This is a genomic window from Candidatus Binatia bacterium (assembly GCA_029248525.1).
In the GTDB taxonomy this organism is placed as follows: Bacteria; Desulfobacterota; Binatia; order UBA12015; family UBA12015; genus UBA12015.
Genome location: JAQWJE010000035.1, coordinates 115,343 through 160,977, shown reverse-complemented (window position 1 = coordinate 160,977; position 45,635 = coordinate 115,343). Strand labels below are relative to the sequence as shown.

Here is a 45,635-nt window from a genome sequence, read left to right as displayed (position 1 = left end):
TGTCGGTGTCGGTGTCGGTGTCGGTGTCGGTGTCGGTGTCGGTGTCGGTGTCGGTGTCGGTGTCGGTGTCGGTGTCGGTGTCGGTGTCGGTGTCGGTGTCGGTGTCGGCGTCGGCGTCGGTGTCGGCGTCGGTGTCGGTGTCGGCGTCGGTGTGGGTGTCGGTGTGGGTGTCGGTGTGGGTGTCGGTGTCGGTGTCGGTGTCGGTGTCGGTGTCGGTGTCGGTGTCGGCGTCGGCGTCGGCGTCGGCGTGAGAGACGGGACAGCGCCGGCTGCCACCAGGAACTCCTGCGTCGAACAATCTACATCCGACCAGACGGTCAACCGAACCGGGTACCACCCGGCCGCAGCATACTTGTACTGAAAACTTTGACCGAACGATCGCGTGCCATCGCCTAGTTCCCAATGCCAACCAACGGCGTCCGTGGAAAAGTCGCTAAAGCTCATGGTCAGCGATCCTGCGGGGAGTGGTGCCACCGAACTCTCCACCACAAGCCCGCCTGACGAATCGCAAATCATTTCTTCGAAAGGCAAAGCACTCAGTCCGGCATCACTGAACAAATTTGCCCAGAGAGACACCGAACTCATCCCGTGACTGACACCAACGGGTTGCTCAATCGCTGGATGCCAAATCTCAAGGCTGTCGTTTTCGCCGGAGGGGCCGGGAATGATTTCGGCAGTAGCCCATTTCCACTCGAAGCCATCCGAGATCTGGAGGCCCTGAAGAGGGAGTGCCCCGACGGTATCGACTCGGCCGGTAGCCGAGGAGTTGCCGGAACCGTCGCCGCTCGGCTGCAAAAGCTTTGCGGTGCCAGGCAGGAATTCGATGCGCAAGCGGTCGGGGCCATCCGGTATTTCGATGCGTTGCAGCGACGCGAAGGTGGGAGCAAGTCCGACAGCCTCGGTCTCTCCGGCCAAATGCAACATCGCGGCCACAAGAACCGGGGGATACTCCGAAACGCGATTGGGCGGATGGACCGCATCCCGCAAGCTCATATCCTTGGTATTCACCACCGCAAACTCCGGCAGTGTTGTCGCAGCGTTCTGGAAAGCCTTGTACATCAGGTGATCATCTCTACCTCCCGTAAGCGGCCGCGTCTCGATGATATGCGGCAAGAAATGAACCTGAATATCGTCATCCCAGTCCCACGGCGTTACCGCCGGGCCCGGGCGGCCACCTTTCGGAATCAGCACCGCCACAAAAGGAAGCGTAACCGGGAGATCGTTCTCAACATTCTCCCAGGAAGGATACATCGTCGATCCGGTCTCGTTCCATTGCTTGCGCCACTCCCGCACGAAGCCGATCAGCGACGCCTCGAAGGCCGGCGTATATCGAGAACCATGATCGGACTCGCCTTGCCACCAGAGGACACCTCGCGCCGGGAACGGGCGAACTTTTTGATGCAATTTGCGCCAGAACCGACCGATGGCACCCGCCGGCGCGCCGCTCTTCCGGGAATATCTTTCTCGGATATTGAGGGGGAAGTCCTCGTACAAAACCTCTGGCGGCATCCAATGGCGGATGTTGGTCCCGGGCACAGCGAGATTGACGATCCCGATGGTGACAAGCTCATCGTAGTGAGCAAAAAGTTCCTCACCGACGGCGAACGCAACCTCACCGACGTAGCGGCGAAAGCGGTTTCGACGATTCCAATCCCCGCGCTTGTAAGTCCGAATATCAGCTTGGGACACTCGCTGGGCTCCCTTGCTGCTCGGACTCCATTTCGCGACGTTGGACTGACCCGCGACAAACCAGACTTCTCCGACAGCGACCTCTTTGATTTCGATCTCGGAAGCACCCGAGATTCGGAGGATGTAGTCCTCATCCGGATCCGTCGCGTCCTCCACGGCCGGCAGTGCCGCTCGCCAATCACCATAGGCGTCGGCAACGACCGTTTCCGGACCGCGCAAGATGGTTCCATCGGCATTCTCGAGTGTGATGGTGACGGTCCCGCGACCATGTGGGCGAGCATAGCCCCATACGCGGATCGGCATTCCACGCTGGAGGACCATGCCGTCGGCGAAGATTTCCGAACCAATTCTGAGGCGCTCGGCAGGCACTTGGTTCGACTGCGCCTGAACCTGATCGGGATTGGCGCACGCAAATGCCACCGCAAAAGCGCATCCCAGGGACAGAGTTCGGAAAAGTCTTTTTAGATTTTTTTTCAATGGAGATTTAACCGTGGTGCGTCGGATGGAACAAGACAGCTCAGGCCGACACGACAGCTTTGGAGTCTAGCCTACGCGTCGATCAGCGGTAAGACCCTTTCTTAAGAGAAATTCGACGGTTTTCTCACCAGAGCAGGTCGATTCGACCTGTCGCCTTGCTGGGGGTAAACTCAAGCTGTGGCCACCACGATCAGCCCAAAAATTCCCCGAATTCAGGAGAAAAAACCCTCCTGGCTGAAGGTGCCGCTCCCTGGCGGAGAGGGCTATAAACGCCTTCAGAGCCTGACCAGAAAGCTCAAACTACACACCGTTTGCGCCGAGGCTCGCTGCCCCAACGTCGGTGAATGCTGGTCGGGCCCGCAAGCCACCATGACGATCATGGTCCTCGGCGACGAATGCACCCGTCGCTGCCGCTTCTGCGCGGTACGGACCGTGGATCGAGCCGCACCGCCGGACCCGACCGAACCAGACCACGTCGCCGAGGCTATCTCTCAATTGAAACTAGGCTACGTGGTCATCACCAGTGTCGACCGGGACGACCTTCCGGATGGCGGCGCCAGCCACTACGCGGCCTGCATTTCCGCAATTCACAAAAGCGACCCCGAGGTGATCGTCGAAACACTGATTCCTGATTATACCGACGACAGCCTCGCCACCTTGATGGCGGCGCAACCGGATGTTCTCGCCCACAACGTGGAAGTCGTCCACCGCCTGCAGCGCAAGATTCGCGATCCACGCTGCAGCTTCGAGCGGTCCTTGCGAACACTCGCCGGCGCTCGCGCCGCGATGCCCGGTGTCATCACCAAATCATCTCTGATGCTCGGCCTCGGCGAGACGCATGCCGAGATCCTCGAGGCGATGGAACAGCTTCGACAGGCCGATGTCGAGATTCTGACCCTGGGACAATACCTGCGCCCTTCGCCCAACCACGCTCCGGTTCGAGACTTCATCGAGCCACAGGCTTTTGATGAATTGGCCGAAATCGGCAAATCCATGGGATTTCTGGATGTGGCAGCAGGACCGCTGATCCGCTCCAGCTACAAGGCGGGCGAACTAGTCGCGGGCGAACTTGCCCGCCAACGACGGGTCGAACGAGGCATCTGAAGAAGGCTTCGCATTCGGCAGTTAACAACGGTCCCGCCGTGAATCACCAAATCATGCATTGCCCGCGATCGTCGCGCGTCACTCGCGGGGGAAAGGGATCTTCGCGGGCACGCCACCAGCCCCGAAGAACCCGAGATCCGAGAGCAGCGCTTCAACCCAGCTTGGAAGAAATGACTCCCTGTTCTTCGAGAGAATCCAGCTCGTCCGGCGACAGGCCCAAAGAGGCGCTCAAAACCTCCCGGTTGTGCTGTCCGAGCGTTGGCGGGGGTGACTCGTACCAGCCATCCGCGGCAAACTTCGGCCGCCAAGGCAGCGTCGGGTAATGCATCCGCCCGGTGAATATGTGCTCGAAGTCCTCGAGAAAACCTCTCGCCTCCAGCTGCGGATGCGGCAGAACCCGGTGCGCATTCACAGCAATACTCGCCGGAACGCCCGCATCGATGAGAATCTGCTCTGCTTCCGGCCCGGCATGAGCACTCGCCCATGAGGCCAGTTCCGTCTCGATCAAGGCCTGATCCTTCCGACGGCCAGCAGACGTCTGCCATTCTCTCCGCGACGCCCAATCAGGTTTGTCAGCGGCTTGCGCGAACGCCTTCCATTGCACGTCTGTTTCAACAGATAGAGCGACCCACTCGCCGTCACTGGTCTGAAAACAACCCTGAGGCGTGCCGAGAGGTCCTCGGTTCGCCTCGCGCGGGATCTCGTTTCCACGAGAGGCTTCGATGATCAGATCGGCGCCGATCGTCAGGCCGGGCTCGACGAGGGGCACTTCCAGGAGTCGCCCGCGGCCGGTCCGCCGGGTATCCTCCAGCGCCATGAGGATACCGCAGGTGGTGTGCAGGGCTCCGACGCTATCGCAAACATTGACGGTCAGAGGTCGATCCTCGTAACCCGAAATCCACGCCAGTCCGCAGCTCTGTTCGATCGTCATCGCGAAACCGACACGATCCCGCCAGGGACCATCCAATCCCCAACTCGGCATTCGGACCAAGGTCAAACGTGGGTTGATCGACTGAAGCCGCTCGAGCGTAAAGCCGAACTGTTCCATGACTCGGACTGAATAGTTCTCGACGACGATATCTGCGTCTGCCACGAGCCGGAGAAACAAGTCCGCGCCTTCTTCGGAATCGAGAGCGATCGTAATTCCTCGCTTGCCCAGATTCGCGCCGTGAAAAATCGAACCGGCTTCCCAGAAATTCTCAAGCGGCATGGTGTTGACGAAACGCATGCCATCAGGGCGCTTACCGGCCTCGACCTTGATCACATCCGCCCCGAGCGCCGCCAGAGTGGATGTGCACATCGGTCCCGCCCAAAACGCGGATAGATCCAGAATCCGAATGCCCGACAAGGGTTTGGCACCGGTCGAAATCGCGGTCTCGGCCACCTTCCTCGGCGAGGAAAATCCCGCGCCCGGCTTGGGATGCCGCGCAGGGGCCGCCTCGAGCGGCATTCTCTCTATTCCATGAAGACGGATCGGCGGTCGCGGCTGCAGGAACCCCCCCGGTGCGTCTTCGAGAAGTCCACGCGCGACCATTTGCTCCATCTCCGAGAAATTTGTCCCGTCGCCGACAGGAGCTACCGGAATCCGGCGCAACGCCGCAGCTTCAATCACTTCCTCGGTTGTGCGGGCCGCCATCCATTCGATGATGTCGCGATGCAGCGTATCGCGAATCTTCATGCGTTCATCTGCCGAGACCAGTTTGGGGTTCTCGGCCCAATCCGGTCGACCCATCATTTCGCAGAACGCTTCCCACTGCGGCGGAGTCACGCAAGCCAGCCCCACCCATCCATCGCTGGTCCGTTCAATCGATGGGCATTCCACATAGGCTGGCAACAACTCTGGCCGGAACTGTCCGTCGAGCGTGTGATATTGCGTCATGCAGAGCAGCATGGATTCAAAGACCGAGAGGTCCACATGATCCCCACGCCCCGTCTGGCGCGCGCTCTGAACAGCAGCCAGAGCCGCGACAGCTGCGCAACTCCCGGCCGACCATTCACCAAACCGCCCACCGCAGGCCACCGGTCCACGTTCGGGATAGCCGCGCCGCGCTGTCATGCCGATCGCCGCCTGCAGAGTCCATTCGTTGGCCGGTCGCGTGGCCCAGGGACCTTCATGCCCCCACCAGCTGATCGAAACGATCGACAAATGCGGATGGTCGTCCTGAAGCGATCCCAGCTTCCGTTCGGCAAAACCCAGTGGCCCGAAATTTTCGATCAGGATATCGGCCTCGGCTGCTAATTTCCCGAGAATCTCCAGGCCATCGGCCGTCGTCAAATCGCAGGGAACGCCTTGCTTGCCGGCATTGAGAAATTGAAAAAGGCCTGCGTCTTCACCCGGGGGGAGTGCCTTGTAGGAGGCACTCCAGTCGCGCATCGGATCGCCAAGCGGCTCCTCCAACTTGAGGACCTCGGCACCAGCCTCGCGCAAGACTCTGGCCGCATAGGGCCCAGCGACCCCCGTCGACAAATCCAATACACGCAAAGCACGAAGAGGGGCTGGATCCAGGGCCATCGACTGCAACCGACCTCAGGCCCAGAACTCGTCGACCAGATATTGGTCGTTCGGCATCGACCAAACCTCGGCGATCTTGCGCTCCTCCATCCGCAGCAAGACGACGAATTGCGTATCGAGTTCCTTCCCGTGCCGAGCGCCCGTCAAGCGAACGAGAAGGGCGGTGCGCAAATCTCCGGTCAGAACATCCACCAGATCCAGACTCAAGGAGTCTACATCATCGCCAAGGCTGGCGAGATAGTCCATGACCGCCCGCCGACCGCGGTGCGTGCCGGCGCGGATTCCCCGGCCAGAGGCGTGCCAAACGACAGCCGCTGTCGAAACGCGCGCAAGACTTTCCACATCAGCCGTCGAAACCGCTTCCCAAGCCTGTCTCGCGATCTCGATCCTCTCTTCAGGTAGCGTGCTCGTCATCCTGCATTCCGTGTTAGGCCCGATAGCCTAAAATGGCAAATGCTCAGGCGTCGGGGAGCCCCAGACCCCTGGCGATCAACACCTTCATGATCTCGTTGGTCCCCGCGTAGATCGACTGAACGGCGGCATCTGCGTAGTCCTGCGAGATCGGATATTCTGCCATGAATCCGTACCCTCCATGCAGCTGGAGGCACTCGGAAGTCAGTTTTTTCTGGAGATCGGTGGTCCACCACTTCGCCATGCTGACCTCATTGACGATCTCTTCCCCCGCAATATGTGCCCCAAGGCAGCGATCGACAAAGGCCTGTCCAACTTCCACCTGCGTCGCGAGTTCCGCGAGAGTAAATTGGTTGGCCTGAAATGAAGCGATCGATCGACCAAACGCAGACCGTTCACGACAATAATCCAGCGTGTCTTCCAGCGAGCGCCGGGATGAAGCGATCGAGCCAATCGCGATCGTGAGGCGCTCCTGCTGTAGTTGCTGCATCAGATGGTAGAAACCGCGCCCCTCCTGCCCGAGAAGATTCGTGGCCGGCACCCGACAATCCTCGAAATGCAGTTCGCTGGTGTCCTGCCCCTTCAGACCGAGCTTGTCGAGATTGCGGCCTCGTGAGAACCCGGCGGTGCCGGCCTCGACAACAATCAGGCTGATGCCCTTGTGGCGCGGCTCGATCTCGGGATCCGTCTTGCAGACCACGACAACCAAATCGGCCAGCTGTCCGTTTGAAATGAACGTCTTGGCACCGTTGAGAATATAGCTGTCCCCATCCCGACGCGCGGTCGTCCGGATATTCGCCAAATCGGAACCCGTCCCAGGCTCGGTCATGCCGATAGCGAGGATGGTTTCACCGCGAACGCACCCGGGAACCCAGCGGGTCTTTTGTTCTTCGGTCCCGAAGTCGAGAAAATAAGGCAGCACGATGTCCGAGTGCAGCGAGAGCATCAGAGGGTGCGCACGAATCCGGCCGGCCTCTTCGATCAAAATTGCATCGAAAAGAAAATCCCCGCCTGCGCCCCCGTAGGCTTCCGGCACGGCCGCCCCCAGATACCCGGCTTCGCCCACCTTCTGCCAAGTCTCCCGATCCGTAATCCCGGCCGCATTCCACCCGTCGATGCGCGGGACAATTTCCTTTTCAGCAAAGCGCCTGAAGCCCGCGCGAAAAATCTCATGTTCCTCGGAGTAAATTGTACGTTTCATGATCAGCCAACCTGTAGCGTGTTCGAGCTGCTGGCGCTCACCCCCGCCACGCGATAGCAAGCAAGCGAGATGGCCTCCGGAATGGAAACTTTCATCGAGAACACGTTTGCCCCATTTGCCGACAAGCTCAACTCCATTATTTTTTTCGGGATCGACGTGGGCGGTCGCGAATTCCCGCTGATCGTGGCCTGGCTGATGGCCGGAGCCCTTTTCTTCACTTTCTACCTCGGTTTCATCAGTATTCGAGGCTTTCCTCATGCCCTGCGTCTGGTTCGTGGCGACTACACAGACCCGGCGGCCCCCGGCGAGGTGACGCCATTTCAGGCACTCTCGACAGCCGTCTCCGGCACCGTCGGTGTCGGCAATATTGCACATGTCGCCATCTGCATTTCGGTCGGTGGGCCCGGTGCGGCGTTCTGGCTGCTGATCGCCGGCTTTCTCGGCATGTCCTCAAAGTTTGCCGAATGCACTCTCGGCGTGAAGTACAGGAAAGAAAACCCCGATGGCTCCATCAGCGGTGGCCCAATGTTCTATCTCGATCGCGGCCTGAGCGCGCGTGGGCTGCCCCGTCTGGGAAAAACGATGGCCTGGTATTATGCCGTCTGCATCATCATTGGTTCGCTCGGAGTCGGATGCATGTTCCAGTCCAATCAGGCCTACGTCCAACTGGCGAACGTCACGGGAGGGGCGGACGGCTTTCTCGGCGACAAGGGGTGGCTCGTCGGTTTGGGGCTCGCCAGTATTGTCTTTTCCGTGATCGTCGGCGGAATTCGCAGTATCGCGCGGGTCGCGCAAGCGATTGTCCCATTTATGGCTTTGACTTATATCGCGACCGGCCTTTTCGTCATCATTGCCAATATCGATCGAATCCCCACCGCCCTGCAACAGATCGTCACCGGAGCCTTTTCTCCCGAGGGCGTTTCCGGTGGCATGCTGGGTGTGATGGCCCTTGGCTTCAAACGAGCCGCTTTTTCCAACGAAGCCGGAATTGGATCTGCGGCCGTCGCCCACGCAGCGGTGCGCACGCGGCACCCTGTGACCGAGGGATTCGTCGCTCTGCTCGAGCCCTTTATCGATACCATCGTCGTCTGCTCGATCACCGCTCTGGTCATCACCTGCACCGTATATGATCCGGCGAACCCCGTCGGAACGGCAAGCGGTGTCGAATTAACCTCGTCGGCCTTTGCCAGCGTCATTCCCTGGTTTCCCTACGTTTTGGCGCTGGTCGTTTTTCTCTTTGCTTTCTCGACCATGGTGGCCTGGTCGTACTACGGACTTGAGGGGTGGATCTATATCTTTGGTCCCGGCAAAGTCTCGCGGCATAGCTTCAATACAATTTTCTGCGTCTTTGTAGCCATGGGTTGTGTGGCCCAACTTGAGGCGATTCTGGACTTTTCAGATGGCATGATCTTCGCGATGGCTCTGGCAAATATTTTGGGGCTCTACCTGCTCGCACCCATCGTCAAAGGTGAGATGAAAGATTATCTGAAGAAGCTCCGCGCGGGTGAGATCGTCCCCTATCGCTAGGCGAACCGCTGGCACCCAAGCGAGTCAGACTTTAAGAGAAGACTATGGAAATCGGTTTTTATCTTCGCAATATGGGCCCCGCCTCGAGCCGGGAACTGCTTACAAGCGCGGCACAAAAAGCCGAAGCTGCGCTCCTCGACGCGGTATGGGTCGCCGACCATATCGCGATCCCCCCTGACGATGCCGTCGGGTCCGAAGGAAGGTACCTGGACCCGCTCGCGACTCTCGCCTTTCTGGCCGGCAGCACCAAAAAGATCGGCCTCGGCACGAGCGTTCTGGTGCTCCCCTACCGCCCGGCACTTGCGACGGCAAAATGGGTCGCCACGATTCAGGAACTCTCCGCGGGCAGACTCCTTCTCGGCGTCGGCTCGGGATGGATGGAATCGGAATTCCGCGCTGTCGGCGTAGAGCCGAGCGAGCGAGGCCGTATCACCGATGCCACGCTGAAGTTCCTGCATGAATGTTTCGCCCAGGATATTGTCGAGTCGAATCGGCAACCCTTTCTTTTCCGACCAAGACCCGCACGCCCCAAAATCTACGTCGGCGGTTCCGGCCCCCGAGCTTTTCGTCGCACGGTCGAATTTGCTGACGGATGGATGCCCATCGGCAGCGACCCGAAAAAACTCGCTCTGAAAAGCTCAGGCCTCCGGCAAATCGCCCGTGAGGCGGGCAAACCCGACCCCGAGGTCCAATTGGTGACCACACTCCCCTTGCACGATCTTGATCGTGCCGAAGCGACTCTGCGAACGCTGGCCGAAGGAGGCGCGACCGGTGTCATCCACTCGCAGAAATACCTCGAAGAGCCGGAGCTTCAGGAAAGCATCGAAGCTCTCGGGCGGCTGCGAGAAAAGATGGTTTCGACCGGGGCCTGAAACCTAGGGCGCTCTCGGAGCTTCCGCTGCTGGAATCGTCGCGGTCACCTTCATTGGAATCTCTTCGTCAATCGAAAGCGGGTTGATCATCGAGTAGGGAGTTCCGATCTCGAAGTCCATGCGATTGATCATGAAGGCTGCAGAAATTCGTCTCTCTGCACGATTCTCAATGCGGAAAGGAACGGTAAAGGTTTTCTTCTTTCCATGGAGATCCAGCATCACATCGGCATCAAACGTATCTCCCCCCTCGTACCGAACGTTATCGATCACCACCGAAGCGGTCGGATATTTCTCCACTTCGAAATAGTCCGGGTTGCGCAGATGATCATCTCGTTTGGTATTTCCGGTATCGATACTGCTCAGGTCGATCTCCAGCTCAATTCGACTGGCCGCCGGATTTTTCTCGTCGATCTTTGCCTCGACAATCTTCCACTCGCGGAAGACTCCGTTGGCGGTTGCCACCTTGTTCTCGGCGACAAAAGTAATGGAACCCGGAGGGCTCACGGTATCTTTCGCAGCAATCGGCGAAATCGACAGAAGCAGTAACGCGAACGTAAAGGGCAGGACTCTGATCATGGCTCTCTTTCTTTCTCAGTAAGCGGGAGAGCATCGAACCAGTAGCTGATCCTGGTCTCGTCGACCATCCGTGGCAAATGCCTGGATCTTCAATCTCGTGCTGCTTTTGCGATAAGCGCCTGACGGTCTCTCGCGCAGGGGGACCGTCAATCTCTCGCTCGCGGTGCAAAGCCCCGGTTGCAGCGGAACAAAGGGCGATCCATCGACAATTTCCAGCGCCGCTCCACCCTCGCCAATCAGGCTGAGACCGAATGCGCGCGTGGTTTGATCCATCGGTCGCTGGCTACCTGCGCCCGGAGTTCGCACGCGAAGCCTGTTGATCGTGGCCGGTCCACAGATCGAATTTCGTGGATCATTCGCGCTGAGGCAGATTGCCACGTCAAGACTACAGGAGCTTTGATCCTCTGGATTTGCATCGCAGGCGGGATCTCCTGCCTGACAATCGATCCGATAACCGGGGCCACCGCGCCTGCCCACCGGCGGCGTCGGGCTCACCCGCATCTCCATCAGACATTCCATAGGCGAGCGAACCTTGCCACCCAAGGTACACTCATTGCTGTCCCCTGACGCGCTGCATGTCTGGAGAGAGGGTCCCGGATGTCGCAGGGCGAGGTGGCGGTCCGGCAGAATATCGGTGAAGGACGACTCGGTGCGATCAGGCCAGATCACGCGAAGTTCCTCGACGACCGTGGCCTGACCCAATCCGAAGTGCGCTTCGGCAAACTGCCCGCTCCCGATACTGGATCCACTCTGCAAATAGCGAACCTGGGTGACGCCAGCGGCGGTCACTTCCACTCGGGCACCGATTGCCCCTCGGTTCCCGGTGCGTCCAATCAATTTAAGGACCAGAAAGTGCGCGCCTGCTTCGGTGTTATTCTGGTAGACCTTCGTCGCCTGCAAACTGTTTTGGTTCACGATGTCGTGATCGCCATCACGATCCAGATCGACAAACGAAGTTCCTCGGCCGATACCCGTATCAGCGAGACCCAGTTCCGCGGCCTGCTCCACAAAACTGCCATTGCCATTGCCAACAAAGAGGCGAGCGGGATCGTCAGCGAAATGGTCCCATATGGAAGTCCCTGCCGGACTGCGCATGCCGTTGACCATATAAAGATCCAGATGGCCGTCCAGATTCAAATCGGCAAAGGCCGACGACCAACCCCAGCCACCGTCGCGCACGCCTGCCGCTGTCGTCACATCCGCAAAGGTTCCATCTGCCTGATTGCGATAGAGACGATTGCCGCTACTACCGGATGGTGCCCCGCCGGGGATATCGGGCGGACTGGCCACTCCCGAGACGAAGACATCCATGTCGCCGTCATTGTCATAGTCTCCGATCGCGGAACCGATTCCGCTCGTAGGACCCGGTAAATTTATTTCTTGGAGCAGGAAGGTTCCGTTGCCATCATTAATGAAAATCTGTGATTTCCCCAACTCGCCCGTCAGGATCAGGTCCGGGTCTCCATCCAAATCGATATCTGCGAATGCGGGCGACAGTGTCCTGTCCATCCCGAGCACTTCGGGATTATCCCGATAGTCAAAACCCGCAGCGCGCGTAATATCCGTGAATTGAAAGTCCCCATCGTTGCGCCACAGCATGCGCCCGGGTTCGCCTGATCCAAAAGAGCCGAAGTGGCTGACAAATACGTCCAGATCACCGTCACCCTCAATATCGGCAAAAGTCGCGGCGTGGAGAGTTTCGGAGTCCAGTGAAATCCCGGTGCGAGAAGCCACATTGGCGAAGCGTCCATTCCCCAGATTCTCATAGAGGGCAAATGCGTTCTCAGCTCCCTCGTCGACAACCAGGAGAACGAAGAGGTCCAACCAACCATCCCCATTCAAATCAACAAACACCGGGCCAGTCGCGTGCACCCCGGGCAGATCCACCCGCGCCGGAACAGTGACCTCTTCAAAAGTACCATCCCCGAGATTCCGGAAGAGATCGTTTCCACCGGCGTCGCCGCCGACAACGAAAATATCCGGCCAACCGTCAGCATTGTAGTCACCCACCGCGATGCCACCTGCGAGCGAGCGCGGATCGTCGTGATCGAGAGACCCCACGACAGCATGCACGGAATCGATTCCCGAGCCGGTCGTCTGGTCGGTGAAATCCCAGGTGGCCTCGACCAGTTGCGGGCTGAGGATCAGGGCTGCCGCAAGTCCCGCGCGACGCAGAAATCGGAAAAAGGTCGCCTGTAGGTCCAAATGGCAAGCATCGATTCGGGCAGTGTTCATCAACCCCCTGATTTCAGCACAGGAGCGAAGATCCGAGCAAGGTTTTTTTTGCAAACAGCAGCCTGGATCGAAGATCATTCCTGCGGGAGCCGGCAGCGGCCCCGCAGAATGATTTTCAACAGACTAGCCGGAGAGTCCAGCGAGTCAGACTCGGAAGATTCTGGCGATCGACTCGGCGCAATTATCCGGATCCAACACCGTCAACACCGGAGTTTTACTGGGCATTTGCAGAGTCGAGTGGATATTCACCATCATGTCGACCTTATCCTTGAAAGGAGGGCAGGCGATCGTCGGGTGCGTCGAATTGGCTCCTACGAATCCGGAAAGCGCGTTGGAGCGACCCGCGATCGTGACATAAACTATGCCCTGCGCGTCAGCATTCGCCTCCAGAATAGCGAGGACTTTCTTCGGCTCCTTATGAGCCGATGCCGCATGCTGCTCCCAGGCGACACCGCGCGCATCAAGACCTTTGGTGATCTGAAGAGCCCACGGCTCATCAGCGGTTGAACCCATGATCAATACGGCTTTCATGATTTTCTCTCGAGGTTAGCCCGCAGCCGTTCCGCTATCGGGGTATCAACGTCGGGGAAGGAAAATTCCTGCCCGGTGATTTTTTCATAAAGATAAATATAGCGCCGCGAAAGCTCGACCACGAGGTCTTCGGGAGCCTCGGGAAGCTCGGCGTCTCCGTAGGGATCGCAATTATCCTTGAACCAGAGGCGCAGGAATTCCTTGTCGATATTCTCCGGCTCTTCGCCCGCGGCCATGCGCTTCTCGTAGCTGTCGGCAACCCAGTAGCGGCTAGAATCCGGCGTATGGATCTCGTCGATCAACAGGATCGTGCCATCCGCAGCTCGTCCCATCTCATATTTCGTGTCCACCAGAATCAGGCCATGTTCTGCCGCTCGGGCCTGGCCGAATGCGAACAATTCAAAAGCTATGTCCCGACAACGGTCCCAATCTTCCTGACTCATCCAACCTTCGGAGACGATCTCCGGTGGAGCGATGGGACGGTCATGGTCCTCTTCCTTGGTGGTCGGCGTGATCAGGTTCTGCTCGAGCTTCTGATTCTTGAGCAAGCCTTCCGGCAGATCATTTCCGCAATAAGACCGGCTGCCATCCCGATAGACGGTCCAGAGCGACGTGCTGGTGGAGCCCGTGATATAGCCCCGCATCACGAATTCGATGGGGAACACCTCACATTTGCGAGCAAGGGTCACATTCGGGTCGGGAATCGAAAGCACCTGGTTGGCGACGATATGTTTCGTCTGCTCGAACCACCAGGCACTCGTCTGATTCAGGACCTGCCCCTTGAAGGGGATCGCTGCCAGCACCCGGTCAAATGCGCTTTGGCGGTCGGTCGTGACCAGCGCGATCTCGTTACCCAGATCGTATTGATCTCGGACTTTCCCCTGCTTGCGCACACCGTCGGGCAAGGAGGTCTCGGTCAGGCAATTCCCCAATTCCTGGCGAATGCGTTCGGTATAAGCGGAAGGTGTCTCGATAGTTTGGCTCGGCATAATTGATCCTCAGCAAAAAATTTTTTACCATGCAGTCCCGCCGCATCAACTCAGCACCTCCCCATCGAGGACTGACGCCCAAAAAAACTTCTCTTTCCGGGAGAAATACCGCCCAAAACCGGATCAGCTGCCTTCCAGAATCTCCCGGAGCAACGGATCCCGTAATTTTGCGACGCGGAGTTCCTCGATCCCTTCGCGGATATGGTCGGAGCGCATCTCGGTCACAGCGCTCCGGTAGCTCGGACGAGACTGCAGACGGTTCCAATACGCAGCGACCCCCGGGCGAAGCTCCTCGGACCAGAAAACTCGCTCCCAATCAGCTTCGACGAGCCGGTCGAGAAGCACCACCCAACTCACGTCAGCGAGCGTAAATTCGTCGCCAACAATCCATGGGCCCTCATGACTCTGCAATTGTGCTTCCAGACCATCGAGATGCACATGCATCGCTTCCCGACTCTGGGCGACAGCCGCTCGAAAAAGCGGCACCCGCCAGAACTTCTCGACGCCCAGTAACCGAAGTAGAAGAAAGGCGATCGGGCGCTCCTTGTTTGGGTGACGAAGCAGCCCCTTGAGAATTTCCGCGACCGGAATCCGGGAAACGGTCGTCGCAAAGAGCGGAAAGGTCAGCCCGGGGACACAATGCCCCGCTCGAAGCGCGCGGCCATGCATCGGGTCGCCGACAAGAGAAGCCTTGTCGACCCAATCCTCCACCAAAGCCATGGCGGCCTCTTCCCGTGGCAACAAACATTCGCCGGCAGCGCCTGCATACCGTGCGGCGTAGACGATCTGGTCATGGCTCTCATAGATCGGATGCCCTTCGTGAACCAGAACCGGGACGGTTCCAGCCGGATTGATCGCCAAAAATTCGCGGCCCACGTTCTGGTAGCTACCGGTTTCGATCAAATCGATCGGATGATCTCGGTAGGGCAGTCCCAATTCGGAGAGACAGACGCGCAACTTCTTTGAGCAAAGCGAAAAGCTGTTGTGGTACAGCTCCCAGGATTCCTCAAACGGGAGATTGATTTCGGGATGATGCCCCCCCGTCACCGAGGAGGGACTCATGATCCGAAATCGCCCGCGTGGGCGACTACCGCCGTCAAAGTTCCAACCTTCACATGCTCTATTCCATCGCTCATGACAAAAAAGTAGCCTCGCCTCCCGCAAAAGCAATCCGCTGGACCGACGCGAGCGGCGCTCGGAGATCAAGGCAGAGGTGGCTGCATCGCTCCCGCGAGGTCCACCGGTTCAACCGCCTGCCGCCCCGGCGGTAAAAAGAAAGCTGCCGCAAAGCCCAGCAAATTGATCAAGCCGGCGAGCGCAAACGCCCACCGAAAAGCATGCGTCTGCATTTCCGGATGGCCCGAAGCTCCCGGGGTAGCCGAGACCACCAAAGCCACGACCGCCGTCATCGCCGCAATGCCGAGCGCGCCGCCCGCCTGCCGCATTGTTTGCAGAATCCCCGACGCCTGACCGCGGAAGGAGGCCGGGATGCGACTCAGAGCATCGGCATTCACCGGGGTCAAAGTCATCCCGAAACCGGCACCGATCAAGGCCAGCCCGAAAGCATACGCCGGGAATGACTCCAGTGTGATCACACCCGCGACAACAAAACATCCCGTGGTTGCGAGTCCCATCCCCGAGAGGACCAGCCGCCTTGCGCCCATCCGATCGAAAATCCGTCCCGCCACTTGGGTCACCAGGAGAAGGGGAATTGCCATTGCCAGTTGGGCGGCCCCGGAACCCAAAGGCGAAAATTTCAGAACCCGCTGGACATAGAGAACCCCGTATACTGCCATCGCGGCAATCGAGAATTGCACGCAGAACAAAATGACCGCATCCACACGGAAGGCGCTGATCCGCAGCAGCAGAAAATTAATCAATGGCTGTTCGCGACGACGCTCGAGAAAATAGAAGACGATAAAAAGGGTGAGGCCGCCAACCAAAAACGTCCAGACGCGCACGGAGGTCCATCCCCACGAACTTCCTTCCTGAATCGCCAAGACGAAGGCGAAAAGTGAAGGGGGCAGGATCAATGCGCCAGCGAGATCCAACTGACCACCCGGAGTCGCCCGATTGGGAACACGGCCCAGCAGCATCGCCACGAAACAAGCGATGACGATGGGAAGGTTCATGAAAAAAATGGACCCCCAACCAAAATTCTCGGTCAGAACTCCGCCGATCACCGGAGCAAAGGAAAGAAAAACCTGCGCGATACCCGCATAGATCGCCATCACACGCCCACGCTCTTCGAGCGAAAAATTATTGACCACAATCGCCGCCGAGGCCGGCACCATCAGCGCGGCCCCGATCCCCTGAATAAATCGGGCGCCAAGCAGGACTTCCCGCGATCGGGCGAAGCCACATGCCAGTGCCGCCAGAAAAAAAACAAGAATTCCGATAATCAGGAAGTTCCGCCGGCCGAAAAGATCGCCGAGGCGCCCGCCGAAGGCGACAAATGATGCAAAGCTGAGGATATAGACGCTGATCACGGCACTGGACCGGTGCACCGACATGCCGAGGTCGCGGGCGATCGAGGGCAAGGCTACAGCGACGGTCGTTTCGTTCATCATCACCATCGAAAGAACCGCCGTCATCGACATCAAAATCCAACGTCGTTGCGCCGATGTATGCTGAATCGTTTCTTGCGACATGAGGTCCGCCCGGAATCTAACTTACATCGAATCAGGTCACAGACCCCTGAAATCGGCAAGACTCCATTTGCCTTTAGGCCCCCATCAGCCGAACATATGCAGATTCAGGGAGCTCCTTTTTTATGCGATGGGTAAAACGAATAGCCGTGACCTTGATCGGCCTGATCTTTCTGGCTGTCTTTGTGCCCTGGATCGGCTTTCAGGTCTGGCTCGCGGACCAACCCCCCCGCACGCAGGCAACCCTGAAGGCAAGCCTTGGATCCTTCACCGCAGAACAACAATTCGTCCTCATTCAAGAGTTTTTCTTCCCCACGGAGTTGGTCGACCATGGGGACTTTGGCCGGAAGGAAGCCGTCGGACGAGGACACGCCCCCTGGGCGTTCCGCACCAGTCTCGATGGACGGCCCCGGATTCTCAACCTGGCTCTGGCTCCGGAAATTTGGCTGTCCTACTCAACCGAGAGCGCGACCATTCATCAGTTCTGGCAAGGCGGCATCCATCTGGAAGGTGCCGTATACGATGCACAACACGGACGAGAACCCCGAAGCTTCGGAGATCGTTGGATCGCACCTTCGGCGCTTGGATGGGAATTGCGGACCGATCAGGGCTGGCTGCCCGCGCGGGTGCATTGGCTGGGTTGGGGTACAGACCCCAGAACAGGGCGCGCCTGGCTCAGCTTCCAACTCGCAGGCCCCGATGGCCAGGCGCTGCACCTCCGAGAATCACCAGAAATAAGCCGCGAAGACGATGGCTCCATCGCGCTCGAACGGGTCTTCGAGCGAACTTCCGCTCCGGGACCAGACGTTCGGCTCGCGCTCCCCGCGGGAGCCCTCAGGACATCGATTGATGGACAAGGCTCTGTGAATGACTCCTTCTTGCTGCTCCGCGGAGACGGTCCCGCTATTGGTAAAACTGTCCGACAGGTCTTCGATGCCCCCCGGCAGCCAATCGAAACGAGTGCGCAGGAAACCTCCTTGCCGCCATCCCCATTCGTGCGCCATGGTTGCCAATCCTGCCATCACGAGAAGGAGCAAATTGTAGGCCCCTCGTGGCGAGCCGTTTCAGACCGCTACCGTGAAGACCCCCGCGACCGGGTCGCCCTTCTCGATGATCTCTCCCGACGCGTCATCGAAGGCGGCGTCGGAAGGTGGGGGCAGGTGCCCATGCAACCCCATCCGCAACTCTCGTCGACCGAAGCCAAAGCATTGGTGAACGAAATTCTGTCATACGCAGCTGCGGAAGAGTCTCTCGAGGACGGAGCCGAATGGACAATCGGTTTTCCCACCGAGCCAAGACCTCAGGAACTTCATCCCGCGCTTGCACGAACCCAAATTCGGCCGGAAAGCTTCACCCCGCAAACCGGCGGCCTGGCGCTTCTCCCTGACGGGACTCTCATTCTGACCACCTGGGATCGCGACGGTGCGGTCTACGCAATCCAGGGGTGGCAGAAACAATCTTCCGACGTCCGGGTGCGCCGGATTGCCGAGGGATTGCACGAGCCACTCGGTGTGGCCACCATCGAAGACCGTATCTTCGTCATGCAGAAACAGGAACTGACGGAACTCGTCGACCGCGACGGCGACGGCTGGATGGAGGAGCATCGAAACCTGAGCGCCGATTGGGGTGCCTCTTCCAATTTTCACGAATTTGGTTTCGGCCTCGCGGTGATCGACGGAGAACTCTACGCCGGTCTCGGTACCTGCGTTCTCGCCGGCGGTGACGCCTGCCCGGACCAACATCCAGACCGGGGAAAGATTGTCCGAATCTCGCCGGATACCGGCAACCGCGAATTCTTCGCGCGCGGTTTCCGAACCCCGAACGGAATCGCCACAAGCCCCACAGGGCAACTTCTGGTGACCGACAACCAAGGCTCCTGGCTGCCTGCCAGCAAGCTGATGGAGGTCGGGCGGGGAGACGATTTTGGATGGCGCGCGCCAGCCGACGCCAGCCCCGATCGACCCGTCCACCCCCCGGCGCTCTGGCTGCCCCAAAATGAGATCGGCAATTCGCCAACGCAACCACTCGTCCTGACGCAGGGCCCATACGAAGGTCATATTTTATTTGGGGATATCTTCAATGGAGGCATCAAGCGCGGATTTCTGGAAACTGTGGCCGGGCAGAGGCAAGGCGCTGCCTTCCATTTCTCGGGCGGTCTGGCCGCGCCGGTCAATCGAATGATCGAGGCCCCGGACGGCACCATTCTCGTCGGCGAGATCGGCAGTCGCGGCAACTGGGGGTTGGCCGACAAGCCCTTTTTCGGTCTGGAAGCCCTCCGGTTTGACCAAGGCACCGCTTTCGAACCTCTCGAAATTCGCGCCACCCCCGAAGGCTACCGGATCGTTTTCAGCGAACCCGTCGACGGCAACCCCACACCGGAGATGTTTCGCCTGCACCAGTGGTCCTACCGGCCGGACCAGTTCTACGGCGGTCCCAAATTCGGCAAGATCGCCCTGCCCGTTACCGAGGCGGTCCTCTCGCCGGATCGCAGGACTGTCGCGCTCACGGTGGAAGGACGCTTGCCCGGAACTGTTGTCTACATCCACATCGATCGTGCGCTGGAGTCCACCTCCGGCCTTCCCCTCTGGATCAATGAGGCCTGGTACACACAAAACGCCTTGCCGCCGAGCGATGATCCCCAGCCGAATCAACTGAGTCCGGAAGAAATGCGCGAGGGGTGGCGTCTCCTTTTCAACGGCAAGACTTTTGATGGCTGGAAAATCTATGGTGCCGAGGACGACCAGATCGAGGGTTGGGCCATCGAGAACGGAACTCTGGCCTTCACACGAACCGTATCGACAGCCGGCATGATCTGGAACCATATCAACCCCTTCACTCGAGGCGCTCTGGATCTCATGACGAAGGAGAAGTTCTCCAACTTCGAACTCGTTATCGACTGGAAAATTGAACCGGGCGGCAATAGCGGCGTATTTTTCGCAATTCCCGACGAGTCGGGCTATCTGGCCTGGACTTATGGACTCGAGATGCAACTTCTCGATGATGACGGGCACGCCGACGGGCAAATCGAAAAGCACCGCGCCGGCGACCTCTACGACCTGCAGGCGAGTCCTGTCCGGGCGGCGGGTCCTCCGGGCACCTGGAATCAGAGCCGCATCCGGGTAGCTGGAGACCGCATCCAACAGTGGCTCAACGGCAAGGAAACCGTGGATATCATCCGGGGTAGTCCAATTTGGGATCAGGCCGTCGCCGACAGCAAATTCGCCGATACCGAGGGTTTCGGACGAGCCCAAAGCGGACATATCGCGCTTCAGGACCACGGCGATCGCGTGCTCTTCCGGAACATCAAGATTCGCGAATTGCCGTGAATCGCCTCCCGGGCGGCTCGATCCGGGGCCCCGGATGTTTTGAATCAGGCGAAATCAGCTGACATAAATTCTTTTAATTTCAGTAGGTTGAGGAATCCGGCCCAAGCATTTTCTTGACTTCAGAAAGTGTGGATGTTCCTCTTACCGGCGCACGTTTTGTCTTCATAGTCTTGGTCAGGGTCGAGACGAAGTTTCTCCTCGGGACTCAGTTTTCAGGCCCATCTGTCGATGGGATCAGGGATCATTAGCATGGCGTATAACTTCGAAAGATTATCGGCTCAGGACCACTCGTTTCTCGTCTTCGAGAAGGGCGGCGTGCATATGCACATCTCCGCCACCCAGATTTTCGAAGCCGGCCCCATGCGCACCGCCGAGGGCGGGATCGATGTGGAAGCTTTCCGCCGTGCCACGGCAGCGGTCCTGCATCAAATTCCTCGTTACCGGCAGAAACTGAAATGGATTCCGATCGAAGGACGTCCGGTGTGGATCGACGACCATACCTTCAATCTCGATTACCACATTCGCCATACCTCGCTGCCGCGCCCTGGTGGGATGGAGCAACTCAAACACCTGTCCGCTCGGATCATGTCGCAACCGCTGGATCGCTCTCGTCCCCTCTGGGAAAGTTGGCTGGTCGAGGGACTCGAAGGCGGCGATAAATTCGCCATCATCACCAAGATTCATCATTGCATGGTGGACGGAACCTCCGGGGTCGATCTGACCCATATCCTACTGTCGACCGGCCCCGATCAGGTACCGGGAGAGCCGCGCCCCTACGTGCCGCGCCCCGAGCCGAGTTCCATGGATCTACTCCGGGAATCCATGATTCGAAATGTCACCCTGCCCTTGAAAGCAGCGCAGGGACTCCGCACTCTGGCTCGCGAGACCAAAGACCTTGGCCAGGAGGTCGGCCTGCGAATTCAGGCGGTCTCCGACCTGATCGGGCTCGCCGTTCGTGGGGCAGACGATACCCCCATCAATGGCAAGCTGGGGCCGCATCGTCGCTTCGACTGGCTTTCCATGCCTCTCGACGACGTCAAACGCGTCAGCAAGAAAATTGGTTGTACAGTGAACGACGTGGTTCTGGCCACGGTCAGCGGGGCGATTCGCGATTTCCTCGTCTACCGACGCGTGGAACCAGCCGGATTGGAATTTCGTGTTTCGGCCCCGGTGAGTATGCGGCGCGGCGAAGACAAGGGGAAATTGGGAAACTCCGTATCCTCGTGGATCATTCCCCTCCCGATCGAGCGCGCGGATCCGCTGGAGCGGGTTCAGGCGATCAATGAAATCACCAAAGAACTTAAAAGCTCGAAACAAGCGCTTGGCGTTGAAATGATGATGGCCATGGCTGAGTTGAGTCCCTCGATGCTGCTTTCGTTGGGCGCTCGTGCTGCTTCGGGGCCGATCAATATGATCGTGACCAACGTGCCCGGGCCGCAGATCCCGCTCTATTTACTGGGCGCGAAACTGGTCGAAATGTATCCGCTGGTGCCGCTGATGGAAAATACAGGGATCGGTGTCGCCCTTTTCAGCTACGATGGAAAGCTCTGCTGGGGATTCAATGCGGAGTATCAAATGGTCGCCGATCTGCGCGTATTCGTTAAATTGGTGGACTCGTCATTCCGGGAACTCGCTGCCGCCGCCGGCGTCGAGACATCCACCCCTCCCGAGGCAGCATTATCGTCTGTGGCGACCGCCGGGGGGGCCAGCGAGAACCCTCGCTAGCGACCACACAACCTCCGTTCGCTGCTCTACTTGTCCGTCTGCGGCGACGTTTTTGCACTCCGAGGCTCGGTTGCCAGAAGCAGGGTCGCAACCCCGTGGGTACCGCTGCGAACGGTGCAGACCCTCGTCCCGGGCTTCCGCCCCGAACGAACCCCCGAGACGTCCCAGCCGGATTGCGTCAGCCGGGCGTGTGCCTGATCAATCGCGAGCGTTCGCCAACAAATGCCCCAGAACTCGTCCGGCTTTGCAGGGTCCGGTTCCTTCTTGAGGGAAGCGCCGACTTCCAACACGACACCGTCTACCTTGAAGAAGAGTTGGCGGGCACCCCAATCGGGAAACTCCCGGTCCAGAGCCAGCCGAAGTCCGAAAATATCCCGATAAAGGTCTCGGGTGCGATCGGCATCCGCGGAGAGAATCACCACATGATCGATACCGGCCACGGAGCCTTCGTGGCAGACGCGCGACTCGGGCAGGAGATCGTTCGGGGTCAGATGCTCGATCACAAAAACATTCACGCCGAGAGTCTCGTCGCGAGGCAGAAAAATATTCTTCCACCGCCGCTCTCTTCCGTCTGCAGTCGCACCTGCCCCTTCCATGGGGTCCGAAGGTGACAACCCGCGGCTACGCAGCACCTCCACACACGAAGCCGCATCGGCCGTGCGCAAAGCAACCGCAAAAACACCCTCGCCCTGACTGGCCAGATGCTCTCTGACGCTGTCCGCCACCGGGCCTTCGCCGACCGCAGCGAGAAGTTCCACATAAATTTTCTCGAAGCGGAACAGAATATTGGCGGTGCCATATCCTGGGTGCTCGCCCTTCCAGGACGGCTCGCGCCCGAGCAACCCCTGAAGATCGGTTGCGGCGGCCGCCAAATCCTCGACAGCAAATATGATATGGTCAATCGACTCAATCATGACATTCTGCAAACACCGCGTACGGAGCTTTCAATAAAATCCAATAGTTCCAGAACCTCTGGCCCAAGCCCGCCTCGGGCGACCAACTCCTCCCGAGCGAGGGTCAAGTTGCGTCGCTGTTGAAAAAGATCACGAAACGCACCCCGCAGACCTTTGACGGCATCGCGGGGGATTCCGGCTCGGCGCACGCCGACGCTGTTCATGCCCCGCAAGCGGTTACGATCCGAGACCAGCGCAAACGGGGGTACATCCACAGTAAATGAACCCACGCCGCTCAACATCGATAACCGACCGACACGGACGTTCTGGTGGACCGCCACATTTCCGGAGACAAAAGCTCGTTCACCCACCGTAGAATGGCCGCCCAACATTGCCCCATTGGCGAGAATCACATGGTCCTGAACGATGCAATTATGAGCCGCGTGGCTGTTGGCCATGAAAAAGCAGTCGTTACCGATAACCGTTTCACTGCCTGCGGCCGTCCCGCGATGAATCGTCACACCTTCCGCGAAAATATTTCGATCGCCGATCCGGGACATCGTCACCGCGCCTTTGTAGCCCAGGTCCTGTGGATCCCCACCGAGGACAGCATGGTCGCGGACGAGGTTTCCGCAGCCCAGCGTTGTGTGCGCGCGAATATGAGCCCCCGCGAGAATTCGGGTTCCTGCGCCAATCACCACATCGCGTTCAATGACCGCAAAGGGCCCGACTTCGACATCGGGGGCAAGCTCGGCGTGCGAATCGATTTCAGCTCGCGGGTGAATTCGAGGAATGCCCATTCAGGTGCCATCCTCGTCAGCAACTTCCGGAACTTCTGCGTTGTCGCCGGCGATTGCGTAGTCCCCTTCAAGCCAGGATCCCAGATCGGCCAATCGACAACGGTCGGAGCAAAAAGGACCGCGTGGAGAAACTTCCCACCCGGAGGATCCACCGCATGAGGGACATTTGACGGATCTCATACATGGATCTAACCCCGGAATTGGTACTATTGCCAGTCCCGTCCACTAGCATTGGGCCTGTCCACTGACGTAGGCTGTGTCTCATGGAGAGCGGAGCTACGACGGACACGCTCGCGGGCTGCCGGATCCTGACCTTCGAAAGCCGCCGTCGCGAGGAATTCCGGAGCCTGCTGGAGCATCACGGCGCCGCCGTGGTCTCGGCACCGGCACTGCGCGAGATCCCCCTGACCGATCAGGGCGCGCCCCGCGAATTTCTGGAGAGACTCCGTAAACAGGAAATCGATGCCCTGATCTGCCTGACGGGCGTCGGCACCACGGCCCTCATTGACTCCTTCGCCGACAGCGAACGCACCGAAGTCCTGGGCCACCTGCGCGAGATCCCCCTGATCGCCCGCGGTCCGAAACCGGTCGCCGCACTGCGCAAACTCGGACTCGAAGCGAAAATCCGGGCTCCGGAACCGAATACCTGGAAAGAGCTGCTGAGCACTCTGGATCAACAATGGCCGGTCCAAAACAAGCGTCTCGCCATCCAGGAATACGGACGACCCAGCCGCGAGCTCAACGAGGGCCTGCAAGCACGCGGGGCCAGCGTCCTGCCCGTTCCCGTCTACCGGTGGGCCTTGCCCGAAGATACCGCACCACTGGCGGCCGGCCTGGGTGCCCTGCTCGCCGGGGAAATCGATATCGCAGTGTTCACCACCGCGGTTCAGCTCGACCATCTGCTTGCGTTTGCCGGCGAAAGGCGCGCCGAGCTGCTCGCGATCCTGCGTCGGAGCGTGGATATTGCCAGCATCGGGCCGACCGCGAGTGCAGCGCTTGCCGAATTGAAGATCCCCGTAGGTATCGTGCCGATCCATCCAAAACTCGGCTACCTGACCCGCGCGATCGTCGACCACGTTGCCCGGCGCCGCCCGTAGTTGCCTATTGACACTCCTCATGACAAAACCGGGGTTCAGCCCAAAGGAAAATCTATGAACAACGCACCGTCACAAAAGACTCTGACTTTCATGGGAGCCCCCGGGTCCCCCTATACGCGCAAGATGAGAGCCGTTTTGCGCTACCGGCACATCCCCTCCCGCATGATTCAGCAGATGAGCGCCGAACATAAATCACGTCCGCAGCCTCGCATCCCGCTGCTGCCCACCTTCTACCTTCCCGATGCCGAGGGAAATGAGGTCGCCGTCACGGATTCCACACCTCTGATCCGCCGGTTCGAGCAGGAGTATGCGGGCCGCAGCATCGTCCCGGACAATCCTGTTCTCGCCATGCTCAACGATATGCTCGAGGATTTCGGCGACGAATGGCTGACCAAAGCGATGTTTCATTACCGCTGGGCGTTTCAGGCCGACGTGGACAAGGCCGCATCCATCCTGCCCCGGTGGATCAAGACCAACGCCAGCGACGAGGAAGTCGCGCCACTTTCCAAATTTATCGCCGACCGGCAAATCGAGCGGCTGAGCTACGTTGGCTCCAACCCGATCACAGCCCCGGTCATCGAAGAGGGCTACCGTCGTTTTCTGAAACTCTTCTCCGCTCATCTGGCGGGCACCCCATTCCTGTTCGGCGACCGGCCCGCTTCCGCTGACTTTGCCCTCTATGGCCAACTGACCTGCCTGGTGCTCTTTGATCCGACTCCCATGGCGATCTGTGTGAAAGAAGAACCGCGGGTATATGCATGGGTCGAGCATATGGAGGACCTCAGCGGCGTCGAACCCGCCTCCGGCGATTGGGTGCAACCCGAAGCGCTCGGGCCGACTTTCCATGCCTTGCTCTGCGAGTTCGGCCGCGTCTATGCGCCGTATCTGCTGGCCAATGCCGAGGCCGTCGCCTCTGGCGCCGAGAAGGTCGAGACCACCATCGACGGCGCGGCATGGGAGCAAAACCCGTTTCCCTATCAAAAAAAATGTCTGCAGGTGCTGCGCGACAGCCGGAAATCCATGACACCGAAGGACCGCGAAGCTCTGGATCAAATCCTCTCGGGTACCGGAGCCGAGGTGATTTTCGCCGAGTAGGCCAGACCGATTTCGGGGGCGTTCCCGCGACTTGCCGGGCCTCGTCACGTGCGGCTCCGCAGGCCCGGATGCGCCCCTTTGGGACTCGGCGCAGTTTTCCTTAGTATAAGTGGCGTGAGTCACGTTGAACTTCCTTTTATTGCCGCATGTCGCCGCGAGGCAGTCCCCCATACCCCCGTCTGGCTGATGCGTCAGGCAGGCCGATACCTCCCGGAATACAGGGCGATTCGGGAAAAAATGGGCTTTCTGGACCTGTGTAAAACGCCGGAAATTGCGACCGAAGTCACCGTCCAGCCCATCGAGCGCTTCGGCATGGATGCCGCGATCCTTTTCGCCGACATTCTGCTCCCTCTCGAACCTCTGGGGCTGGGCCTCTCCTTCGAAAAGGGCGACGGACCGGCCCTCGCGCGGCCCATCCGCGATGTGGCCCATGTGCACCAGCTGCCCGAGGTCGACGTGGAGGACTCGCTTTCCTTTGTTTTCGACACCGTTCGCGGCGTGCGCGAGCGCCTCGGGGGAAAGACGGCCTTGATCGGGTTTGCCGGGGCACCCTTCACGCTCGCCTCCTATGCCATCGAAGGCGGCGGATCTCGCAACTATCTCGAAACCAAGCGCTTCATGTATTCCGAACCGGAAGCTTGGGAAGAATTGATGCGAAAATTGGTGAAAGTGACCGTCGACTACCTCAATGGTCAGGTGGCCGCCGGAGCGCAGGCCATCCAGGTATTCGACAGCTGGGTCGGACACCTGGCTCCCGAAGACTATGAGAAGGCCATCCTGCCTCATATGCGAGACCTTTTCTCGCGACTGGATCGCTCGGTTCCGACCATCTACTTCGGCACGGGAACTCCGGGAATTCTGGAGCTGATCGCCTCGGCCGGCAGTGATGTCGTCGGCGTCGACTGGCGGATTCGCATGGATGAAGCCTGGCGAAGAATCGGGCATGATCGTGCCGTGCAGGGAAACCTGGACCCTCTCCTTCTGTTCGCCCCACTCGATACCCTGCGAGCCCGGGTCAAACAGATTCTCGACGAGACCGAGGGCCGGCCCGGACATATCATGAACCTCGGCCACGGAATCCTTCCCCAGACGCCCATTGATGCCGTGCGCTGCTTTGTCGACACGGTCCATGAATTGAGCGCCAGATGATCGAGAATTCGCCCGACGAGCGCACGCACGCATGAGCAACTCGCACAGTCGCGTTCTCATTCTCGGTGGCGGCCTCTCCGGCCTCGCCGCTGCGCACCGCCTGCAGGAGTCGGCACCCGGCGAACTCGAAGTTCGTGTGCTCGAGGCGAGTCCGCATCTTGGCGGCGTGATCCGAACTGATCATATCGACGATATGCTTCTCGAGATGGGGCCGGACTCCATGATCACCGAGAAGCCATGGGCTCTGGACCTCTGTCGCCGACTGGGCATTGATCAGGACCTGATCCCGACCCAAACCCGCTTCCGGAAAACGCTCGTCGTTCGCGACGGCGCTCTCCTGCCGCTTCCCGAAGCTTTTCAGATGCTCGCGCCCGCGAAGATCCTTCCCTTCCTCCGCTCCCCGATCCTCTCCATCCCCGGCCGGTTGCGCGCCTTGCTGGATATCGTCATCCCCCGCGGTGGCCCCCCTCCAGGCGGAGACGAGACTCTCGGATCCTTTGTGCGTCGGCGATTCGGCAAGGAAATGCTGCAGCGGATGGCCCAGCCCCTCGTCGGAGGGATCTATACGGCCGATCCGGAAAAGCTCTCACTCGCCACCACTCTGCCGCGCTTTCTCGATCTCGAACGGAACCACCGCAGCGTGATCCTCGGCTTGCGGCGGCAGGCGAGCCAGCCCACCACACAGGCCGCCAGTGGTGCCCGGTTCAATCTCTTTCAGGCCCCCCGCGGCGGCATGGGATCTCTTGTCGACCGGCTCGTGGAACAATTGCCCGCCGAAACCATTCAGCGGCAAACTCGCGCAACTGGCATTCGACGCGAAGAGGATTGGGTGGTGACGACCACCGAGGGCGAGTGGCGTGCCGACGGACTGATCGTCGCCCTGCCCGCCCCGCGTGCGGCCGAAGTTCTCGACGAAATGGATCCGGCGCTCGCCGCGGACCTGGCCAGCATCCCTTACGCGTCGACCGCCGTCGCCGGACTCGCCTACAAGCGCACAGACCTCGCTCGTGATCCCGATTTCTTCGGCATCATTATTCCCGCCACCGAAGGAAGCGGGATTGTCGCGATATCGGTGCCCAGTGTGAAATTCGAGCATCGCGCACCGGACGATATGGTCACGTTGCGGGTCTTTCTCGGCGGCGCTCTGGCACCCACGCTGCTACAGAAAAGCGACGAGGAACTGTTGTCGATTGCGCACACCGAAGTGCAGAACCTCCTCGGGGCCCGGGGCGAACCCGTGCTGCAGAGGCTCGCACGATGGAACGAGTCGATGCCGCAATACCACGCCGGCCATACGCTGAAGGTCCTCGGCATCGAAGAAAAAGCTGCTCGCCACGAAAAGTTTGCACTTGCCGGTAACGCCTATCATGGTGTGGGCTTGCCAGATGCCGTCCATAGTGGGGAACAAGCAGCGGATTCTTTGCTGGCGCGCGGAATTACGGGGCGCATCATTGCCCGCAAGGACGATGCCCGATGAATCGCTTTCTGACCTTCGAGGGAGTCGAGGGATCCGGAAAGAGCACTCAGGCCGCGCAGCTTGCCCGCAAGCTCGAGGATTCGGGCTACGAAGTCGTGACGACAAGGGAGCCCGGGGGAACCGATCTTGGTCGCCAACTTCGGTCGATTCTGCTGACACCCGATGCCGTGGCCCCCGCACCCGAAACCGAATTGCTTCTCTACCTCGCAGACCGCTCCGAGCATATCGCAAAACTGATTCGACCGGCTTTGGCTCGTGGGGCCGTTGTCATCGCCGATCGCTTCTCGGATTCGACGCTGGCCTATCAGGCCTTCGGTCGAGGACTGGACCTCATAAAAGTCCGGCAGATCGACGCCTTCGCGCGCGATGGTTTGATGCCGACGCGAACCTTTCTTCTGGATCTACCCGTCGAGGAGGGGCTTGCCCGGGCCCGACAGGTCGGTCCGGCTGACCGACTCGAGCTTGAAAAAGTCGAGTTCCATAAACGGGTACGCGACGGTTTCCACCAATTGGCCGCAGAGGATGCCGCGCGCATGAAAATTTTCGATGCACGCGCACCCATCGAGGATCTCGCCTCGAAAATATCGCAGGACGTCCTTTCCTGGATTGGAGATGCCACGTGAAGCTGGCCGAAATTCTCGGACAGGAAAGGGCCACCACGCACCTCCGGCAATCGATGCAACAGGACCGACTCGCCCACGGCCTGATCTTCTCGGGCCCCCTTGGTGTCGGCAAGCGCTCCACGGCGCTTGCGCTCGCGCGCGCACTCTTCTGCACGCAAAACCCGAACGAAGGCTGCGATGGATGCGAAGACTGTCATCTCGTCGAGGCGGGTACCCACCCCAACCTTCTGATTCAGGATATGGCGCGGGCACGAGAAGAGAAGTCCACCGCCAGCCAGATCTCGATTGCGCAGATCCGGCGCCTGCGATCGGATCTCGCGCTCCAGGGAGTTCGCGGACGACGGAAGGTCGCCATCCTCGAACCAGCCGAAAAATTGACCGCGGATGCGCAAAACGCATTGCTCAAGACTCTCGAGGAACCACCCGCAGGTTGTGTGCTGATTCTGGTGTCCAACAATGCGGATGCGCTGCTCCCGACGATTCGCTCCCGATGCCAAAGGGTCCTCTTCTCTCCCCTCACGCCATCCGATATCGCAAATATTCTCGAACGGAGGGGATCCAGCACCGCGGAAGCCGAGAGCATCGCGGCGATTGCCGGCGGGAGCCTGCAGGAGGCCGAGCGGCTGTCGAGCGAGGAAAGCCAGGAACAAAGCCTTCATATCCGAAGCCGTCTGGACGAGTTACCGGGCCTGCCCCTGACCGATGTCCTCGACTTCGCCGCCGAACTCGCTTCGGGCAAGGGAGAGGAGCGCCGAGACCGGATGACGCTGCAGGGCACGATCTTCCTCGATTGGGCCCGTTCCCGCATGAAGGAAGCTGCCGATGTTGGAGATCCCGAAAGAACTCGGGCCTCTTTGCAGATTCTCAAAAGAATCCATGGTACGACCCGGGACTTGAACCATTATGCCAACGCGCAACTGACCTGGGAGAGCCTTCTCCTGGACCTGCGGCAGATGCGCGGCTAGGCCGGGAACTCCCTTGCAAGAAATCATCGAAACCAGCGAAGCACCTGAAGCCCTGCCGCCGGCAGAAATCGTCGACGTGCGCTTTCGTGTCCCCGGACGCGCCGCCACATTCCAGATCGGCGACCTGCCCTGCAAGCGAAACGTCGCGGTCGTGGTCCAGACCGAGCGCGGACCGGAACTGGGAGAGACCATCAGCGCTCCCCGCAGCAGATTCCCCAAGGAAATCGACGCCAAATTTCCGCGGGTGCTCCGCCTCGCCACCGATGAGGACCTCTCCCGCGCCGAGCATAACCACGGTCAGGAAAAAGATGCCGGGGATGTGTTTCGGCAACTCGCCCGGGAGCTGAGCCTTCCCCTGAAGCTCCTCCGGGTCGACTATCGTTTCGACGGCGGCAAGGCCGCGTTCTACTTCATGAGCACCAAAGGTCGTGTCGAGCATCGCGGACTCGCCCGCGACCTCGCGCAGAAGCTGCATACGCGCGTCGAGATGCGCCAGATCGGCGAACGCGACGAGGCGCGTCTCACCGGCGGGATGGGGCCCTGCGGACGAGAGCTTTGCTGCAGCTCCTGGCTGAAGGACTTTGCTCCGGTCTCGATCAAGCACGCCAAGGAACAAGGACTCTCCCTGAACCCCGGCAAATTGGCGGGCATGTGCGGACGACTCAAATGCTGCCTGCGCTATGAATACGATACCTATGCCGAATTGCGACGCGGCCTCCCGCGGATCGGCAAAAAAGTGAATTGCATTCATGGCGAAGGCGTGGTCACACAGCAATCCATCCTCAAACGCCAGGTCGTCGTGCGTCGATTCTCTGATGAGGTGCTTTTCGATTGCTCGCTCGAGGATCTGGTCGAGAGGAAACAGGCGACGCCCGATGCCGAGGCGACGCCGGAGGCCAAGGCAACACCTGCCGAGAGCGTCCCGGAGCCAACCCTGACGCAACCTGCCAGCAGCAAGCCCGAACCCGAAGTCAGCGAATGGGAAGCTGCCAGCACCCCCGACCCGCGCGCCCGCGAAAAAAGAAATCAGAGCGGATCGAAAAAGAGCGCTCGCCGTCGACCACGTAGACGCAAGCGCGGCGATCGAGACAAAAAGCCGAGCAAACCTTCGTGAAGAAAAACGTCTACATTTCGACTCCTCTTTACTACGTAAACGCCGAACCCCATCTGGGGTCGACCTACACCAACGTGGTCACCGATGCGTGGGCGCGCTTCCACCGGCAACGCAACCGCGACACCTTCTTCCAGACCGGCACCGATGAGCACGGCGAAAAAATCGTCGAGGCCGCCGAGGCAGCCGGCCGCTCACCAAAGGAGTTCGTCGACGAGGTCAGTGCGAAGTTCCGATCGGTCTGGGACTCCTGCGGGATCGGCTACGACCATTTCATCCGCACCTCGGACGCCGATCATATCGCCTACGTGCAGGAGATCCTGTCCCAGATCCACGAGCAGGGCGATATCTATTTCGACGAGTACAAGGGACTCTATTGCGTCGGTTGCGAGCGCCTCTACACCGAGAAGGAATTGGAAGACGGGCTGTGCCCCCAGCACCGCACCGAACCCGTAGAGCGCTCCGAGCCAAATTACTTCTTCCGCATGTCGAAGTACCAGGAAAAAATCCTCGATCACCTGGAAAAGAACCCTGACTTCATTCGTCCCGAAGGCTACCGCAACGAAGCGCTGGCGATGCTGCGCGAACCCCTCGGCGATCTCTGCATCTCACGCCCCAAGGATCGATTGACCTGGGGGATCGAACTGCCCTTTGACAAGAACTACGTCTGTTATGTGTGGTTCGACGCCCTGCTCAATTACACCAGCGGGCCGGCGTCCCTTGGACGCGAAGAAGAAATCTGGTCCGGTGCGCAGCATTTTATCGGCAAGGATATCCTGAAACCGCACGCGGTTTTCTGGCCAACGATTCTGCTCGCCGCGGGACGCCCCCTCTACCAACACCTCAATGTCCACGGCTTCTGGTCCAGCGGGGGCCAGAAAATGTCCAAGAGCCTGGGCAATGTCGTGGCACCTCTCGAGATGCGCGACCGCTACGGGATGGACGGGCTGCGCTACTTCATGCTGCGCGATATGGCCTTCGGGCAGGATGCCGATTTTACCGAAGAGGCCATGATCACCCGCCTCAATGCCGACCTCGCCAATGGCATCGGCAATCTCGCCAGTCGCACGCTCGCGATGACCAAGAAATATTTCGGCAGCGAGGTGCAGAGCATCGAGCCGTCCGAGCCCATCGATCACGACCTCGCGGCCGCCTATGCAACCGCCCGCAATGAGCTCGATTCTCAGATCGAGGTATTGGCGTTCCATCGCGGGCTTGAAGCTCTGTGGCGCGGGATCGATGCGGCCAACAAATATGTCGTCGAGACAGCGCCTTTCAAACTGGCCAAGGACGAGACCCAGACCGCCCGGGTCGGTGCCATTCTGCATAACTGTCTGGAGTCCATCCGCGTGGCCGGGCAACTGATCGCCCCCTTCATGCCCGAGGCCTCCGAAAGACTGCGCGAAGCGCTCCATCTGGAGCCGTCGGTCTGGGACAATCTCGATACTCCCTGGGGCGAAGCCTTCCCCGAGGGGCACGTCATCGAGCCGAGTCTCGCGCTCTTCCCGCGGATTGAAAAAAAGTCCTGAACGCGACCCGCCACCTTCAGAGAATCCACCCCAAAAGAAAGAAGCCCGGCGACAATCGTCGCCGGGCTTTCTCTCGCTGCGGGTGCAGCGTTTAATATTTGGGAGTTTTGGGTAGGCCTAGTGATTCACACAACACCTATCATCTAGGTTCGTCATCCAAGTAGCGGGCGGGGCGACCTGGGCGATCAACCCTGATCGACACCGGCTACTTATCAACATCATACATTGTATCGACTTTGTCAGTCGCGCTGGCAAAGGTGTCCGCCGGGTTACCCACAAAGATTCCGCCGCGAACCTCCGGGGTCAGTTCCGATTTTCCGGCAACCGCCGACGAATCATAAGCATCGACTGAGATCGTGCAGGTGCAACCACACACGCCTTCGCCAAACGCATCCACTTCGTAGCGAGGGTAGAGGACCGGACGCTTGCCACACTGCTTGCGGTACTTCCGAGCCTCGCCCACAAAGACCTCGGCACTGTCGCTCAGCAACTGATACCGCGCCTTCATCGGGACATTGTCCGGATTCGGAAGCTGACTGCAGGCGACCGCACAACCGCGCGGCATACCCGAACACTGCGAAGAGAGGTCCGAACGGACCGACTCACGGGCGTTCTTCACCAGCTTCTTCTTGGGCGAAATCATTGAACAGATGTCCTCGGTCAGTTCGCCTTCCACCAAACGATCGAATCGCATCAGCGATGTCGTCGTGGTCGAATCCACCGTCTTGCCGATGGAATACTCACCGGCGCGCGCCGAGGTGGCACCGCCCGCCAGGAGCAGAATGCACAGGGCGATGGCCGGCAAGAGGGCCTTTTTCAGAGTGGTCGGGAAGGATCCGGCGGCTAGCTTCGTGTTGTTGATAAAACGTTTCATGATGATCTCCTTGGTTGCTGTTGCGCTGAGGGTTTCGGGTCCGACACCGTTGCTCGCTGGGGCCCGCTCGTTTGCCTGTCCTCATTCATCGCAAGCCCCGTGCCGTGACATGGCCTGCCGTCGCTGCTTGGTGGTAGGGCCCTTGCCTGCTCGAAACTGTGAAAAGTCCTGCAAATACTCGGGTTTTCAGATCCCGGAGGCCATGGCGCCGGCCCGGCTCGATCGGGGCAGCCGCGACTCAAGTGGCTCTCGGTGTTGCCATCGGTGGGCGGCACCGCGTCCGGGTGTTGGCAGCTGCGGCCCTTGACGCAGACCACCGGATTCGGGCAACGTGCGAGGATCGATGGACCCGAGTTCTCCCCATCCGGACCGCCGCCAAAGGCGAGCCACTGTTGTTTTCGCGGATATTTCGGGATTCACCCGACTCGCCGAACGACTCGACCCCGAACGCCTGCTGGAGCTGACCGAGGCCTGTCAGGCCGCCATGGAGCGGGCCACTGTGGACGCCGGTGGCACGATCGACAAATTCATCGGCGATGCCGTCATGGCCCTGTTCGGGGCCGAGCACGGGCTGGAAGATACCGCCGGCCGGGCGGTCGCCGCAACACTGGCCATGCACGCATCCGTCGATGCGATCATCCGGGAATTCGATCTGCCCCGGAGCGTCGGCCTGCACATCGGGATCGATACCGGCAGCATGATTGCGGGCCATATGGGCGGGGACGAACGCAAGGACTTTACCGTCCTCGGCGACGTGGTGAACGTCGCCGGCAGGCTGCAGGGCAAGGCAACTGTCGGCGAAACGCTGGTGGGTGCTGCCACCTACCGCGAAACACTCGGGCGCTATGCCTTTCAATCACTCGGCGCGTTGGAACTGAAAGGGCGCGATCAGCCCGTGGAGGCATACGCCGTCCTCGGGGTTGCCGCCTCGGCCCAGGAAAGCCTTGCCGTCCTGCCCCTTCTCGGCCGCAGCCATGAGATCGCGACCTTCCGGGCAGCACTCGAAAATCTCCCCACAAAAGGCGGCGTTCTATGGCTGGAAGGAGAGCCCGGCATCGGCAAATCCCGGCTACTGACCGAGTGGGTCCAGCTGGCCGGGGAACAAGGCGTGCGTTGCGCCACAGGGCGCGCCGAGACCACCGGGCGCCTGCGTACGCTGCGGGCTGTGGCCGAATTGCTCGAAGAACTCTTTGGTACCGGCGGCGGTACGGAGGACGATCAAGCCACGAGTCTTTTGCGCGATGCGCTGGGCGAAGCCGGCCTACCCACAAACGACCGCACCGAGGCACTCTTGCTGCGCCTGCTGGGCCAACCGCTCAATTCGGCGCAAACCGCATCGGTCCAGGATCTCGAAGCCGATGTCCGGCGCGCACTGCAGCAAAAGGCTCTGGCTGACCTGCTGGTGGGACTCTCGGAGCGCGAGCCTCTGGTGCTCTGTTTTGAAGACGTCCATTGGCTCGACACCTCGACCCGCCGGGTACTCGAAGATCTGTTCTGGATCACACGCGAACATCGAGTGCTCTTTATCCTCACCACACGCCCGGACTTTCCCGAGACCGCCGGCGCACTCGCCACCGCCCTGCAATCGACCGATGGCGTCGAGACCATCAAGCTCCGTCTCGGCCCGCTGGATCCGGCCCAGTCGCGCGAAGTTCTGCTGCAGGCACTCGGCGCCAGAAGCCTGCCGGCAGAACTGCGCGCACAGATCGGCGAACGCGCCGGCGGCAACCCCTTCTATCTGGAGGAAATCGCCCGAACGCTGCGGGATGTCGAGGCGGTACGCGTCATCGATGGCCGCACCGAGTTCAACGCCGGCGTGGGCGAGCTTCCGCTGCCCGGCACGGTTGAAGAAACGATCATGGCACGTGTCGACCGACTCGCGCCGCCCGCGCGTGAGCTTCTGGAATTTGCGTCTGTGCTGGGACGCGTCGCACCCCTGCGGCTCCTGCAACAAGCCGCGCCTGAGCATCTGGATACCGCGACGATCCTGGACGAACTTGTGGCGCGCGATATTCTGCGCCTGCGGCGCGGCGAGCAAAACCGCGAGGCCGAGTTCCGCTTCACGCACGCGCTGGTGCAGGAGGCCACCTATCGCGGCATGCTGGCTTCGCGGCGAAAGCAGCTCCACGGCAAGCTGGCCGAAGCAATCGCGGCGAACTTCTCGACAGAAAACCTGATCGGCTATGAAGCGCTGCTGGCCATGCACTACCTGGCAGCCGGCCTGCCTACCCAAGCGCAGCCACACCTGATTGCTGCCGGAGACGCCGCTGCTGCAAACGCAGCTTCGGCGGAGGCTCTGGAATATTTCGAGTCCGCTTATCGTATCCGCGAGGAATCTCGATCGGACGGCAAAATGTCGGAAGACGGCGGCTTGCTGGAGCGCCGACTGGCGATCTCTCTTCTGCACGCAGGCTACCATGAACGGGCCAGGCCATTTTTCGACGCAGCCGCGGCCGGACTTGGCGAAACACGCCGCTGGACGACTCCGCGACAGGCACAATTCTATCTGGTGGCCGACGTGGCACGGATCTTCTTCCGCGTCTTTGTCCTGCGAGGGAAAATGTCTCGTCGCCCCGCAGACCAGGAAATGCGGGAGCGGCTGGACCTGCTCTACGAACGTGCGCGAGCCGAGTCGATCGCGGACCCCGAACACTTCCTCTACGACTCGATGCGACTGACCGCTCTGGTCACCAGCGTCGATCCGGGGTCCGTCAAACAGAGCTTCTCTCTGTACGCGGGGGCCGCTCTTCTCTTTGCCTATTCCGGGCTGTCTTTCGGGATCAGTCGACAATTTGCAGCGATTGCCGGTGATCTGGTCCACGAATCCAACCCTGATGATGTCTTTACCTACCGCTTGATGCTCTTCATGACCGATTATTTCGAGGGCAATTGGAAAATCGACCACGGCATCGATGAAGAACTCATCGAAAGGGTTCTGGCGACCGGACGCTTGTGGGACGTCGACACCTTCCTCTGCATCGACCATATCAAAGCCATCGAGGAAGGCGATTTTCCGCGCGCGGGCCGTCGCCGGAAGCAGATTCGCAATTTGCTGGAAGCCTATGGCTACCGATTCTCTGCCACTACCCGCGATGCTCTGGAGGTCTACGCATATAGCGGTGAAAGGCGTTGGGACGAGGCCCTGCAGGCGGTCGAGGTCTACAAGAGATCCCCGATGCCGATGCTCAACCTTCTGGCCGCGGGACTCGAAGGACGCATTCTTGTCGAAATGCAGGACTGGGTGCGACTGGGCACCGTGCTGGAGACCGGTCGCCGACTGGAAAATGAAGTCGGTCGCGTGACTCCGTTTCATGGATCCGATCTGGCGATCGCACGACAGGCCGCAGCGATGCAGGAATATCAGGTCGCCATCCAGACATCGCAAGGCACGCGGGCGGCGCGGCGAAAGGCAGAGCATGCTGCCGGGGAAGCGGCCGGGATGGCCCAGCGCATGGCGTCCATCCGCGTGCCCAACCTCAGGCTTGCGGCACGACTGGCCGAACTGAACGGGCAGGACCAGAAGGCCGCGCAGCTCCTGCAAGAGGCGCAACAGCAAGCCGAAACTCTCGGCCAGCGCCGCGAATTGGTCGTGCTTGACGGGGGAAGTCCTTGAGCCGTCTTGCCGGGGCAGGCATGGTTGCCCTTTCTGCCCTCCTCTATGCCGCCGCCTTTCCCCCCACTTCGTTTCCGTTTCTGATCTGGATCGGGCTGGCACCGCTTCTGGCCGTGCTCGGCCGATGCCGAACGGCCCGGCAGGCCGGCGCAATCGGAGCCGTTTGGGCTCTGGTGATGACCCTTTTTGTCGGCCGCTGCCTGCCGCCTGCCGTCGAGATCTTTCACGAGCAATCCCTTCTTGCCGGGTGGCTTCTTCTCGCGGGTGCAGGGTTGCTCACCGCCGTTCCGCAATACGCCCTGTTTGCCGTGGTCTTCCGCGCGCTGGCGGTTCGCTATAGAGCGGGGCTGCCCATTCTGGCCGGGGCCGCGTGGGCTGCGGCCGAATGGGCGCGTGTGGAGCTGCCTCCCGGAAACCCCTGGGCGATCGCGGGTCTGGCGACGGTGGACATGAGCGAACTCGCCGGCATGGCACGCGTAACCGGCGTCTACGGACTCTCCTTTTTGGTGGCGGCCACCAACACGGCGCTAGTCCTGCTGGTCGGAGACGCCCTGTCGAGCGCGGGGTTGCACCGCAACTTCCCCGCACCGGAAAGCAAGGCAAGTCGAACGACCCGCAGACCCGCTGCGATCATCGCCGCCATTGCGGCGACCTTCCTGGTGGCCTTTGCCCTTGGGAGAGGCTCGCGCCCGGCCAAACCAGAGGCGGCGCCGCGCACCATCGCGATCGTGCAACCCGCATTGCCGCCGGATCGTGCGAGAGCCCCCGACGACCACCGGCGACGGCTTCAGAACCACCTGGACCTGACTGCAATCGCTGTCGAGGAGAGCCAGCCGGATGTGGTCGTCTGGCCGGAATCCTCACTCGGTTTCTTTCTCGAACAGGATGGACCGTGGCGCAACGATCTTCAGCTCCGCGCACCGCTGGCCGGTGCCGAGCTGGTCGCCGGTGGACCCCGCCTGCTGGATTCCGGCGGGGTGGCCAACAGCCTCTTCCTGCTCGGCCCGGGACAATGGCCCGCTGCCACCTATGACAAACAGGTGCTATTGCCGCTGGGGGAATGGTTCCCGGTCAACTCCAGCGCCCTGCTTCGCCGCGACCTTGGTGCGGCCCCGCAGACGTATGCAACAGGGATCAAAAACGGCTTGCTACCGACCACCGCGGGCCAGATGGGCCCGGCCATTTGTAACGAAATCATGGTGCCGGGGATCCTGCGCGCACATATAAACAACGGTGCAGGATTGCTGCTCAACCCGGCGAACGACGCCTGGTTTCCTCACAGCGGATGTCCCCTGGGACTTTTCCAGATCGCACGCATGCGAGCGATCGAGCACGGCCGATGGCTGGTACGCGCTTCTTCCTCCGGGCCGTCAGCCATCATCGACCCATCCGGTCAGATCGTGGCGCAGGTGCCCATCGGAGAGCCCGGGTGGGCAGGTGCCGCAGTCCCCGAAGTTCGGGAGAAAACATTCTACTCGCGATGGGGAGATCTATTTGGGGCCGGCAGCTTGCTGGTCGTCCTGCTGGCACTTTGGCGGCGCCCTTTCCCCACGGTCGAACGCTCGAACCCCTACCGCTAGCTGCCGCTGACTCCCAATTCCTTGATCTTCTTTTGCAGGCCGACCCGCGAGAGCCCCAGAGCTTCCGCAGTATGGGTGATGTTCCCGTCGTTTTCCTCGAGCACCCCGTGAATGAAATCGGCTTCGAATTGCGCACGCGCCTTGCGCAAATCCGTTGTCGTCAAAGGCGTATGGACGGTTGCCCCGGTTCCGCTGCCAGCGGCTCGCAAACGGTTCGAGAAATGTTCCGCGCCGATCCGGCCCGCAGCCCCCACCAAGGCGAAGGCCCGCTCCAGCTCGTTTTCCAATTCGCGGACATTGCCCGGCCAGTTATAGCCCTCGAGCAACTGCAACCCGTCTTCGGCCAGGCTCGGTGGCGTGCGGCCATAGCGCTCCCCGATACGCACCAACAAATGATGGGCGAGCCCACCGATATCGTCCTTGCGCTCGCGCAGCGAAGGAAGAGCCACCGGGAATGTCGCCAGCCGGTAGTAGAGATCCTCCCGAAATCGGCCTTCCCGAATCTCGTCTTCCAGATTTCGGTTGGTCGCCGATACGATGCGCGTATTGATCCGGCGAGGGCGATGGTCCCCCACCGGCACGACCTCGCCTTCCTGCAGGACGCGTAGCAATTTGGCCTGCATTTCGGCCGGCATCTCGCCGACTTCGTCAAGAAAGAGCGTTCCGCCGTCAGCCGCCTCAAAGGCGCCGACTCGGTCACGTATCGCTCCGGTAAACGCCCCCTTCTTGTGACCGAAGAGTTCGCTCTCCAGCAGGTTCTCGGGGAGTGCCGCGGTATTGATTGCAATAAAGGGCTTGCTCGACCGCGGGCCGACGTCGTGCAGGCCGCGCGCGGCCAGCTCCTTGCCGGTTCCCGTTTCTCCGTAGATCAGCACCGAGATGGGAACATCGGCAGCACTCCCCAGCAGGGCGAAGGTCTCCTTCATCGCCTTGCTTTCCCCCAAAAGCGCCCCAAACCCGCCGGACTCGTGAGCACGAATCCGTTTTTCGGACGCCAATTCGTTGGCCAGACGATCGCGGTCCTGCTGCAATTCCTCGGTCAGGTACGTATTTTCGATCGCCACGCTGATGATGCCCGCCAGAGCCTCCAGCAATTCCAGATCCTCATCGGAAAACGGCCGGCCATCGCGATGATTGACGATCTCGATCACCCCGATGGTCCAGTCGCGACTGGTCAAGGGAGCCCCGATCAAACTCTCGGTTACCTGACCTGCGATCACCTCGGCGGGCCGCACGACATCCGGATTCGAGGTGGCATCATCCACCCGGATCGCCTTGCCCTCACGCAAGATCGCCCCGGCCACACCCACGCCGTCATCGAGTCGCAATGCCGAAAGGCGCTCGACAACCTCAGGATTATCGGAGGCGACATACGGAAAATACAGCTCGTTCGCGTCGGCATCATGCAATAGAAGCGAGGCCCCCTCGGCGTCAAAAACCTCCCGGCAACGCTCGATAATCACCTTGCTCAACTCGTGCAGATCCATACGGGAACTGAACGCCAGACCAAGCTCGTACAGGATGCGGTAGCGATCGGGATTGCGACTCATCGTTCTCGGGTGACCTCCGGCGACCCGCTCTGACCTACCACGAGGACCCACAGATCCAAACCTCTGAAAACAGGACTTTTTCAGGGCCACCCGTGGAATCAGGAAGGGTAAACTTTCCTAGCGCCCGGGCTCAGACTCAAGGTAGTCTGCCATAGGGCACCACACGTTCGCGGCGAGCACCCGTGCCGGTGCCAGATCACTAAATGAGTCCATGAACCGCAACCCCAAGGGAATTCTCGTAAAAATGATCCAGATCGAACAACGACAGTCACCCGCCACGCAAAACGGTAGCCGCTTGCGAAGTCGTAGGGGCTGGATGGTTCTCATGATCAGCATCGCTGCGGGCAGCCTTTTCAATCCGCGAGCTGCCGATGCTGCTTGCGAGGTGATCCCGGGGGTTCAAATGCTGTTCGGTGGCGCGGAAGGCAGCGCCAACCAGCCCTTCGCCGCGCCCGGCGAGATCGTGGAGCTCACGCCGCCGGTCTGCACCACCCAAGGCGGCGACTTTGCCGAAAACGCCACCGGGGGAGATCATGTGGTCACGCTGGCGATCACCGCCTATCCGAGCACCTCGACAACCGAACTTGTCACGATTCAGGCATCCTGCCCCTCCAGCAAACTCTCGGTCTGCAGCGGAAAGACCGTCACCTGTATCGAGAGGGGCAGTGGCGATTCGCTGGCCCTGTCGATTAGTGCCGCCGGCGACGGCAGCAACCGGGCCCTGCTCGTCCAATGGCCCGAAGAAAATGAGCTACCCAATCCGGTAGGCCCCGCACGAATCGCCGTCCGGGATCTGACGACTGGCACCGATGGTGTGGAATGCTCGTTGGGGGATGCCCCAAGCGTGAGTTATCATTCGATCTGTAAAGAAATCGCTGACGGCAGCGAGCCACCGATTGTCTGTATCGACCGATTGATTGATCCGGCAGAGAGTGCCTGCGCGGCGTCTCCGGCAGAATATGCCATCTTCCCCACCTTTGTCGCCTTGCCGGAAGCTCTGGACTTCCGAGAGTCATGCTTCAGCGGCGAGGTCTGCGATCCGATCGAAACAGAGATTCGAATGGCGGCCGACGAAAATGGCAACTTGCTGTTGCCCGTCGACTGGACCGGCGTGCTGCAGCAAACTTCATCGCTGCCCATCCCGCGCCTGATCAGCGGCCGGGTCCGGGCCCCCTTCCCGATCAATCTCGCAAGCGACGTCTTCGTCAGCTCCTGGACGCCCTCGGGGCGCGAACTGCCACCCGTATTCGAGCCAGCGATTGCCGACTCGGCCGGGGATGTATTCGAACTCTTTGGCACAACCGACGCCACAGCCTCGGTGCTGCGGCTCGCACGAAGACACGGCACCTGCGATGGCGGCGAAAATGCCGGCGAACTCTGCGAATTCGGTGGCAGCGCGGCGGACTGTCCCGCGGGTACTTGCATGAAGAGCTGCGTGGACGACCCCGCCACCACCTGCACGGAGGATGCGGATTGTATCGCCCCAGGCGACGTGTGTGGGTCCAATTACGACCCGGTGCTCGCCGTGGCCGCCGGTGTGGTCGGCCTGCAGCGGGAAGTCGGCTCCTCGGGTGGATCCATGCGCCGACGTACCTCCCGCGCGGCGAACTCTGCCGCAGGGTTTTGTCAGGCCGAGATCGATGAGGTCGGCTGCGATGAGACCGCCGACTGCCCCGCTGGCATCGGTGAGGACCTGTGTGTGCGCTGGGCGATGGAGGCCAACGATCTGGTCGACTTTGCCGGCGCCCTCGAAAGTGATTCGGCACGTACATTTATCGTCCGCGAAGGAGTCAACCTGGTCGACCTCAATGGCGACGGCGATACCATCGACCCGATTATCGTCTTTCGCGATCGAGGCACCGGTCTGGGCCAGCAACTCGGCGTCTCGGCGACCTGCAGCGATGATGGTGAATTTGACGCGACCGCCGAAGGACGCGCGGTCACCATGGTGCGCCGCGGCGGCTACCGCAGCCCGGCGGTCGCTCTCGACGGCGACCGAATGGCCTTTCTGCAGGACGAGGAGAAGACCGACGCCGCCGGCAGCGGATTTCCTTCCGAACAATATTGCGATCTGAATGGTGATCTGGACGGCATGGACTCGGTCCTCCGCGTCTTTGAGATCGGCAACACCGCCGAGGGTGGCGCCGTCTCGATCGCTGGTCTGTCGTCCCGCGCCGTGGACCCAGCTCCCGTGATCGATGGACAGAGCATTGCCTTTCGCGGGGACCTGCTTTTCTTCCGCACCATTGAATCGGGTAGTGCGGGATTTGCCAAAGATACCGCCAACGCCGTCCCGCCCCCCCCTGCGCCGCAACTGCCTCCATTTTTTGGAACGCCTCGAGACGCAGCGATCTCGGGCGACGGGACCTCGTTTGCATGGATTTCCTCCCATCCATCCGGCGTCGGATCTCCTTACGAGGACTTCACCCACGTGATCTTTCGCCAGGGACTGACAGGATTTCTGGAGATCCTGAGCTACGCTGGCTCCGGAGACCCGGCGGACGACGACGCCGAAAGCCCGGCCCTGAACAAGGACGGTTCCGTGCGTGCGTTTGCTTCGGGTTCGACCGAATTGCTGCCAGGTGCAACCACAAACACCTCGCGCATTTTTGTGCATACCACGGCCGACCGACTCGAGTTCATCGATGCCGGCCGCGCCCCGAAACTCTCGGATGATGGCCGCTACGTCGCCTACCTCAACGGATCGCGAGCCATCGTGCACGACCGCACCCTCAACCAAACCCATTGGCAGAGCGACTCTCTCGGCCTCGGCCTGACAGCGGTCATGAAAGAGGTCGCGATTTCCGGGAACGGACAATTCGTTGCGCTGGTCGAAGAAGCCAGACCCGGGGAGGGTATCTTCTGGGATCGCGTACGCGTCCATGACATCGCGACGAATACAACCATGACGGCCACCAACAACGCCGAGGGGGAAGCCGGCAATGGTCCCGCCTCCAGTGTCTCGATTTCGGCTGACGGTCAGCGAGTCGCGTTTCAGATCGAGGCATCCAACATGGATTCGGCTGGCGTCCCCGGCGTCTTTGTCACCGACACGCAAACCGGAACCACACAGCGCGCCAGCGTGATCGATGCCACCGCTATCCCGATGCCCCCACCGACTCTGAATCCGGTGATCTCCGCAGACGGGCGCATGGTCGTCTTTGGCACCTTAGAGTCCGGGATTCTGCCGCCGGACCGAGCCCTAAACGATACCGGCGGGTTCGGAGAATGGATCCGCCACGATCTGGAAACCGGACAAACCCGCTCGATCGCGTGGGCTACCTATGCAATCACCGACCCGGGTGGTCGCCCGGCGCTGACCGCGGATGGCCGCACGCTGTTGTACCCGAAGCATGCGGATCTGTCGCTGCGCGGAACAGGCGCCTTTGACCCGATCTACGACATCGACGGCGACGACACTTCCGGCACGATTCTGGAAGTGGTCGATTTCGGTGCGCTCATTCCCGAAGTCACCCCCATCTGCGTGGCTACCGCCGTCGCACCCTTTACCGGGGGAGCCGCTTTCCTGCGGCCAGAGAACACCGGTCTCGCCGGCATATGCCCGGGAGTTGGGGATCTGAACACCGACGGCGACACCGACGACGAGGTCGCCTATCTCTGGAGCGCGGTCGGAGGTCCGCAAAACCTTGGCGTGGCCGCGACACGCATTGTGGCGACAGACTCGATGGTCGCCGCGCTGGTTTCCGAACAGGGCGATGGCACCGACCATGATGGCGACGACCTGCTGGAGAGCCAGGTCCTCATGCTTCGCGCATCCGACGGAAGTGGTGGCTGGTGGAACTCCCGACGCGATACGATCGAAGTGGCGGTTGCAGGTAATTTAGCCGGGTTCACTTCTCGGGTCGGCGGAACCAACGTGGTTGCGTCCGCCAACTTTGGAGCAGGCAGCCCCGGCGTCACAGTGAACATGGAGGGCTTCGCCGGAACCGATCTCGTGCTCGGCGAACGCAGTATCTGTCCGAACGGCGCATGGGTGCAACCGCTGGCCTTCCGCGTGCCCGAGTCCGGCAATGACCTCAATAGCGACGGGGACCAGAGCGACGAGGTTCTGGTGGTCTGGGATCTCGAATCCGGAGCACTGATATCCTCGGGCCAATCCGCCCGCCCGTGCCCCGAGGCCGCGTGCGACCCGCGCTTCCCCCATCGGGTCGAGGGAACCTCGGTCCGCTTCATCACTCTGGAGACCGATGAAGCGGGCGCGGGAACCAACGGTGGCACCGACATCGACGGAGATTGTCGGGATAACGGCCTCGTCGTTCAGGTTCTGGATCTCTGTGCTGCACTCGAAGGCGGCGGTGGCGGTTCTCTTATCAATGCCGAGCCGGCAAGGTTGGGCACCTCCACCGGCAACGCGCTGGTGGATCCTCTGGTGGAAATCGACGAGAGCTTCGTGCGATCCATTTCCGCCGGCCGTTGCGTGATCCTCGACAACACCGAGTCGCCGGTTGTCTGCACCGAGGACGGCAACGAGTGCGACGCGCTGGGGCCCAGATCCATCTGCGACGTCGCCACAGCAACGTGTGTGCTGCGGGTTCCCGCCGGCTGCGTCCCTCCCGACCCGAACGAACCCGGTCAATCCGATCGATGCCCGGCCGAGACCGTTTGCGAAACCGGGGTCTGCGCCCCGCTGACTGTGCCTTGCACCGACAACGGCGACTGCACGGCCGTAGCCCCCGCGACCTGCCAATCCGGCATCTGCACGACGAGCACCACCACCTGCGATGACGACGGCGACTGCGCGGGCACCGAAGCATGCTTCGGTATCGAGGTCGACAGCAGCGGCATCGCCGTTGCCGGTTCCGGCATCTGCGGACCATCGCTGAAATCCTGCAGCGAGGATGCAGAATGCGCAACAGGCACGACCTGCATTGCCGGCGCCTGTGTGAGTGCCCCGACCGTATTATGCGCCGGTAGCGACGATTGCTCGGGGATTCAGTTCTGTCGTGAAGGCACAAGCGTCACCGCGGTGCGACCGCAAATACAAGACCGCGATGGAGATGGGGTGCCCGACGACACCGACAACTGCCCCGATCTATTCGATCCCTGGCAGGAATCCGGGGATTGCGATGGCGACTGCATTCCGAACCGCTGTGACGACGACCCCTGCCCCACCCCGCAACCCACCCCCACACCGACGCCATCGCCAACGCCTTCGCCTGTCTGCGGCAACGGGACGATCGAGTCAGGAGAGCAATGTGACGATGGCGCCGCCAATGGCGACGGGGCCACCTGCTGCGACACTGATTGTTCCTACAAAGCCGACGGTCCTGCCAGCTGCGACGGAGAAGCGTGCACCAATGACACCTGCACCGCGGGTGTCTGCGAGACCACGTGCCGCACCGGAGAAGCATGTTCGATCTGTGGTGGCACCTGCTCGAGCGCATCGGGCTGCGAGTGCATCTTCTAGCGAGAGGCACGTCCTGACAGATGTACAC

The 45,635-nt window shown here is 60.6% G+C and carries 32 protein-coding genes (1 of these 32 cut by a window edge); 17 read left to right on the top strand and 15 right to left on the bottom strand.

Features of this window, described 5'->3' with window-relative positions; all coding sequences use genetic code 11:
* Positions 1 to 2,109, bottom strand: a 2,109-nt coding sequence (locus P8K07_07700; protein MDG1958408.1) for a sialate O-acetylesterase, incomplete at its 3' end; no start/stop codon positions are given.
* Between the two features lie 234 nt (positions 2,110 to 2,343).
* Between P8K07_07700 and lipA the strand changes: the two genes are divergently transcribed.
* Positions 2,344 to 3,270 (top strand): lipoyl synthase, encoded by a 927-nt coding sequence (lipA, locus tag P8K07_07695; protein ID MDG1958407.1) that lies wholly within the window; start codon positions 2,344 to 2,346, stop codon positions 3,268 to 3,270.
* Positions 3,271 to 3,421: 151 nt separating this feature from the next.
* Here the strand turns inward: lipA and P8K07_07690 are convergent, their stop codons facing one another.
* From P8K07_07690 to P8K07_07680, 3 genes are read right to left on the bottom strand one after another with little or no spacing between them, the layout of a single operon-like run.
* On the bottom strand, positions 3,422 to 5,782 hold the full coding sequence (locus tag P8K07_07690; protein MDG1958406.1) for a CoA transferase: 2,361 nt from the start codon (positions 5,780 to 5,782) through the stop codon (positions 3,422 to 3,424).
* Positions 5,783 to 5,797: 15 nt separating this feature from the next.
* A complete protein-coding gene (locus tag P8K07_07685; GenBank protein MDG1958405.1) occupies positions 5,798 to 6,196 on the bottom strand; it encodes a nuclear transport factor 2 family protein in 399 nt (132 codons plus the stop codon).
* 43 nt (positions 6,197 to 6,239) lie between these two features.
* Positions 6,240 to 7,394, bottom strand: coding sequence for an acyl-CoA dehydrogenase family protein (locus P8K07_07680; GenBank protein ID MDG1958404.1), 1,155 nt, complete (start codon positions 7,392 to 7,394; stop codon positions 6,240 to 6,242).
* Positions 7,395 to 7,475: 81 nt separating this feature from the next.
* Between P8K07_07680 and P8K07_07675 the strand changes: the two genes are divergently transcribed.
* Both P8K07_07675 and P8K07_07670 read left to right on the top strand, forming a co-directional pair.
* A complete protein-coding gene (locus P8K07_07675) occupies positions 7,476 to 8,921 on the top strand; it encodes an alanine/glycine:cation symporter family protein (protein MDG1958403.1) in 1,446 nt (481 codons plus the stop codon).
* 44 nt (positions 8,922 to 8,965) lie between these two features.
* A complete protein-coding gene (locus tag P8K07_07670) occupies positions 8,966 to 9,793 on the top strand; it encodes a TIGR03619 family F420-dependent LLM class oxidoreductase (GenBank protein MDG1958402.1) in 828 nt (275 codons plus the stop codon).
* Positions 9,794 to 9,796: 3 nt separating this feature from the next.
* Here the strand turns inward: P8K07_07670 and P8K07_07665 are convergent, their stop codons facing one another.
* The 6 genes from P8K07_07665 to P8K07_07640 all read right to left on the bottom strand — a co-directional run bounded on the left by P8K07_07665 (position 9,797) and on the right by P8K07_07640 (position 16,775).
* A complete protein-coding gene (locus tag P8K07_07665; GenBank protein MDG1958401.1) occupies positions 9,797 to 10,369 on the bottom strand; it encodes a YceI family protein in 573 nt (190 codons plus the stop codon).
* Positions 10,370 to 10,384: 15 nt separating this feature from the next.
* Complete coding sequence (locus tag P8K07_07660; GenBank protein ID MDG1958400.1) at positions 10,385 to 12,604, bottom strand: CRTAC1 family protein; 2,220 nt, start codon at positions 12,602 to 12,604, stop codon at positions 10,385 to 10,387.
* A gap of 144 nt (positions 12,605 to 12,748) precedes the next feature.
* The gene (locus tag P8K07_07655; protein ID MDG1958399.1) at positions 12,749 to 13,135 is read right to left on the bottom strand and encodes a 5-(carboxyamino)imidazole ribonucleotide mutase; all 387 of its coding nucleotides are present in this window, start codon (positions 13,133 to 13,135) and stop codon (positions 12,749 to 12,751) included.
* Positions 13,132 to 14,124, bottom strand: a complete 993-nt coding sequence (locus tag P8K07_07650; GenBank protein MDG1958398.1) for a phosphoribosylaminoimidazolesuccinocarboxamide synthase — start codon at positions 14,122 to 14,124, stop codon at positions 13,132 to 13,134. The genes P8K07_07655 and P8K07_07650 overlap by 4 nt, the downstream gene beginning before the upstream one ends.
* A gap of 123 nt (positions 14,125 to 14,247) precedes the next feature.
* Positions 14,248 to 15,186: a glutathione S-transferase family protein gene (locus P8K07_07645; protein MDG1958397.1), complete on the bottom strand. Its 939-nt coding sequence runs from the start codon at positions 15,184 to 15,186 to the stop codon at positions 14,248 to 14,250.
* A gap of 140 nt (positions 15,187 to 15,326) precedes the next feature.
* Positions 15,327 to 16,775 carry an MFS transporter gene (locus P8K07_07640; GenBank protein MDG1958396.1) on the bottom strand — a complete coding sequence of 483 codons (1,449 nt, stop codon included), beginning with the start codon at positions 16,773 to 16,775 and terminating at the stop codon, positions 15,327 to 15,329.
* Positions 16,776 to 16,897: 122 nt separating this feature from the next.
* On the opposite strand from P8K07_07640, the gene P8K07_07635 reads away from it, so the two are divergent.
* Complete coding sequence (locus tag P8K07_07635) at positions 16,898 to 20,098, top strand: DUF1080 domain-containing protein (GenBank protein MDG1958395.1); 3,201 nt, start codon at positions 16,898 to 16,900, stop codon at positions 20,096 to 20,098.
* 249 nt (positions 20,099 to 20,347) lie between these two features.
* A complete protein-coding gene (locus P8K07_07630) occupies positions 20,348 to 21,823 on the top strand; it encodes a wax ester/triacylglycerol synthase family O-acyltransferase (GenBank protein MDG1958394.1) in 1,476 nt (491 codons plus the stop codon).
* A 26-nt stretch (positions 21,824 to 21,849) separates the two neighbouring features.
* Here the strand turns inward: P8K07_07630 and P8K07_07625 are convergent, their stop codons facing one another.
* The 3 genes from P8K07_07625 to yacG are packed head-to-tail and all read right to left on the bottom strand — an operon-like array spanning position 21,850 to position 23,696.
* Complete coding sequence (locus P8K07_07625; GenBank protein ID MDG1958393.1) at positions 21,850 to 22,737, bottom strand: VOC family protein; 888 nt, start codon at positions 22,735 to 22,737, stop codon at positions 21,850 to 21,852.
* Positions 22,734 to 23,516, bottom strand: coding sequence for an acyl-ACP--UDP-N-acetylglucosamine O-acyltransferase (gene lpxA, locus P8K07_07620; GenBank protein ID MDG1958392.1), 783 nt, complete (start codon positions 23,514 to 23,516; stop codon positions 22,734 to 22,736). Before lpxA ends, P8K07_07625 begins: the two co-directional genes overlap by 4 nt.
* Positions 23,517 to 23,696, bottom strand: a complete 180-nt coding sequence (gene yacG / locus P8K07_07615) for a DNA gyrase inhibitor YacG (GenBank protein ID MDG1958391.1) — start codon at positions 23,694 to 23,696, stop codon at positions 23,517 to 23,519.
* Positions 23,697 to 23,779: 83 nt separating this feature from the next.
* On the opposite strand from yacG, the gene P8K07_07610 reads away from it, so the two are divergent.
* The 8 genes from P8K07_07610 (at position 23,780) to metG (ending at position 32,562) form a co-directional block, all read left to right on the top strand.
* Complete coding sequence (locus P8K07_07610; protein ID MDG1958390.1) at positions 23,780 to 24,613, top strand: uroporphyrinogen-III synthase; 834 nt, start codon at positions 23,780 to 23,782, stop codon at positions 24,611 to 24,613.
* Positions 24,614 to 24,667: 54 nt separating this feature from the next.
* Complete coding sequence (locus P8K07_07605; GenBank protein ID MDG1958389.1) at positions 24,668 to 25,708, top strand: glutathione S-transferase family protein; 1,041 nt, start codon at positions 24,668 to 24,670, stop codon at positions 25,706 to 25,708.
* Between the two features lie 114 nt (positions 25,709 to 25,822).
* Entirely contained in the window at positions 25,823 to 26,857 is a 1,035-nt protein-coding gene (gene hemE / locus P8K07_07600; GenBank protein ID MDG1958388.1) for a uroporphyrinogen decarboxylase, read from the top strand.
* Positions 26,858 to 26,888: 31 nt separating this feature from the next.
* On the top strand, positions 26,889 to 28,334 hold the full coding sequence (gene hemG / locus P8K07_07595) for a protoporphyrinogen oxidase (GenBank protein ID MDG1958387.1): 1,446 nt from the start codon (positions 26,889 to 26,891) through the stop codon (positions 28,332 to 28,334).
* On the top strand, positions 28,331 to 28,957 hold the full coding sequence (tmk, locus tag P8K07_07590; protein ID MDG1958386.1) for a dTMP kinase: 627 nt from the start codon (positions 28,331 to 28,333) through the stop codon (positions 28,955 to 28,957). Before hemG ends, tmk begins: the two co-directional genes overlap by 4 nt.
* Positions 28,954 to 29,922 (top strand): DNA polymerase III subunit delta', encoded by a 969-nt coding sequence (gene holB / locus P8K07_07585; GenBank protein MDG1958385.1) that lies wholly within the window; start codon positions 28,954 to 28,956, stop codon positions 29,920 to 29,922. Before tmk ends, holB begins: the two co-directional genes overlap by 4 nt.
* A 13-nt stretch (positions 29,923 to 29,935) precedes the next feature.
* Positions 29,936 to 31,036 carry a regulatory iron-sulfur-containing complex subunit RicT gene (gene ricT / locus P8K07_07580; protein MDG1958384.1) on the top strand — a complete coding sequence of 367 codons (1,101 nt, stop codon included), beginning with the start codon at positions 29,936 to 29,938 and terminating at the stop codon, positions 31,034 to 31,036.
* Positions 31,033 to 32,562 (top strand): methionine--tRNA ligase, encoded by a 1,530-nt coding sequence (metG, locus tag P8K07_07575; protein MDG1958383.1) that lies wholly within the window; start codon positions 31,033 to 31,035, stop codon positions 32,560 to 32,562. The genes ricT and metG overlap by 4 nt, the downstream gene beginning before the upstream one ends.
* Positions 32,563 to 32,767: 205 nt before the next feature.
* Here metG and P8K07_07570 read toward each other — a convergent pair whose 3' ends face one another.
* Positions 32,768 to 33,436: a hypothetical protein gene (locus tag P8K07_07570; protein MDG1958382.1), complete on the bottom strand. Its 669-nt coding sequence runs from the start codon at positions 33,434 to 33,436 to the stop codon at positions 32,768 to 32,770.
* Positions 33,437 to 33,779: 343 nt separating this feature from the next.
* On the opposite strand from P8K07_07570, the gene P8K07_07565 reads away from it, so the two are divergent.
* Both P8K07_07565 and lnt read left to right on the top strand, forming a co-directional pair.
* Positions 33,780 to 37,049 carry an adenylate/guanylate cyclase domain-containing protein gene (locus P8K07_07565; GenBank protein MDG1958381.1) on the top strand — a complete coding sequence of 1,090 codons (3,270 nt, stop codon included), beginning with the start codon at positions 33,780 to 33,782 and terminating at the stop codon, positions 37,047 to 37,049.
* Positions 37,050 to 37,069: 20 nt separating this feature from the next.
* Entirely contained in the window at positions 37,070 to 38,629 is a 1,560-nt protein-coding gene (gene lnt, locus P8K07_07560; GenBank protein MDG1958380.1) for an apolipoprotein N-acyltransferase, read from the top strand.
* Here the strand turns inward: lnt and P8K07_07555 are convergent.
* Positions 38,626 to 40,179 carry a sigma 54-interacting transcriptional regulator gene (locus P8K07_07555; protein MDG1958379.1) on the bottom strand — a complete coding sequence of 518 codons (1,554 nt, stop codon included), beginning with the start codon at positions 40,177 to 40,179 and terminating at the stop codon, positions 38,626 to 38,628. The genes lnt and P8K07_07555 overlap by 4 nt on opposite strands.
* Positions 40,180 to 40,390: 211 nt before the next feature.
* Between P8K07_07555 and P8K07_07550 the strand changes: the two genes are divergently transcribed.
* Both P8K07_07550 and P8K07_07545 read left to right on the top strand, forming a co-directional pair.
* Positions 40,391 to 45,607, top strand: coding sequence for a hypothetical protein (locus tag P8K07_07550; protein ID MDG1958378.1), 5,217 nt, complete (start codon positions 40,391 to 40,393; stop codon positions 45,605 to 45,607).
* A gap of 20 nt (positions 45,608 to 45,627) precedes the next feature.
* Positions 45,628 to 45,635: the 5' end (the start) of an FMN-binding negative transcriptional regulator gene (locus P8K07_07545; GenBank protein ID MDG1958377.1), read on the top strand. Its footprint extends 709 nt past the window's final position; the window shows 8 of its 717 coding nt (coding positions 1-8); it begins with the start codon at positions 45,628 to 45,630; its stop codon lies off the right edge, out of view.

Coding starts and splice junctions, on each gene's coding strand:
- P8K07_07645 (MDG1958397.1), bottom strand. CDS start 15,186: ATGAGTCCCTCCTCGGTGACGGGGGGGCATCATCCCGAAATCAATCTC.
- P8K07_07605 (MDG1958389.1), top strand. CDS start 24,668: ATGAACAACGCACCGTCACAAAAGACTCTGACTTTCATGGGAGCCCCC.
- P8K07_07680 (MDG1958404.1), bottom strand. CDS start 7,394: ATGAAACGTACAATTTACTCCGAGGAACATGAGATTTTTCGCGCGGGC.
- P8K07_07635 (MDG1958395.1), top strand. CDS start 16,898: ATGCGATGGGTAAAACGAATAGCCGTGACCTTGATCGGCCTGATCTTT.
- P8K07_07570 (MDG1958382.1), bottom strand. CDS start 33,436: ATGAAACGTTTTATCAACAACACGAAGCTAGCCGCCGGATCCTTCCCG.
- P8K07_07675 (MDG1958403.1), top strand. CDS start 7,476: ATGGAAACTTTCATCGAGAACACGTTTGCCCCATTTGCCGACAAGCTC.
- P8K07_07640 (MDG1958396.1), bottom strand. CDS start 16,775: ATGTCGCAAGAAACGATTCAGCATACATCGGCGCAACGACGTTGGATT.
- P8K07_07555 (MDG1958379.1), bottom strand. CDS start 40,179: ATGAGTCGCAATCCCGATCGCTACCGCATCCTGTACGAGCTTGGTCTG.
- P8K07_07650 (MDG1958398.1), bottom strand. CDS start 14,124: ATGCCGAGCCAAACTATCGAGACACCTTCCGCTTATACCGAACGCATT.
- P8K07_07625 (MDG1958393.1), bottom strand. CDS start 22,737: ATGATTGAGTCGATTGACCATATCATATTTGCTGTCGAGGATTTGGCG.
- P8K07_07685 (MDG1958405.1), bottom strand. CDS start 6,196: ATGACGAGCACGCTACCTGAAGAGAGGATCGAGATCGCGAGACAGGCT.
- P8K07_07670 (MDG1958402.1), top strand. CDS start 8,966: ATGGAAATCGGTTTTTATCTTCGCAATATGGGCCCCGCCTCGAGCCGG.
- P8K07_07630 (MDG1958394.1), top strand. CDS start 20,348: ATGGCGTATAACTTCGAAAGATTATCGGCTCAGGACCACTCGTTTCTC.
- P8K07_07660 (MDG1958400.1), bottom strand. CDS start 12,604: ATGAACACTGCCCGAATCGATGCTTGCCATTTGGACCTACAGGCGACC.
- tmk (MDG1958386.1), top strand. CDS start 28,331: ATGAATCGCTTTCTGACCTTCGAGGGAGTCGAGGGATCCGGAAAGAGC.
- P8K07_07550 (MDG1958378.1), top strand. CDS start 40,391: ATGAACCGCAACCCCAAGGGAATTCTCGTAAAAATGATCCAGATCGAA.
- hemG (MDG1958387.1), top strand. CDS start 26,889: ATGAGCAACTCGCACAGTCGCGTTCTCATTCTCGGTGGCGGCCTCTCC.
- P8K07_07690 (MDG1958406.1), bottom strand. CDS start 5,782: ATGGCCCTGGATCCAGCCCCTCTTCGTGCTTTGCGTGTATTGGATTTG.
- lnt (MDG1958380.1), top strand. CDS start 37,070: ATGGTTGCCCTTTCTGCCCTCCTCTATGCCGCCGCCTTTCCCCCCACT.
- P8K07_07565 (MDG1958381.1), top strand. CDS start 33,780: ATGGACCCGAGTTCTCCCCATCCGGACCGCCGCCAAAGGCGAGCCACT.
- lpxA (MDG1958392.1), bottom strand. CDS start 23,516: ATGGGCATTCCTCGAATTCACCCGCGAGCTGAAATCGATTCGCACGCC.
- P8K07_07610 (MDG1958390.1), top strand. CDS start 23,780: ATGGAGAGCGGAGCTACGACGGACACGCTCGCGGGCTGCCGGATCCTG.
- P8K07_07655 (MDG1958399.1), bottom strand. CDS start 13,135: ATGAAAGCCGTATTGATCATGGGTTCAACCGCTGATGAGCCGTGGGCT.
- P8K07_07665 (MDG1958401.1), bottom strand. CDS start 10,369: ATGATCAGAGTCCTGCCCTTTACGTTCGCGTTACTGCTTCTGTCGATT.
- yacG (MDG1958391.1), bottom strand. CDS start 23,696: ATGAGATCCGTCAAATGTCCCTCATGCGGTGGATCCTCCGGGTGGGAA.